Source organism: Actinomycetospora atypica, from assembly GCF_042653685.1.
Taxonomy (GTDB): domain Bacteria; phylum Actinomycetota; class Actinomycetes; order Mycobacteriales; family Pseudonocardiaceae; genus Actinomycetospora; species Actinomycetospora atypica.
In genome coordinates this window covers 1-55,167 of record NZ_JBHSIV010000023.1, presented here as the reverse complement: position 1 = coordinate 55,167, position 55,167 = coordinate 1, and the positions used below count along the sequence as shown (strand labels likewise).

Annotated in this window: 58 protein-coding genes, 1 tRNA gene and 1 pseudogene (1 of these 60 only partly in view); 23 read left to right on the top strand and 37 right to left on the bottom strand. The window is 74.2% G+C overall.

Annotation, left to right across the window (positions count from 1 at the left end):
• From ACFPBZ_RS19660 to ACFPBZ_RS19645, 4 genes and pseudogenes are all read right to left on the bottom strand, one after another.
• A pseudogene (locus ACFPBZ_RS19660) lies at positions 1-1,206 on the bottom strand (thiamine pyrophosphate-dependent enzyme) (it extends 541 nt beyond the left edge of the window).
• A gap of 76 nt (positions 1,207-1,282) precedes the next feature.
• Positions 1,283-1,996 (bottom strand): alpha/beta fold hydrolase, encoded by a 714-nt coding sequence (locus tag ACFPBZ_RS19655; RefSeq protein WP_378037793.1) that lies wholly within the window; start codon positions 1,994-1,996, stop codon positions 1,283-1,285.
• Between the two features lie 79 nt (positions 1,997-2,075).
• Positions 2,076-4,745 carry an ATP-binding protein gene (locus ACFPBZ_RS19650; protein ID WP_378037792.1) on the bottom strand — a complete coding sequence of 890 codons (2,670 nt, stop codon included), beginning with the start codon at positions 4,743-4,745 and terminating at the stop codon, positions 2,076-2,078.
• A 40-nt stretch (positions 4,746-4,785) separates the two neighbouring features.
• On the bottom strand, positions 4,786-5,133 hold the full coding sequence (locus ACFPBZ_RS19645; RefSeq protein ID WP_378037791.1) for a hypothetical protein: 348 nt from the start codon (positions 5,131-5,133) through the stop codon (positions 4,786-4,788).
• Positions 5,134-5,222: 89 nt separating this feature from the next.
• Here ACFPBZ_RS19645 and ACFPBZ_RS19640 point away from each other — a divergent pair, with 89 nt between their 5' ends.
• The 5 genes from ACFPBZ_RS19640 to ACFPBZ_RS19620 all read left to right on the top strand — a co-directional run bounded on the left by ACFPBZ_RS19640 (position 5,223) and on the right by ACFPBZ_RS19620 (position 8,909).
• Positions 5,223-5,570 carry a UBP-type zinc finger domain-containing protein gene (locus ACFPBZ_RS19640; RefSeq protein WP_378037790.1) on the top strand — a complete coding sequence of 116 codons (348 nt, stop codon included), beginning with the start codon at positions 5,223-5,225 and terminating at the stop codon, positions 5,568-5,570.
• Between the two features lie 50 nt (positions 5,571-5,620).
• Positions 5,621-6,085 (top strand): DUF5709 domain-containing protein, encoded by a 465-nt coding sequence (locus tag ACFPBZ_RS19635; protein ID WP_378037789.1) that lies wholly within the window; start codon positions 5,621-5,623, stop codon positions 6,083-6,085.
• Positions 6,082-6,804, top strand: a complete 723-nt coding sequence (locus ACFPBZ_RS19630; protein WP_378037788.1) for a YoaK family protein — start codon at positions 6,082-6,084, stop codon at positions 6,802-6,804. The genes ACFPBZ_RS19635 and ACFPBZ_RS19630 overlap by 4 nt, the downstream gene beginning before the upstream one ends.
• A gap of 63 nt (positions 6,805-6,867) precedes the next feature.
• On the top strand, positions 6,868-7,506 hold the full coding sequence (locus ACFPBZ_RS19625) for a TetR/AcrR family transcriptional regulator (protein WP_378037787.1): 639 nt from the start codon (positions 6,868-6,870) through the stop codon (positions 7,504-7,506).
• Positions 7,503-8,909, top strand: coding sequence for a cytochrome P450 (locus tag ACFPBZ_RS19620; RefSeq protein ID WP_378037786.1), 1,407 nt, complete (start codon positions 7,503-7,505; stop codon positions 8,907-8,909). The genes ACFPBZ_RS19625 and ACFPBZ_RS19620 overlap by 4 nt, the downstream gene beginning before the upstream one ends.
• A 1-nt stretch (position 8,910) precedes the next feature.
• On the opposite strand, the gene ACFPBZ_RS19615 is transcribed toward ACFPBZ_RS19620, so the two are convergent.
• Positions 8,911-9,678, bottom strand: a complete 768-nt coding sequence (locus ACFPBZ_RS19615) for an excalibur calcium-binding domain-containing protein (RefSeq protein ID WP_378037785.1) — start codon at positions 9,676-9,678, stop codon at positions 8,911-8,913.
• Between the two features lie 869 nt (positions 9,679-10,547).
• Here ACFPBZ_RS19615 and ACFPBZ_RS19610 point away from each other — a divergent pair.
• Entirely contained in the window at positions 10,548-11,027 is a 480-nt protein-coding gene (locus ACFPBZ_RS19610) for a nucleoside deaminase (protein ID WP_378037839.1), read from the top strand.
• Positions 11,028-11,191: 164 nt separating this feature from the next.
• A complete protein-coding gene (locus ACFPBZ_RS19605; protein ID WP_378037784.1) occupies positions 11,192-11,413 on the top strand; it encodes a hypothetical protein in 222 nt (73 codons plus the stop codon).
• A gap of 43 nt (positions 11,414-11,456) precedes the next feature.
• Here the strand turns inward: ACFPBZ_RS19605 and ACFPBZ_RS19600 are convergent, their stop codons facing one another.
• Positions 11,457-11,999, bottom strand: coding sequence for a YbhB/YbcL family Raf kinase inhibitor-like protein (locus tag ACFPBZ_RS19600; protein ID WP_378037783.1), 543 nt, complete (start codon positions 11,997-11,999; stop codon positions 11,457-11,459).
• A 59-nt stretch (positions 12,000-12,058) separates the two neighbouring features.
• Positions 12,059-12,676: a TetR/AcrR family transcriptional regulator gene (locus ACFPBZ_RS19595; RefSeq protein ID WP_378037782.1), complete on the bottom strand. Its 618-nt coding sequence runs from the start codon at positions 12,674-12,676 to the stop codon at positions 12,059-12,061.
• A gap of 68 nt (positions 12,677-12,744) precedes the next feature.
• Here ACFPBZ_RS19595 and ACFPBZ_RS19590 point away from each other — a divergent pair, with 68 nt between their 5' ends.
• Positions 12,745-13,152 (top strand): RidA family protein, encoded by a 408-nt coding sequence (locus tag ACFPBZ_RS19590; protein WP_378037781.1) that lies wholly within the window; start codon positions 12,745-12,747, stop codon positions 13,150-13,152.
• A gap of 5 nt (positions 13,153-13,157) precedes the next feature.
• Here ACFPBZ_RS19590 and ACFPBZ_RS19585 read toward each other — a convergent pair whose 3' ends face one another.
• Together ACFPBZ_RS19585 and ACFPBZ_RS19580 are read right to left on the bottom strand one after the other, a co-directional pair.
• Positions 13,158-13,829 (bottom strand): metal-dependent transcriptional regulator, encoded by a 672-nt coding sequence (locus ACFPBZ_RS19585; RefSeq protein WP_378037780.1) that lies wholly within the window; start codon positions 13,827-13,829, stop codon positions 13,158-13,160.
• 52 nt (positions 13,830-13,881) lie between these two features.
• Positions 13,882-14,133 (bottom strand): FmdB family zinc ribbon protein, encoded by a 252-nt coding sequence (locus tag ACFPBZ_RS19580; RefSeq protein ID WP_378037779.1) that lies wholly within the window; start codon positions 14,131-14,133, stop codon positions 13,882-13,884.
• A gap of 93 nt (positions 14,134-14,226) precedes the next feature.
• Here ACFPBZ_RS19580 and ACFPBZ_RS19575 point away from each other — a divergent pair, with 93 nt between their 5' ends.
• From ACFPBZ_RS19575 to ACFPBZ_RS19555, 5 genes are all read left to right on the top strand, one after another.
• On the top strand, positions 14,227-14,805 hold the full coding sequence (locus ACFPBZ_RS19575; protein WP_378037778.1) for a VldE C-terminal domain-containing protein: 579 nt from the start codon (positions 14,227-14,229) through the stop codon (positions 14,803-14,805).
• A gap of 202 nt (positions 14,806-15,007) precedes the next feature.
• Positions 15,008-16,498, top strand: coding sequence for a DEAD/DEAH box helicase (locus ACFPBZ_RS19570; RefSeq protein ID WP_378037777.1), 1,491 nt, complete (start codon positions 15,008-15,010; stop codon positions 16,496-16,498).
• Positions 16,499-16,522: 24 nt separating this feature from the next.
• Positions 16,523-17,176 carry a DUF2461 domain-containing protein gene (locus ACFPBZ_RS19565; RefSeq protein ID WP_378037776.1) on the top strand — a complete coding sequence of 218 codons (654 nt, stop codon included), beginning with the start codon at positions 16,523-16,525 and terminating at the stop codon, positions 17,174-17,176.
• Between the two features lie 78 nt (positions 17,177-17,254).
• A complete protein-coding gene (locus ACFPBZ_RS19560; RefSeq protein WP_378037775.1) occupies positions 17,255-18,301 on the top strand; it encodes a YihY/virulence factor BrkB family protein in 1,047 nt (348 codons plus the stop codon).
• A gap of 122 nt (positions 18,302-18,423) precedes the next feature.
• Positions 18,424-19,266 (top strand): SDR family NAD(P)-dependent oxidoreductase, encoded by an 843-nt coding sequence (locus tag ACFPBZ_RS19555; RefSeq protein WP_378037774.1) that lies wholly within the window; start codon positions 18,424-18,426, stop codon positions 19,264-19,266.
• A gap of 10 nt (positions 19,267-19,276) precedes the next feature.
• Here the strand turns inward: ACFPBZ_RS19555 and ACFPBZ_RS19550 are convergent, their stop codons facing one another.
• The 9 genes from ACFPBZ_RS19550 to ACFPBZ_RS19510 form a co-directional block, all read right to left on the bottom strand.
• Positions 19,277-20,302: an NAD-dependent epimerase/dehydratase family protein gene (locus ACFPBZ_RS19550; protein ID WP_378037773.1), complete on the bottom strand. Its 1,026-nt coding sequence runs from the start codon at positions 20,300-20,302 to the stop codon at positions 19,277-19,279.
• Positions 20,299-21,900, bottom strand: coding sequence for a fatty acid CoA ligase family protein (locus ACFPBZ_RS19545; RefSeq protein ID WP_378037772.1), 1,602 nt, complete (start codon positions 21,898-21,900; stop codon positions 20,299-20,301). Before ACFPBZ_RS19545 ends, ACFPBZ_RS19550 begins: the two co-directional genes overlap by 4 nt.
• A gap of 14 nt (positions 21,901-21,914) precedes the next feature.
• Positions 21,915-22,820, bottom strand: coding sequence for an alpha/beta fold hydrolase (locus ACFPBZ_RS19540; RefSeq protein ID WP_378037771.1), 906 nt, complete (start codon positions 22,818-22,820; stop codon positions 21,915-21,917).
• Entirely contained in the window at positions 22,817-23,845 is a 1,029-nt protein-coding gene (locus ACFPBZ_RS19535) for a 3-oxoacyl-ACP synthase III (RefSeq protein ID WP_378037770.1), read from the bottom strand. Before ACFPBZ_RS19535 ends, ACFPBZ_RS19540 begins: the two co-directional genes overlap by 4 nt.
• A gap of 248 nt (positions 23,846-24,093) precedes the next feature.
• A complete protein-coding gene (locus tag ACFPBZ_RS19530; RefSeq protein ID WP_378037769.1) occupies positions 24,094-25,026 on the bottom strand; it encodes a tetratricopeptide repeat protein in 933 nt (310 codons plus the stop codon).
• Between the two features lie 4 nt (positions 25,027-25,030).
• Positions 25,031-26,068, bottom strand: coding sequence for a glycosyltransferase family 4 protein (locus ACFPBZ_RS19525; RefSeq protein WP_378037768.1), 1,038 nt, complete (start codon positions 26,066-26,068; stop codon positions 25,031-25,033).
• Positions 26,069-26,092: 24 nt separating this feature from the next.
• The gene (locus ACFPBZ_RS19520) at positions 26,093-27,238 is read right to left on the bottom strand and encodes a fatty acid desaturase family protein (RefSeq protein ID WP_378037767.1); all 1,146 of its coding nucleotides are present in this window, start codon (positions 27,236-27,238) and stop codon (positions 26,093-26,095) included.
• Between the two features lie 200 nt (positions 27,239-27,438).
• The gene (locus ACFPBZ_RS19515; RefSeq protein WP_378037766.1) at positions 27,439-28,365 is read right to left on the bottom strand and encodes a DUF2382 domain-containing protein; all 927 of its coding nucleotides are present in this window, start codon (positions 28,363-28,365) and stop codon (positions 27,439-27,441) included.
• A gap of 474 nt (positions 28,366-28,839) precedes the next feature.
• Positions 28,840-29,724, bottom strand: a complete 885-nt coding sequence (locus ACFPBZ_RS19510) for a mechanosensitive ion channel family protein (RefSeq protein ID WP_378037765.1) — start codon at positions 29,722-29,724, stop codon at positions 28,840-28,842.
• Positions 29,725-30,307: 583 nt separating this feature from the next.
• On the opposite strand from ACFPBZ_RS19510, the gene ACFPBZ_RS19505 reads away from it, so the two are divergent.
• The 3 genes from ACFPBZ_RS19505 to ACFPBZ_RS19495 are packed head-to-tail and all read left to right on the top strand — an operon-like array spanning position 30,308 to position 31,517.
• Positions 30,308-30,841, top strand: a complete 534-nt coding sequence (locus ACFPBZ_RS19505; RefSeq protein WP_378037764.1) for a TetR/AcrR family transcriptional regulator — start codon at positions 30,308-30,310, stop codon at positions 30,839-30,841.
• The gene (locus tag ACFPBZ_RS19500) at positions 30,838-31,197 is read left to right on the top strand and encodes a DMT family transporter (RefSeq protein WP_378037763.1); all 360 of its coding nucleotides are present in this window, start codon (positions 30,838-30,840) and stop codon (positions 31,195-31,197) included. Before ACFPBZ_RS19505 ends, ACFPBZ_RS19500 begins: the two co-directional genes overlap by 4 nt.
• Positions 31,197-31,517 (top strand): DMT family transporter, encoded by a 321-nt coding sequence (locus ACFPBZ_RS19495; protein WP_378037762.1) that lies wholly within the window; start codon positions 31,197-31,199, stop codon positions 31,515-31,517. The genes ACFPBZ_RS19500 and ACFPBZ_RS19495 overlap by 1 nt, the downstream gene beginning before the upstream one ends.
• Positions 31,518-31,766: 249 nt before the next feature.
• Here the strand turns inward: ACFPBZ_RS19495 and ACFPBZ_RS19490 are convergent.
• A tRNA-Thr gene (locus ACFPBZ_RS19490) sits at positions 31,767-31,840 on the bottom strand.
• Positions 31,841-31,989: 149 nt separating this feature from the next.
• Here ACFPBZ_RS19490 and ACFPBZ_RS19485 point away from each other — a divergent pair.
• Positions 31,990-32,421, top strand: a complete 432-nt coding sequence (locus ACFPBZ_RS19485) for a thioredoxin family protein (protein ID WP_378037761.1) — start codon at positions 31,990-31,992, stop codon at positions 32,419-32,421.
• A gap of 108 nt (positions 32,422-32,529) precedes the next feature.
• Complete coding sequence (locus tag ACFPBZ_RS19480) at positions 32,530-32,952, top strand: DUF4395 domain-containing protein (RefSeq protein ID WP_378037760.1); 423 nt, start codon at positions 32,530-32,532, stop codon at positions 32,950-32,952.
• 3 nt (positions 32,953-32,955) lie between these two features.
• On the opposite strand, the gene ACFPBZ_RS19475 is transcribed toward ACFPBZ_RS19480, so the two are convergent.
• Both ACFPBZ_RS19475 and ACFPBZ_RS19470 read right to left on the bottom strand, forming a co-directional pair.
• Positions 32,956-33,801 carry a 5'/3'-nucleotidase SurE gene (locus tag ACFPBZ_RS19475; protein WP_378037759.1) on the bottom strand — a complete coding sequence of 282 codons (846 nt, stop codon included), beginning with the start codon at positions 33,799-33,801 and terminating at the stop codon, positions 32,956-32,958.
• Positions 33,798-34,541 carry an arylamine N-acetyltransferase family protein gene (locus ACFPBZ_RS19470; protein WP_378037758.1) on the bottom strand — a complete coding sequence of 248 codons (744 nt, stop codon included), beginning with the start codon at positions 34,539-34,541 and terminating at the stop codon, positions 33,798-33,800. Before ACFPBZ_RS19470 ends, ACFPBZ_RS19475 begins: the two co-directional genes overlap by 4 nt.
• Positions 34,542-34,561: 20 nt before the next feature.
• Here ACFPBZ_RS19470 and ACFPBZ_RS19465 point away from each other — a divergent pair, with 20 nt between their 5' ends.
• On the top strand, positions 34,562-35,350 hold the full coding sequence (locus ACFPBZ_RS19465; protein ID WP_378037757.1) for a carbon-nitrogen hydrolase family protein: 789 nt from the start codon (positions 34,562-34,564) through the stop codon (positions 35,348-35,350).
• 48 nt (positions 35,351-35,398) lie between these two features.
• Complete coding sequence (locus ACFPBZ_RS19460) at positions 35,399-35,860, top strand: YbaK/EbsC family protein (protein WP_378037756.1); 462 nt, start codon at positions 35,399-35,401, stop codon at positions 35,858-35,860.
• Positions 35,861-36,286: 426 nt separating this feature from the next.
• Here the strand turns inward: ACFPBZ_RS19460 and ACFPBZ_RS19455 are convergent, their stop codons facing one another.
• From ACFPBZ_RS19455 to ACFPBZ_RS19440, 4 genes are read right to left on the bottom strand one after another with little or no spacing between them, the layout of a single operon-like run.
• A complete protein-coding gene (locus ACFPBZ_RS19455) occupies positions 36,287-36,811 on the bottom strand; it encodes a DUF3558 domain-containing protein (protein WP_378037838.1) in 525 nt (174 codons plus the stop codon).
• A gap of 28 nt (positions 36,812-36,839) precedes the next feature.
• The gene (locus ACFPBZ_RS19450) at positions 36,840-37,313 is read right to left on the bottom strand and encodes a hypothetical protein (RefSeq protein WP_378037755.1); all 474 of its coding nucleotides are present in this window, start codon (positions 37,311-37,313) and stop codon (positions 36,840-36,842) included.
• 51 nt (positions 37,314-37,364) lie between these two features.
• The gene (locus ACFPBZ_RS19445) at positions 37,365-37,823 is read right to left on the bottom strand and encodes an ArsR/SmtB family transcription factor (RefSeq protein ID WP_378037754.1); all 459 of its coding nucleotides are present in this window, start codon (positions 37,821-37,823) and stop codon (positions 37,365-37,367) included.
• Positions 37,824-37,839: 16 nt separating this feature from the next.
• Entirely contained in the window at positions 37,840-38,910 is a 1,071-nt protein-coding gene (locus ACFPBZ_RS19440; RefSeq protein WP_378037753.1) for a serine hydrolase, read from the bottom strand.
• Positions 38,911-39,020: 110 nt separating this feature from the next.
• Between ACFPBZ_RS19440 and ACFPBZ_RS19435 the strand changes: the two genes are divergently transcribed.
• Positions 39,021-39,860 (top strand): hypothetical protein, encoded by an 840-nt coding sequence (locus ACFPBZ_RS19435; RefSeq protein ID WP_378037752.1) that lies wholly within the window; start codon positions 39,021-39,023, stop codon positions 39,858-39,860.
• 6 nt (positions 39,861-39,866) lie between these two features.
• Here ACFPBZ_RS19435 and ACFPBZ_RS19430 read toward each other — a convergent pair whose 3' ends face one another.
• Both ACFPBZ_RS19430 and ACFPBZ_RS19425 read right to left on the bottom strand, forming a co-directional pair.
• Positions 39,867-41,066 carry a DNA polymerase III subunit delta' gene (locus ACFPBZ_RS19430; RefSeq protein ID WP_378037751.1) on the bottom strand — a complete coding sequence of 400 codons (1,200 nt, stop codon included), beginning with the start codon at positions 41,064-41,066 and terminating at the stop codon, positions 39,867-39,869.
• A gap of 35 nt (positions 41,067-41,101) precedes the next feature.
• Complete coding sequence (locus ACFPBZ_RS19425; RefSeq protein ID WP_378037750.1) at positions 41,102-41,551, bottom strand: hypothetical protein; 450 nt, start codon at positions 41,549-41,551, stop codon at positions 41,102-41,104.
• An 83-nt stretch (positions 41,552-41,634) separates the two neighbouring features.
• Between ACFPBZ_RS19425 and ACFPBZ_RS19420 the strand changes: the two genes are divergently transcribed.
• Positions 41,635-41,817 (top strand): hypothetical protein, encoded by a 183-nt coding sequence (locus ACFPBZ_RS19420; RefSeq protein ID WP_378037749.1) that lies wholly within the window; start codon positions 41,635-41,637, stop codon positions 41,815-41,817.
• 1 nt (position 41,818) lies between these two features.
• Here the strand turns inward: ACFPBZ_RS19420 and ACFPBZ_RS19415 are convergent, their stop codons facing one another.
• The 4 genes from ACFPBZ_RS19415 to ACFPBZ_RS19400 form a co-directional block, all read right to left on the bottom strand.
• On the bottom strand, positions 41,819-42,631 hold the full coding sequence (locus ACFPBZ_RS19415; protein ID WP_378037748.1) for a thermonuclease family protein: 813 nt from the start codon (positions 42,629-42,631) through the stop codon (positions 41,819-41,821).
• A 136-nt stretch (positions 42,632-42,767) separates the two neighbouring features.
• Positions 42,768-45,569, bottom strand: coding sequence for a type I DNA topoisomerase (gene topA, locus ACFPBZ_RS19410; RefSeq protein WP_378037837.1), 2,802 nt, complete (start codon positions 45,567-45,569; stop codon positions 42,768-42,770).
• A gap of 388 nt (positions 45,570-45,957) precedes the next feature.
• Positions 45,958-46,788: a hypothetical protein gene (locus ACFPBZ_RS19405; protein ID WP_378037747.1), complete on the bottom strand. Its 831-nt coding sequence runs from the start codon at positions 46,786-46,788 to the stop codon at positions 45,958-45,960.
• A gap of 160 nt (positions 46,789-46,948) precedes the next feature.
• Positions 46,949-49,267: a sodium-translocating pyrophosphatase gene (locus ACFPBZ_RS19400; protein ID WP_378037746.1), complete on the bottom strand. Its 2,319-nt coding sequence runs from the start codon at positions 49,265-49,267 to the stop codon at positions 46,949-46,951.
• Between the two features lie 222 nt (positions 49,268-49,489).
• Between ACFPBZ_RS19400 and ACFPBZ_RS19395 the strand changes: the two genes are divergently transcribed.
• Positions 49,490-51,904, top strand: a complete 2,415-nt coding sequence (locus ACFPBZ_RS19395) for a DEAD/DEAH box helicase (RefSeq protein ID WP_378037745.1) — start codon at positions 49,490-49,492, stop codon at positions 51,902-51,904.
• 296 nt (positions 51,905-52,200) lie between these two features.
• On the opposite strand, the gene ACFPBZ_RS19390 is transcribed toward ACFPBZ_RS19395, so the two are convergent.
• From ACFPBZ_RS19390 to ACFPBZ_RS19365, 6 genes are all read right to left on the bottom strand, one after another.
• Positions 52,201-52,848, bottom strand: coding sequence for a bifunctional DNA primase/polymerase (locus ACFPBZ_RS19390; protein WP_378037744.1), 648 nt, complete (start codon positions 52,846-52,848; stop codon positions 52,201-52,203).
• A gap of 275 nt (positions 52,849-53,123) precedes the next feature.
• Positions 53,124-53,477, bottom strand: a complete 354-nt coding sequence (locus ACFPBZ_RS19385) for an Rv3654c family TadE-like protein (RefSeq protein WP_378037743.1) — start codon at positions 53,475-53,477, stop codon at positions 53,124-53,126.
• Complete coding sequence (locus ACFPBZ_RS19380; protein WP_378037742.1) at positions 53,474-53,887, bottom strand: TadE family type IV pilus minor pilin; 414 nt, start codon at positions 53,885-53,887, stop codon at positions 53,474-53,476. The genes ACFPBZ_RS19385 and ACFPBZ_RS19380 overlap by 4 nt, the downstream gene beginning before the upstream one ends.
• A gap of 14 nt (positions 53,888-53,901) precedes the next feature.
• On the bottom strand, positions 53,902-54,114 hold the full coding sequence (locus tag ACFPBZ_RS19375; RefSeq protein ID WP_378037741.1) for a DUF4244 domain-containing protein: 213 nt from the start codon (positions 54,112-54,114) through the stop codon (positions 53,902-53,904).
• A gap of 42 nt (positions 54,115-54,156) precedes the next feature.
• On the bottom strand, positions 54,157-54,741 hold the full coding sequence (locus ACFPBZ_RS19370; RefSeq protein ID WP_378037740.1) for a type II secretion system F family protein: 585 nt from the start codon (positions 54,739-54,741) through the stop codon (positions 54,157-54,159).
• The coding region (locus ACFPBZ_RS19365; protein ID WP_378037739.1) for a type II secretion system F family protein at positions 54,738-55,167 on the bottom strand (430 nt) is incomplete at its 5' end. The genes ACFPBZ_RS19370 and ACFPBZ_RS19365, both read right to left, overlap by 4 nt.

The following is a 55,167-nucleotide window of genomic DNA, read 5'->3' as shown; positions in this document are numbered from 1 at the left end:
CGGCCGTTCGGGGTGATGTAGCGGGCCGCCCAGGTGCAGCACATCCCGGTGTCGACGGTGAACACCGCGTCGTCGGCCGCGACCTCGTCGACGACGCGGGCCAGGTACTCGGGGTGGATCGGCACCCGCTGGTGGTGCTCGCCCGTGTAGGCCTCGACGGCGTGGCTGACGTGCCGCTCGGTGGCGACGAGCATCGCGTCGAGGAACGAGCGGTCGGTGCGCTGCTCCAGCAGCGGCAGCAGGCCCCGCAGCGCCGCGCCGACGTCCCCGACGAGGCCTTGCACCAGCGGGGTGCGCCGACCCAGACGCTCCGGCGCGATGTCGATCTGGACGACGTTCGCGGTCGGCAGGAAGTCGTCGTAGGGGAAGTCGGTGCCGAGCATCAGCACGAGGTCGGCCTCGTGCAGGGCCCGGTAGCAGGCGCCGTAGCCGAGCAGCCCGGTCATCCCGACGTCGTAGGGGTTGTCGTACTGCAGGACGTCCTTGCCGCGCAGCGTGTGCCCGACCGGGGCCTGCAGCCGCCCGGCCAGCTCCAGGACCTCGTCGCGGGCGTCGGCGCACCCGATGCCGGCGAAGATCGCGACGCGCCCCGGCGCCGGCGATCCGGGTCGCGAGCTCCTGCAGGGCGCCCGGGTCGGGCGTGGTCGGCGCGGGCGCGGTGACGGTGGCGCCGATGCGCTCCCCGGTGCCGTGCTCGGCGAGGACGTCGCCGGGAAGCACCAGCGTCGCCGCGCCGCGCCGGCCCACCGCGTTCTGCACCGCGAGCCGGGTCAGCCGGGCGACCTGCGACGGTTGGGAGACGGTCTCGCAGTAGTGCCCGGCCTGCGCGAACAGCGCCTCCGGGCGGGTCTCCTGGAAGAAGCCCGAGCCGATCTGGCGGGAGGTGATGTGGGAGGCGAGGGCGAGAACCGGTGCCCCCGAGCGGTGGGCGTCCATGACGCCCTGGAGCAGGTGGGTGTTGCCGGGGCCGCAGCTGCCGGCGCACACCGCGAGGCGGCCGGTCAGCTGGGCCTCGGCGGAGGCGGCGAACGCGGCCGCCTCCTCGTGGCGGACGTGGACCCAGTCGATGCCGCCGCGGTCCGCGCCGCCGCGGCGGCGGATCGACTCGGTCAGGGCGTTGAGGCTGTCCCCCGCGAGGCCGTAGATGCGGTGCACCCCGGCGTCGAGCAGGGCGTCGACGAGGTCGTCGGCTGCGGTGCGGCTCATACGAGCGACCGTGCCGGGGGCGCCGGGCGGTCCGCATCGGTCGACCGACCGGTCCGGCCGTCCCGGGACCCCGTCGTCAGCTCGCCGTGGCCCGGATCGCCTCCCGGATGACGTCGGCGGACTCCTTCGGGTGGGAGAGCATCACGAGGTGCGAGGAGTCGACCTCGGTGACCCTCGCCCCGGCGCGCTCGTAGCCGAAGCGCTCGACGTCGGGGTTGATCGTCCGGTCGGAGGTCGAGACGATCCCCCAGGACGGCTTCGCCTTCCAGGCCGCGGCGGAGGCGGGCTCGCCGAACGCCGCCGCGGCCAGGGGCCGCTGCGCCACGGCGAGCACCCGGGTGATCGCGGGGTCGACGTCGGCGGCGAACACGTCGTGGACCTTCGCCGGGTCGACCGAGACGTCCACCCCGGTCTCGCCGCCGGGCAGCGGGAACTCCGTCTGCACCAGGGCGGTGGCGAGGTCCGAGTCGGGGAATCGGCCCTGCAGCTCGCCGAGGCTCTCGCCCTCCTCCAGGGCGTAGCCGGCGAGGTAGACCAGGGCGCGGACGTTGTCCTCGATCCCGGCCACGGTGATCACGGCTCCCCCGTAGGAGTGCCCGACGAGCACCACGTCGCCCGGGATCTGCCGGACGACGGAGGCGATGTAGGCGGCGTCGCCGTTCAGCGAGCGGTTGGGCACGGCCGGGGCGACGACGGGGACGTCGGAGTCGAGCAGCTCCGGGATGAGCGCGCGGAAGCTCGAGGCGTCGGCGAAGGCGCCGTGGACGAGGACGACGGTGGGACCGGGCATCGGGGGTTCCTCCTGGGTCGGTGAGGAGTCCGATCGTGCGGGGCACCGGGCCGGTCCGGCATCGGTCGGGCGACCGCTCTCAGCCGTCCCGGCCGTCGGCGAGCAGCTCGCGGCGGTGGGTCACGCCGAGCTTGCGGAACGCGCGGTGCAGGTGGGTGCTCACCGTGCGCGGGGAGATCAGCAGGTGGTCGGCGATCCGGCGGTTCGACAGTCCCCGCCCGGCGAGGACCACCACCTGGCGCTCCTGCGCGGTCAGGGTGTCGAGCTCCCCGTCCCGCCGCCGCCCGGCCGCGTCGAGCTCCCGGTCGACCACCGCGTCCCACCGGGTGCGGCCGATACCCGCGAACAGCTCCCGCGCGTGCTCCAGCAGACGGCGTGCGTCGCGCACCCGGCGGGCGCGCCGCAGCCGGATGCCGTGGGCGAGGGCGAGCCGGGCCCGCAGGAAGGGGCTGGCCAGCGGCGCCGTGTGCAGGGCGCGCTCCACGGCCGCGTCGGCGGGGACGTCGTCGGCGAGCAGGGCGCGGGCGTAGGCGAGCTGGTCGGCGAGGAACGGGGAGGACGTGGTGGTGACGAGGCCCTCGAGGGTCGCCAGGTGCGGGGCGAGCTCGTCGAGCCGGTCGCTGCGCAGGCAGGCCTCGGCGTGGTCGGCGAAGCCCCACCAGGCGACGTGGCTGTCGACGTCGAGCAGCTCCCCCATCACGTCGGCGGCCTCGCCGACGCGGCCCGCGGCCAGGTCGGAGGCCCCCCGGGCCAGGCCGAACATCGCGCGGTGGAACGGCGTCAGGCTCCCGGCGGGCAGCTCCGCGAGGACCCGGTGCAGCCGTGGGTGCGGGTCGCCGGGATCGGGGCGCACCCCGTCGAGCCAGGCGAGGACGATCACCGGGCCGAGCGTCCAGAAGTACTGGTGGGTCTCCCGGGCGAGGGCCTCCGCCCGGTCCGCGGTGCCCTCCGCCTCTGCGAACCGGCCCAGCAGCAGGTGGCACCACGCCAGGGACACGAGGGCCTGCGCGGCGGCGGCGCGGCGGCCCTCGGCCAGCAGGGCGTCCGCGACGGCGGGCAGCTCCGCGGCGCCGAGCGCGAAGTCGAACGCGCGGGTCGCGGCGGTGACGAGCACCCGGCGGCTCTCCGGCTCGAGGTCGTCGCGCGCGAGGGCCCGGGCGACCGTCGCGACGACGACGCCGGCGAGGTCCGGGTCCTGCGCCACGGTCTGGAGACCCACCGGCTCGTCGGGATGGGCGGCGACGATGTCGCGGGCGGCCGCGAGCACCGGGTCCCGCACGTGGGGCCACGGCGAGAAGGAGAGCCGGTGCAGCACGCGCAGCGCGAACCCCGCCCGGCCGTGCTCCGCGGCCCGGCGCACGGTCGCGACGAAGTCGGCCACCCGCTGCGGCGACCACGCGTCCGGCGCCCAGTCGTCCTGGTGCAGCAGCAGGTGCAGGCTCTCGGTCCAGCCGACGACGTCGGTGGAGACCTTCGCGAGCATCCGGTCACCGGTGTCCCGGTCGCCCACCTCGATGGCGAGCTCGGTGGCCCGCGCGGCGCGCCGCGACGCGGCCTCCGGGTCCTCGCCGCGGTCGACGGCGCGCTCGAGCAGGACCAGCGCGACCTGCGGCGCGCCGCGGGCCACCGCCGCCTCGGCGACGGTCTCGAGCTCGGCCGCCACCCGCTCGTCGGCCACCACCACCTCGGAGCGGTGCCACGCCCGGCGCTCCGGGTCGTCGGCCAGCACGTGCGCGAGCGCCCCGTGGGCGGCCCGCAGGGCCGGGGCGCCCGCCTGCCGCAGGACCGCGGACCGGACCAGCGGGTGCCGGAAGCGCACGCGGTCGCCCTCGAGGTCGACGATGTCGCTCGCGACCGCCGGGTGCAGGTCGTCGAGCCCGGGCGGGCGCCCGAGCACCTCCGCGCCCGCCCGCAGCGCCTCGGTCACCGACCCGCCGGTGTTCGCGGCGATCAGCAGGACGAGCGCCGCCGGGATCGGGGGCAGCACCTCGACCTGCCGCGCGAAGGCCCGCTCGAGGCGCCGGGTGAGAGTGATCGATCCCCGGCCCGCGACCGCGGGGTCGAGGGTGTCGGGGAGCTCGACGAGCGCCAGCGGGTTCCCCTGCGCGAGGTCCAGCGCCCGCGTCCGCACCGCGGGGTCGAGCCCGGGGTGCACGCGGTCGAGCAGGGTCGCGGAGGCCGCGGACCCCAGCGCGCCCAGGACGAGCTCGTCGACGTCCTCGAAGGTGGGGCCGACCCCGGCCCGGACCGCCACCACCACGTCGAAGGCCGACGTCCCGGCCCGCCGGGCGAGGAAGCGGACCACGGCCAGCGAGTCGGGGTCGAGCCACTGCGCGTCGTCGACCACCACCACGGGACCGCCCGCGCCGGGGACGCCCAGCAGGGCGAGCGAGGCCACCGAGACGAGGAACGCGGTCCGGGCGGCGTCGCCCGCGGCGTCGGACACCAGCCCGAGGGCCGCGAGCAGGGCGGAGCGCTGCGGCGCGGGCAGGGCGTCGACGCCGTCGAGGACCGGGGAGAGCAGTTCGTGCAGCGCCGCGTAGGGCAGGGCGGTCTCCGACTCCGAGCCGGTCACCCGCAGGACCGGGCGCCCGCGGTCCCCGGCGAGGCGGACCACCCGCCCGAGGAGGCTCGTCTTGCCGATCCCGGGCTCGCCGACGAGGACCACCGCGGGGCCGTCGCCCGCCACGAGGCGCTCCAGGCGACCGAGGACGTCCGCGCGCCCGAGCAGGTCGCCCGTCGGTGCCACCGCCGCCCCACCCCTCCCTGCCCGCGGACAGGGTAGGGGGTCAGCCCGCGGCGACGGCCTCCTCGGCGGGCCGGGGGTCGGCGTGCGGGTGGTTGACGAACAGGACCGCCACGACGTTGGCCGCGAGGTCGATGACGATGCTGTCGGTCGCGAGCATGATGCCGAGGGCGACCACGCCGAGGGCCAGCTCGTGGGGCGGGCGGTCGGGCAGCCCGGCGAGGTTGCGCAGGGCCCGCACGAGCACCGGGTACTGCGCCACGTCCTCCCGCTCCGCCACCGACCCGAGCCCGCGGCCGAGCCGGCGGCCGGCCTCGCGCAGCTGCCCGGCGCCGGCGACGACGACCTGCGACACGGGTTGGATCACGGTGGAGGTCGCCAGGGGGGTCATGCCGGTCAGCCTGGGCGGCCCGGCGCCGCCCCGGCATCGGTCATCCGACCGATACCCGCGGCACCCGCCCGGAGGGCAGGATCGTCGCCGTGACCGAGACCTCCGAGATCGACCCGGCGGCGGCGCCGTCGGGACCGGGCTGCCTCGAGTGCGAGCAGACCGACGGCTGGTGGTTCCACCTGCGGCGCTGCGCCGCGTGCGGCCACGTCGGCTGCTGCGACTCGTCGCCCTCCCAGCACGCGACCGCCCACGCCCGCTCCGCGGGCCACCCGATCCTGACGAGCTACGAGCCCGGCGAGTACTGGTTCTACGACGACCGCACCGGCGACGTGGCCGAGGGACCCGACATCGCGGCGCCGCGCCACCACCCCGAGGACCAGACCACCCCGGGGCCGGAGGACCGTGTCCCCGCCGACTGGGTGAGCCGGCTGCACTGACCCCGTGTCCCGGTGGACCCCCACCGGGCCGCCCACCGATGGAGGAGACCGTGACCGGTCCCGGACTGCCCGAGAGCCCCGACGAGATGCCGGGGGACGACCGCGACTCGATCGACGACACGTCCCACGAGCAGCTCGACGAGGCGGAGGTCCTCGACGGCGACGCCCCCGAGCGCTCCCCGGAGGACCCGCTCGACGAGGGATGGTCGCCGAACGAGCGGCCCCGCGGCACCACGGCGTGGGGCACCACCCCGCTCGAGGAGGAGCGGGGCGAGCCCCTCGACGGCCGGCTGCGCCGCGAGGAGGGCCTTCCCGACGACGACGAGGGCGACGGCCTGGGCGACGAGAGCGACACCGACGGCGAGCTCTACGACGACGAGGTGGGGACGGCGCGCTCGGGTCGGCTGGTGCTGCGCGACGACGCCGACGAGGGCTTCGCCGACGACGTGGGCGTCGACGGGGCCGGCGCGAGCGCCGAGGAGGCTGCGATGCACGTCGTCGGCGACGAGCGGTGAGCGCGCCGGCGCGGTGGGACGGGGCCCTGCTGCGCGGCACGGTCCACGGACCCCTGCCGGCGCTGCTGCTGGTCATGACCACGGTGACGGGCCTCGTCGACGCCGTCAGCGTCCTCGGGCTCGGGCGCGTCTTCGTCGCCAACATGACCGGCAACGTCGTGTTCCTCGGGTTCGCCGTCGCGGGCGCGCCCGGGTTCGCCCTGGCGGCCTCGCTCGCCGCGCTGGCCGGGTTCCTCGTCGGCGCGCTCGGCGGCGGCGCCGTCGTCGCCCGGCGGGGCCACCGTCGCGGGCACCTGCTGCGCGACACGGCCGTCGTCGAGGTGGTCCTCATGCTCGCCGCGGTCGCGCTGCTCGTCGGGGTGACCGGGACGCCCGGCAGCGCCCTCGCCTCGCTGGTCGCCGGGCTCCTCGCCGTCGCGCTGGGGCTGCAGAACGCGGTGGTGCGCCGGATCGCGGTGCCCGACCTGACGACCACCGTCCTGACGATGACCCTCACCGGCATCGCCGCCGACGTCCGCGCCGCGGGCCGCCCGGTGGTCACCCGCCGGGTCCTCGCGGTGGCGACGATGTTCCTCGGCGCGTTCCTCGGCGCCCTGCTGGTCGGCCACGCGCGGCTCGCGTGGGCCCTGCTGCCGGCGCCGGTGCTGCTCGTCGTGGTCCCGGCGGTCCTGCAGCTCGCGCTGCGCCGGCCCGCCCCGTGGCAGGACACGGCGGGATGAGCCCGGCCTGAGACGGCGGTTCGGGTCTTGTTCCTGACAGGACCCCCTGTCAGGATGCGGGTCATGCCGACCCGCGCACTCCACGGCACCAGCGCCGAGGACCGCGTGGCCGACCGACGGCAGCGGCTCGTCGAGGCGGCGCTCGACGTGGTCGGCGAGCGCGGGGTCGCGGACTTCACGATGACGGCCGTGTGCCGGGCGGCCGGACTCACCGAGCGCTACTTCTACGAGAACTTCGCGCGGCGCGAGGACCTCCTCGTGGCCCTGTTCGACCGGAGCGCCGCGGCGTCGCTCGCCGATGCCGCGGCGGCCGCCGATGCCGCTCCCCACGACCTCGAGCGACGGACCCGCGCCGCGATCGCCGCCATCACCGACACGCTCGTCGCCGACCCGCGGGCGGCGCGGCTCTACCGCGAGGCGGTCGGGCACCGCGAGCTGGCGGGCCGCCGCCGGGACACGAGCGCGGCGTTCGCGGAGCTGCTGGCCCGCCTCGTCGTCGACGCGTACCCCGACCTGCCCCGCGACGACCTCCTGCTCACCACCACGGTCCTCACCGCGGGCGTCGTCGAGGCCGTCGGCTCCTGGCTCGACGGCCGGCTCGACACCGACCTGGACCGGCTCCTCACCCGCTGCGCCCGCCTCGTGGCGGCCGCGGTCGACCAGCTCCGCACCGATGCGATCCCTTCCCCGGAGGCACCATGACGGCTCCCCTGCAGCACCGCGTCCAGCAGGCGCTCGCGTCCGTCCTCGGCCGGGTGCCGTCGACGTCCGCGCCGCTCGCGCCCCCGCCGCCCGGCAGCGGCCTGCGGCCGGTGCCGGGCGACCCCGGGGTGCCGTTGGTCGGGCGGTCGCTGGAGTTCGCGGCCGACATGCTCGGCCTCGCGCGGCGGCAGTACGCGGAGTACGGCCCCGTGTCGTGGACGGGCGCCTTCGGTCGGCCCATGGTGGCCGTCCTGGGGCCCGACGCGATCGGCCAGGTGCTCGTCAACAAGGACAAGTACTTCGGCAACGCCGACGGCTGGGGCTTCTTCATCGGGCCGTTCTTCCGCCGCGGGGTGATGCTGCTCGACTTCGAGGAGCACCTCACCCACCGGCGCATCCTGCAGGAGGCCTTCACGCGGCCCCGGCTGGCCGAGTACCTCGAGGTGATGGGGCCGCGCATCGAGCGGAGCCTCGACGACTGGACCACCGGCGACGGTGTCCGCATCTACGACCGCATCAAGCAGATGACCCTCGACATCGGCACCGAGGTGTTCGTCGGGGACCAGCTCGGGCCCCGCGCCGACCGGGTCAACCGCGCCTTCGTCGACACCGTGCACGCGGGCGTCGCGGTGGTCCGCGCCCCCGTGCCCGGCGGCTCGTGGCGCCGGGGCCTCGTCGGGCGCAAGGTACTCGAGGACTACTTCGCCGCGCAGATCCCGGTCAAGCGCGCCGGCGACGGGCGCGACATGTTCAGCGTGCTGTGCCGGGCGCGCAGCGACGAGGGCGAGACGTTCTCCGACGACGACGTCGTCGCGCACATGATCTTCCTGCTGATGGCCGCGCACGACACGTCGACGATCACGCTGTCGATGATGTGCTACCTGCTCGCGAAGAACCCCGCGTGGCAGGAGAAGCTCCGGGAGGAGTCCCTCGCGCTGGGCGACGCCCCGACGATGGCGGAGCTCGACTCGCTGGTCTCGCTCGACCTCGCGATGCGCGAGACCCTGCGCATGTACGCGCCGGTCGGCCAGCTCGCCCGCATCACGGTGCGCGACGCGGAGCTGCAGGGCTTCCACGTCCCGGCCGGGACGCTGATGTCGCTCGGCGTCCACGCCTCGCAGCGCATGGAGCCGTGGTGGGACCGGCCCGACGAGTTCGACCCCGACCGGTTCGCCCCCGAGCGCGCCGAGGACAAGTCGCACCGCTTCGCGTGGATGCCGTTCGGCGGCGGGGTCCACAAGTGCATCGGCCTGCACTTCGGCGGCATGGAGGTGAAGGCGATCATGCACGCGATGCTGCGGCGCTTCCGGTGGAGCGTCCCCGAGGACTACACGATGCCGATCGGGCTCACCACCGGCCCGACGCCGGCCGACCACCTGCCGCTGCGCCTCGAGCGGCTCTGACTCAGCGCACGCAGGCGACGCCGTCGCCGTCCCGGTCCAGCTTCGAGGAGTAGCCCGGATCCCCCGTGTGCAGCGGCGCCGCTCCCGCGGCCTTCGCGGCGGCGCAGTTCTTGTAGTAGGCCGACGAGGGCGCCGGGGCGGGGTCGGGAACGGCCGGCAGTCGGGTGGCGGGGCGGTCGACGTCCGGGTCGGGGTCCGGCACGGGGACCGGTCGGCGGCTGGTGGGCAGGGCGGCGCAGGTCCGGCCGTTCGTGTCGAGCGCGCGCAGCGTCGCCTGACGGGTGGGCGACGCGTCGTTGCGGCCGTCGGTGTAGATCGCGGTGTGGTCGGCCACCACGGCGGCCTCCCCGAAGTCGCGGCCGTCGGCGGTGACGTAGCGCAGGGCGCGTCCGTACCGGTCGTCCTCCACCCCCGGCTCGCGCTCGAGGACCACCGTCGCCCCGACCAGCATCGACCGGGCCGCGTCGGTCGCGCGCCGGCCCCCGGCCGTCGCGGCCTCGCAGGCGTCGATCCCGAGCACCCGCACCTCGAGCCCGTCGGCGGTGCGGAAGGAGTCGCCGTCGATGACCTCCAGCACCGACACCTGCTGCGTCGAGGTCGTGTCCGCCCCGCCGACGCCGACGCCGGCCGCCGGCGCGTACGGCGAGGTGGAGGCGTACGACGACGCCGCGGGGGCGGTGGGCACCGTGGTGGCCGGCGTCGCGAGATCGACACCCGCCACGAGGCAGAACACGCCGGCGGCGATCCCCGACCACACCTTGTGTGCCACCCGCACCGTGCACCCCTTCCCCCGACCCGTCCGGCGGGTTCTCGCTCGCAGCCGCCGGGCCGTTACCGCGCGGACGTCCGGTTCGTAACGGTCGTCGGGCCGTCCGCGACAGGACCGACGACCGACGGGGGAGGACATTCATGACGAGGTCGCAGGCGAACGTGCTGGGCGGTCTGATCGGGCTCGCCCTGCTCGTCCTGGTGATCAAGTGGGTGCTGATCACCGCGGCGATCCTCGTGGTGCCCTACGCGCTCTGGTGGATCGTGGACCGCAACCGCTCCGCCGCGACGCTCGCGGGGGCCCCCGGCGCCCTCGTCCCGTCCGGCCCCGTCGCCGTTCCGGCGCCCGCTCGTGTGCCGATGCCGGCCCGGGCAACCACCCCGACCTGGACGCCGACCGGGACCGTCACCCCGACCCGGATGCCCGTGCCGACGCCGACCCGCGTCCAGGCGCCGTCGACCGGCCGGTACTCGCCGGCCCCGGTCGCCGCGGCCCGCCACCGCGTGAGCACCCTGCCCGCCGAGGTGACGGTGACGGTCACCCGGGAGGAGGACCACCAGGAGGCCCTGGCCACCCGGCACCTCGTGACCGCCTCGGCACCGACGCGGGTGATCGCGGAACTGGCCTCGGGCATCGTCGGGAAGGGGAAGCACCGCGGTGCCTACGCGGTGGAGGTGCGGCTGTCCGGTCTGCGGGTGGGCGAGCTGACCGCGGCCATGAGCGAGCGCTACGGCGACCTGGTCCGCGGCGCCGAGGCCGGGGGGACCTCGCCCGGGCGGAGGGCCACGTCAGCTGGGGTGAGCGCGGCTTCCAGATCGACCTGCGGCTGCCCCGCCGCTCCTGAGACGATCCCGGGCGTGCCCGAGCCCGTGACCGACGCCGACCTCGTCCACCTCCGCCGGTGCGTGGACCTCGCCCGCGAGGCCCTCGAGGCGGGCGACGAACCGTTCGGCTCGGTCCTCGTCGGGGCCGACGGCGTCGCGCTCGCCGAGGACCGCAACCGCGTCAACACCGGCGCCGACGCCACGCTGCACCCGGAGTTCGCCCTCGCCCGGTGGGCCGCGGAGACGCTGCCCGACGCCGACCGGCCGGGCGCGACGGTCTACACCTCGGGTGAGCACTGCCCGATGTGCTCGGCGGCCCACGCGTGGGTGGGCCTCGGGCGGATCGTCTACGCGAGCTCGTCGGCGCAGCTCACCGGGTGGCTGACCGAGTTCGGCGTGGGTCCGGGGCCGGTCGCGCCGCTGCCGGTCGAGCAGGTGGCGCCGGGCGTCGCGGTGGCCGGTCCGGCCCCCGGGCTCGACGACGAGGTCCGCGAGCTGCACCGTCGGCTGCACCGGGCCACGTAGGTCACGTCCGGCGCCGTGACCGAGGTCGCCGTGTAGCGGTACCGCCGAACAGGCATCCTGCGGCGGTCGCCTCAGCGCCGCGGCCTCCTGATCGTTGGACTGGCCGGACGGTGGTGATCACGATGCCGACGACTTCGGTGCCGTGGATGGGCAATCGAGTTGTCATGTGGGACGTCGAGGGGACGGAACTGACCGCCCTCGAGTGGCGTCGCCCGTACAACGGCGCGATGCGCGGATTCCGCGTCCTCGGTGAGGCCGAGTTGGCGCTGGTGTGCCAGGCCGTCGAGGAGGCCACCGCCGAGCTCCGCCCGGCGCCTCGCCTCGAGGGCCTCGCCGGCCGCCCGCTCGACCTCGAGACCTTCATGGACGACCTCCTCGGGCGCTGAGTCCCGTCCGGGCCCGGGCTCACCCCGGACCCGGACGAGCCCGTCAGCCCCCGACCTCGTAGGTCGGCGTGATCGTCGCGCGGCCGATCGAGTGGAAGAACAGGTTGAACCCGAGGAACGCGGGCGACCCGTCCTCCCCGACGCCGAGGTCCTCGACGTCGACGGCGTGCACGACGAAGAAGTAGCGGTGCGGCCCGTGCCCACCGGGGGGTGCGGCGCCGATGTAGCGCCGCGCGCCCGCGTCGTTGGCCAGGGTGACCGCGCCCGAGGGGAGCAGCCCCTTGCCGGGGTCGCCCGCGTCGGTGGGCAGCGACGTCGTCGAGACCGGGATGCCGGTGACGGCCCAGTGCCAGAACCCGCTCGCGGTGGGGGCGTCGGGGTCGTAGCAGGTGACCGCGAAGCTCTTCGTGCCCTCCGGGAAGCCCGACCACTCGAGCTGCGGCGAGACGTCCTCCCCGCCCGCGCCCATGATCCCGCTGACCTGGGCGTTCGGGAGCGGCTGGCCGTCGCTGACGTCGGTGGAGGTCACCGTGAAGGTCGGCACCTCGGGCAGGAAGCTGTACGGGTCGGGCGGCTGCGGCGCCACGGGGTCCTCCTCGGTCGGATGGATCGTGCTCGCCCAGTACTTACCCCCGGTGGTCCCCGCTATGTCCCGGCGGCCTCCCGCGCCGCCGCGACCGACGCCCGGCACCGTGCCGGGTCGTCCCCGGCGTCGGTGAGGATCGCGACGGCCAGGGCGTCGTTCTCGGTCGCCGCGGTCGCGGGATCGAGGATGCCGCCGAGCACCAGCATCGTCACGCCGTGGCCCGCGGCCCAGTAGCGCAGCGCCACCCGGGCCGGCTCGACGTCGGCGCGGAGACGACCCGCCTCGCGCGCCCGCGCCGCGGCGGCGACCAGCAGGGCGAACGAGCCGTCGGCGACGGCCTCGTCCTCCAGGTCGGCCGCGGCGTCGAACATCGCGCGGTAGAGGTCGGGCGCATCCGCGGCGTTCGCCGCGTACGCGGTACCGAGGGCGGCGAGGTCGCGCACCGGGTCGTCCGTCGTCGGCACCTCGGCGAGCCGGCCCGCGAGCCGGGCGAACCCCTCCTGGCGGACCGCCCGCCAGAGTCCCGGCATGCCGTCGAAGTGGGTGTAGACCGCCATCGTCGAGACCCCGGTGCCCGCGACGAGCGCCCGCAGGCTCACCGGCTCGCGCCGGGCCAGCATCCCGGCCGCGCGCTCGATCAGCATCGTCCGGACGGCGGGCGGAGCGGAGCGGGGCACTGGACCAGGATACATAACACTGCTATACCTACGGCAGCCATAACAGCGCTATACCTCCGGAGGTCCTCATGCCCGTCGAGCTGCTCAACCCCGCCGGCCTGCCCGCGCCCGACTTCTACCGCCAGGTCGCCGTGGCGACCGGGACGCGCACCGTCTACCTCGCCGGACAGGTCGCCCGGACCGCCGAGGGGGAACAGGTGGGCCCCGGCGACCTCGCCGCCCAGGTGGAGCAGGCCTTCCTCAACGTCGGGACCGCCCTGGCCGCGGTCGGCGCGACGTTCGACGACGTCGCGAAGCTGACGATCTACGTCGTGGACTGGCAGCCCGAGAAGCTCGCCGCGCTGGGCGAGGGGGTCGCCCGGGCCGGGGCGCGCCTGCAGGTCGACCTGGTCAAGCCCGTCACCCTGATCGGCGTCGTCATGCTCGGCGAGCCCGACCTGTTGATCGAGGTGGAGGCGGTCGCCGTCCTGCCGTGAGGGACCTACGCGCTGACGTCGAGCCACATGGCCGCGGCGAGCTCGGGACCGAGCAGGTGCTCCTCGTCGTCGGAGTCGACCGACACCACGAAGGAGCCGCCGAAGGGGTGCCGCCCCCGCATCCGGACGTCGATCCCGAGGGCGAAGCCGCGCTCCTTCAGGTGTCGCAGCAGGGCGGGGTCGTCATCGTCGACGCGGACGAGGCGACCGCGCTCGTCGGCCTCGAGCGTCGAGAGCTGCCGGGCGCGCTGCTCGACGGTGCGGCCCGACTCGTCGGGGATCGGATCGCCGTGGGGGTCGACCACCGGGTGTCCCATCCGGGCGTCGATGCGCTCGAGGAACGTGGTGGAGACGTAGTGCTCGAGCACCTCGGCCTCGTCCTGCACCTCGTCCCAGCCGTAGCCGAGCTCCTGGACGAGGAAGGTCTCGAGCAGGCGCTGCCGGCGCAGCATCGACAGCGCGTGCCGGCGGCCCTCCTCGGTGAGGGTGACCCCCGCGTAGGGGCGGTGCTCGACGAGGCCCAGGTCGCTGAGCTTGCGCACCATCCCCGACACCGACGACGCGGACACCCCGAGGCGCAGCGCCAGCCGGGACGTCGTCGCCGTCCCGTGCTGCTCGACGAGCTTGTAGACCGACTTCACGTAGTCGTCGATCGCCGTCGAGTGGGTGCCCTCCACGGGGCTCACGATATAGGCGCGGCTCGCCGGACCTCCGTGTCGGAAGTGCCGCTCAGCCGCAGCACCCGCCGCCGCAGCACCCGCCACCGCCGCCGGGGGGCGCCGCCTGGGGCCGGGGCATCGGGGCCCGGCCGGCGGCCGGCTGCGCGGTGCGCGCCTTGCCGCCGAGCCCGACGGCGGAGAGCAGCTTGACGGTGTCCGCGTGCCCGTCGGGGCAGTCGACGGGGTCGCTCGCCTGCTGCATGGGCCGGTTGACCTCGAAGGTCGACCCGCACTCGCGACACCGGAACTCGTACACCGCCATGTCGGGGAGCGTAGGCGGGCGACCCGCCCGCCGGGGACCGTTCGACGAACTCACCGGGGCGCCACCGGGGTGCTCCCTACTCTGGAAGCCATCGTGACGACCCGGTCCCGCCTCGCCCGAGGGCTCACCGTGCTGCTGGTCCTGGCCCTGCTCGCGGCCGGCGCGGTGTGGTTCGTCCAGAGCCGCGGGATCACCGCCTCCGACGTGTGGGAGGTGGTGCAGCCGCCGCCCCCGGAGCCGTGCAGCGAGCCCGACCCCACCACCGACGGCTGCCTCACCCCCACCACGCTGCGCCTGCACGACGCCGCCGTCGCCCGCTTCGGCGAGCCCGGCGGCGACGGCCCGGTCCGGTCGATGGGCTGCTGGTCCGAGCACGCGTGGAACCCGTCGAGCGACCACCCGACCGGCCGGGCGTGCGACCTGTTCCCCACCCGCTCGGGCACGTTCCCCGAGGGCGACGAGCTCGCGGCAGGTTGGGCGATGGCCGGCTGGCTGCGGGAGAACGCCACCGAGCTGCGGGTCCGCTACGTCATCTGGCAGGGCCGGATCTGGTTCCGCGGCGGCAGCGACGACGGCGGCTGGGGCCGCCCCTACACCGGCGGCGGGGTGTACGACCCGCAGGACGCGACGGGCGGGCACTACGACCACGTGCACGTCAGCGTCCGCCCCTGACCCGACGTGATGATCGTCGCCGCCCGCCGAGGTCGTCGGGCCTCCGTGCCATACTCGAGGAGACCGCGCGCCTCCCCGTGACGTCCCCATCGCGACCTTCTCGTCGCCGTCGCAGCGCGCACCCGCCTGGCCCTCGTCGCGCAGCGTGAGTCCCGCCCGGGCGGACCCCCTCGACGCTAGGTGATTCCTCATCTCTGATTCCGTGTCCACCACCTTCACCGGCCTGGGCATCTCGCCCTCGATCGCCGAGCTCCTGATCCCCCGCGGGATCACCGAGCCCACGCCGATCCAGGCCGCCGCGATCCCCGACGCGCTCGCCGGCCGCGACGTCCTCGGCCGCGGCCGCACCGGCAGCGGCAAGACCCTCGCGTTCGGTCTCCCGCTGCTCGCCCGCCTCGCGCGCTGCGAGTCCCCGACGAGGCCGAACCGCCCCCGCGCCCTGATCCTGCTGCCGACGCGCGAGCTCGCCAGCCAGGTCCGCGACGCCCTCGCGCCGCTCACCGAGGCCCTCGGCCTCGACCAGACCGTCGTCTACGGCGGCGTCGGCCAGCGCCCGCAGGAGAACGCGCTCCGGCGCGGCGTCGACCTGCTGATCGCCTGCCCCGGGCGCCTCGAGGACCTCATCGGCCAGGGCATCCTCGACCTCGACCGCGTCGAGGTCACCGTGCTCGACGAGGCCGACCACATGTCCGACCTCGGCTTCCTGCCCGCCGTGCGCCGCCTCCTGCGCCGCACGCCCACCACGTCGCAGCGGCTGCTGTTCTCCGCGACGCTCGACGGCGAGGTGGACAAGGTCGTCAAGGAGTTCCTCCGCTCCCCGGTGACCCACAGCGTCGACCGCGCCTCCGAGCCGGTGCCCGACATGACCCATCACGTGTTCACGGTGCCCGCGGGCGACCGCAACGCCGTGATCCAGGAGCTCGCCGGCGGGCTCGGCCGGGTCATGCTGTTCACCCGCACCAAGCACGCGGCGCGCAAGCTCTCGCGCAAGCTCATCGCGGCCGGCATCCCCGCCGCGGAGCTGCACGGCAACCTCGCCCAGAACGCCCGCGACCGGAACCTCGGCTGGTTCCGCGACGGCGACGTCCGGGTGCTCTGCGCCACCGACATCGCCGCGCGCGGCATCCACGTCGACGACGTCTCCCTCGTCGTGCACGTCGACCCGCCCGCCGAGCACAAGGCCTACCTGCACCGCTCGGGCCGCACGGCGCGCGCGGGCTCGGCCGGCGACGTGGTCACCCTCGTCACGCCCGACCAGCGCGGCGAGGTCGCGAAGCTGACCAAGCAGGCCGGCATCCGCCCGCGCAACGTCTCGGTCACCTCCGGGGCCCGCGAGATCACCGAGCTGGTCGGCGCGCCCGCGCCCTCCGCCTCGATGCCCGAGCCGACCACCCCGGCGCAGCCCGAGGGTTCGCCGGGGACGTCCTCGCGTTCCGGGCGACCGCGTCGTCGCGGCGGCAGCGCCGGCGGCACCGGCGGACAGCCGGCCTCGTCGGGCGGCGGTCGTCGTCGTGGCGGCGCCCAGGGCGGTCGTGGCCAGGGCGGTGGCGGCGGTCAGACCGGCGGCGGTCGCAGTGGTCAGGGCGGACGCAGCGGGGGCGGCGGCTCGACCGCGGTCCACACCACCTCGTCGTCCGGCTCGCACTCGGCGTCGACCTTCAGCGGCTCCTCGCGCGGGCGCCGCACCCGCTAGCCCGGTGGCCTAGCGTCGTCGACCGTGTTCACTGGGTTCGGCGACGCCGCGGTCGACTTCTACGAGGGGCTCGAGGCCGACAACTCGAAGGCCTACTGGAGCGACCACCGGCACCTCTACGACGAGCACGTGCGCGCTCCGATGCAGGACCTGCTGCTGGCGCTCGAGCCGGAGTTCGGCGAGGGGCGCATCTTCCGGCCGTACCGCGACGTGCGGTTCGCCAAGGACAAGAGGCCGTACAAGACGCAGTGCGGGGCCACGGCCGGCCCGCACTACGTCCAGCTCTCCGCCGACGGCGTGATGGTGGCCGTCGGCTACTACGCGATGGTGCCGGCGCAGGTCGCCCGCTACCGCGCCGCGGTCGACGACGAGCGCCACGGGCCGGAGCTCGAGGGCATCGTCGCGGGGCTGCACGACGACGGTTTCACGGTCGCCGGGGACCGGCTGAAGACCCGGCCGCGCGGGACCGACCCCGACCATCCGCGCCTCGACCTCCTGCGCCACCGGTCGCTCTACGCGTGGCAGTCGTGGGAGCCCTCCGACGAGCTGCACACCCCGGCGCTCGTCGAGCGGATCGCGACGACGTGGCGGCGGCTCGACCCGCTGGGCCGCTGGCTCGACGACCACGTCGGGGTGACCCTCGACGACGCCGCGCAGGACGTCCGCCGCCGCCGCTGAGCCCGTCGGCCCCCGCATCTGGCGGTGGAGTGGCAATCTCGACGGGTAACTGGAGACGCATCCGCGGGGAGGTGGGCCATGGGGGTCGTGGGGTCGCTCGACCGGTTCCAGCGCCGGCACCCCGCGGCCGGGTTCCCGATCGCCGTGCTGTGGAAGTTCCTCGACGACGAGGGCACCTACATGGCCGCGCTGATCACCTACTACGGCTTCCTGTCGATCTTCCCGCTGCTGCTGCTCGCGCTCACCGTGCTCGGCTTCGTCCTGCAGCACGACCCGGCGCTGCAGGACGCCCTGGTGAACTCGGCACTGCGCGGCTTCCCGGTGATCGGCGACCAGATCGGCCGCAACGTCCACTCGCTGCAGGGCAGCGTGCCGGCGCTCGTCATCGGCCTGGTGGTCGGCGTGTACGGGGCCCTCGGCGTCATGGTCGCCGTGCAGAACGCGTTCGCGCAGATGTGGGCGGTGCCGAAGGCCGAACGGCCCGCGCTGCACACCACCTACGGGCGCGGGGTGATCGCGGTCGGGCTCCTGGCCGCCGGCGTCGTCGTCGCCACCGCCCTGTCCTACCTCTCCACGTGGGTGTCGGAGCTGCCGGTCCCGTTCGACGGCCTCGCGCGCTTCGTCGTGACGGTGCTCGGGGTCGCGGCGGACGCCGCGCTGATCGTCGTCGCACTCAAGCTGCTCACGGCCCGCCCGCTCACCTACCGCCAGATCGTCCCGGGGGCCGTGGTGGCGGCGATCGCCTGGCAGCTCCTGCAGTCCGTGGGCTCCTACCTGGTGCAGTACCAGCTGCGGGGCATGAGTGCGAGCTACGGCGTCTTCGGGATCGTGCTCGGCCTGCTCGCCTGGATCTACCTCAGCGCGTTCGTCATGCTCTTCTGCGCCGAGATCAACACGGTGCGCACCCTGCACCTCTATCCCCGCAGCCTGATGTCGTCGATGCCCGACGACACGGGGATGACCGCGGCCGACGAGCGCGCCTACACCGCCTACGCCTCCGCCGAGCGCCTCAAGTCGTTCCAGAGCATCGAGGTCGACTTCGGCACGCCCGTGCCGGAGCAGCGCCCGTCGGGCACCTCCTCGCCCGACGGGTCCGAGGCGGGGACGACACCGCCGCCCCCCTGACCGGGGACCACCCTTGCCCCGTTCGGTACATCCGCGTACCGTGCGGTCGACGCGCGCCGGTACGACCACGTACCGCTCCCGCCACCCGGCGGGCGACCGGCGCCCGGTAGGAGGCAGTCGCGATGAGCAGGGTGCGGGACAAGGTCGCCGTGGTGACCGGGGCCGGGTCGGGGATCGGGCGCCAGCTCGCGCTCGAGCTCGCCCGCCGCGGGGCGCGACTCGCGATCTCCGACGTGAACGAGGACGGGCTCGCCGAGACCGCCGACCAGGCGAAGGCGCTGGGCGCCGAAGTCCACACCGCGCGGATCGACGTGGCCGACCGCGAGGCGGTGCTCGCCTACGCCGACCGGGTCGCCGAGCACTACGGCGTGGTGCACCAGATCTACAACAACGCCGGCGTGGCCTCGTCGGGGACGATCCTCGACGGCGAGTGGTCGGAGTACGACCACGTGCTCGGGATCAACCTCTTCGGCGTCATCAACGGGACCAAGGCGTTCCTGCCGCTGCTGGTCGCCTCCGGCGCCGGTCACGTGGTCAACGTGTCCTCGCTCAACGGGATCATGGCCCAGCCCGGCCTCTCCGCCTACTGCACCGCCAAGTTCGGCGTGCGCGGGTTCACCGAGACCCTCCGCGCCGAGATGCTCGCCGGCGGCCACCCCGTGCAGGTCACCGTGGTCCACCCCGGCGGCGTGAAGACGAACATCGCGACCGCCGCGTTCGAGCGCGGCGCCCAGGCCCGGGAGGTCACCGAGGCCGAGCGCCGCCGGGTGCAGACCTACAACGAGAAGCTGCTCAAGCTCCCGGCCGACCAGGCGGCGAAGATCGTCGTCGACGGCGTCGAGGCCGACCGCGCCCGCGTGCTGGTCGGCACCGACGCCAAGGCCGTCGACGCGTTCGTCCGCCTGCTGCCGCGCTTCTACCCGGCGCTGCTCGTCCGCTTCGCCGGCAAGCTCCTGGGTGCGTAGCTCGTGAGCACTAATCCGTGCCCAGGGACGGACTAGTGCTCACAGGGCGGAGCCACCTCCCGAGCCGGACGAAGCCCTCGTCGAGCGGGACCTGCGGGGAGTAGCCGAGGTCGCGGCGCGCCGCGGAGATGTCGAACCAGTGCGCGGTGGCGAGCTGGCGGGCGAGGAAGCGCGTCATGGGCGGGTCGCCGACGTCGACGACCCGTTCCAGCACCCGCCACACCGTCTCGACGACGGCCCCGGCCGCCACCGCCACGCCGAGCGGCACGGTGCCGTGCACCGGCTCCAGGCCGCCCGCGACGACGATGCCGTTGACCAGGTCCTGCACCGGGCGAGGGTCGCCCGAGGTGATGAAGTACGGGCGACCGGCGCACGCCGCGTGCGGGTGGAGCCGGTCGGCGGCGTCGAGGTGGGCCTGCGCGGCGTCGTCGACGTAGGTGGTGTCGATGACCGCCGACCCGTCCCCGACGAAGCGCAGCCGCCCCGCCCGTGCCCGGTCGAGGATCCGCGGGACGAGCTGGGTGTCGCCCGGGCCCCACACCAGGTGCGGGCGCAGCGCGACCGTCGCGAGGTCGGGCCCGTTCGCGGCGAGGACCATGCGCTCCGCCTCGGCCTTCGTCTCGGGGTAGGCCGAGTCGAACTGCGTCGCATACGGCAGCGACTCGTCGCCGCCGACGATGTCCCCGCCGGTGTGCACCACGCTCGGGGTGCTGGTGAGGACGAACCGCCGGACTCGGGCGGCGCGGCAGGCGTCGAGCAGCACCCGCGTGCCGTCGACGTTGCTGCGCCGGAAGTCCGCGTCGGCGCCCCAGATGCCGGCCTTCGCCGCGACGTGGAAGACCACGTCCACGCCCTCGACGGCCGCCTGCGCGCTCGCCGGGTCGGCCAGGTCGCCGCGCATCGTCGTCACCCCGCGCTCCCGCAGGGCCGGGTAGTCGCCACGGGCCAGGCTCGTCACGTCGTCCCCGCGGGCGAGCAGCGCGTCGACCACCGCGCCCCCGAGGAAGCCGCCGCCGCCGGTGACCAGGGCCTTCACGATGCCAGCTCCTCCGCCGCCCAGCGCCCGAGCGCCTCGCGGTCGATCTTCGAGTTGTGCCGCGGGTCGACGGGCAGGCCGGGGTGGGAGAGCACCGTCCGGATCTGCCGCGTCCGCGGGTCGGCCGCCGCGAGGTTCCGCAGCTGCCCCGCCGTCTCACCGGTGAGGTAGGTGCCGGGGACCATCTCGACGACGATCACCGGGGTCCGCTCGCGCTCCGGGCCGACCCCGACGAGCGCCGAGCGCTTGACGTCCGGGTGGCGGTTGAGCACCTCCTCGCACGGCACGCTGTAGAGCGGGCCCTCGACGGTGGGCACCACGTGCGCCACCCGGCCCGCGAACCACAGCCGGCCCTCGTCGTCGAACGACGCGAGGTCGCCCATGCGGTGCGCGAGCCGGCCGTCCCAGAGGAGTTTCGCGGCGGCCGTGGCCTCGGGCCGCTCGGCGTAGGCGGGGCTCACGACGGGGCCGCGCACGACGACCTCGCCGACCTCGCCGGGGGCGACGACGAGGTCGGGGGTCAGCTCGTCGACGGGTCCGTCGGTGACGCGCATGAGCGTGACGTCCACTCCGGGCACCGGGCGCCCGACGCAGATGCCGTCGTCGGGCAGGTCGAGCAGCTCGGCGCTGCCGATCGTCGCGACGGGCAGCGCCTCGGTGGCGCCGTAGGGGGTGTGGACCTGCGCCCCGGGCCCGAGCAGGGCGAGGACCCGCCGCTGCACGTCGCGCGGCACCGGGGCGCCGGCCGAGATCACCTGACGCAGCGTCGGCAGGAACGTGCCGGCGGGGGCGCCGCGGCCGAGCCGGTCGAGCACCGCCGGGGAGCCGAACATCGCCGTCGCGCCGGTGTCGCGCACCGCCCGGACGAGCCGGGCCGGCACCACCTTCGCGGGCTTCGTCGGGTCCATCCGCGGTACGACCGTCGTCATGCCGAGGGCCGGGCCGAACAGCGCGAACGGCGGGAAGGTGGCGACGTCGACGTCGCCGGGACCCAGGCCGTAGAGGTCGCGGACGAGCCCCGCCTGCGCGAGCAGCCCGTCCTCGTGGTGCTCGACGCCCTTGGGCGGGCCGGTGCTGCCGCTGGTGAACAGGATCGCGGCGGGCACGCCCTCCGGGCGCGGGACGGGCGGCCGCGGGCCTCGTCGGGAACCATCGCGCTCGACCCGGCGCAGCCACCGCGTGCCGGGCACCGGCACGGGACCGGCCGTGATCGCGACCCGCGCGTCGGGGCACCAGCCCAGCACCCGGCGGGCGACGTGGGCCGTGGCGATCCCGACGAAGGCCTCGGGCGCCGCCTCGTTCAGGCACGACCGGACGCGGGCGAGCCCGATGCCGGGATCGACGACGACCGGCACGGCCCGCACGCGCAGCAGGGCGTAGGCCAGGACGAAGAAGTCGGCGGTCGGCGGGACCAGCAGCGCCGTCCGCGTGCCCGGCCCGATCCCGAGGGCGAGCAGGCCCGCGGCGGCGTTCTCGACCCGGTCCTGCAGCTCGCCGAAGGTGACCGTGCGGGTGCCGGACAGCGCGGGCAGGACGAGCGCGGCGTCGCCCGGCCGCTCCGCGGCGTGCTCGGCGAGCATGCCGTCGAGCGTGGTCACGGGGGCGGCCGTGCTCATCGGCCCGCCGCCAGGAATGCGCGCACGTCGGGGACGATCCGGTCGGCCGCGTCCTCGAGGACGTAGTGGCCGGCGTCGGGGTAGCGGTGCACGTCGGCGTGCGGCAGCCGGCCCTCGAGGTGGCGCAGGATCGTGCCGTCGAACACCGGGTCCTTCATCCCCCAGTGCACCTGCACCGGGTGGGAGTCGAGCAGCGGCAGCCGCTCGGCGAGGCGGACGAGCACCGGGTGGGCGGGGTCGGCCGGGCCGGTGGGGATGTCCTGGACGAAGGCGTGCACGGCGACGCGGTGCGCCGGGCTGTCGTAGGGCGCGAGCAGCCCGCGGCGGGCCTCCGCGCCGAGCAGCCAGTTGCCGCTGCCCATCGCGAGGGCCCCGAGGGAGAACGCGTTGAACCGGCGCACGGCGACGTCACCGATGACCGGCAGGCGCGCGGCCTGCAGCGACCACGGGATGCGCTTGTCGGCGGGCAGGGGGAAGGCGCCGGTGTTGAGGATGACGACCCGGTCGACCTGGTCGAGGTGCTCGACGGCCCAGGAGAGCCCGATGGGGCCGCCCCAGTCGTGCACGACGAGCGAGAGCGGCTCGTGCAGGTCGAGGGAGTCGACGAACGCGGTGAGGTCGGCGACCCGCCGGGCCAGCGTGTGCGGGTACTCGTCGAGCGCGGGCTTGTCGGAGCGGCCCATCCCGATGTGGTCGGGCGCGATCGCGCGGAACCCGTCGCCGGGCAGCGTGGAGAGCAGCGACCGGAAGTAGAACGACCAGGTCGGGTTGCCGTGGACGTGCAGGACGGGCGGGGCTGAGAGATCCCCTCCGGGCGACTCGTCTATGTAGGCCATCGTGTGGCCGTCGATCTCGACCGACCGTGTCGGGAACCCGAAGCCGGGGAGCACTGCCGCGGTCACCAGATCACCTCGGCCGCCGCGGCGTTGATGCCGCTGCCGACGCCCATGAGCATCACGCGGGTGCCGTCGGTGACGGTCCCGTCCTCGACCGCCTTCGACAGCACCGTCGGCACCCCGGCCGGGCCGATGTTGCCGAAGTACGGGAACTGCGAGGGGAAGCGGTCGGCGTCGAGCCCGAGCTGCGCGGAGACCGCGCGGGTGTGCACCTTGCTGACCTGGTGCAGGCAGTAGACGTCGTAGCTGTCGGTGTCCCAGTCGAACGCGGAGACGGCGTCCTTCCAGGCGCGCCCGGCGAGCTCCATGCCCGCCATCAGCAGGCCCTTGGAGTCGGTGCGCATCTCGTCGGCCTGGCCCACGCAGAGCCCGGCGTTGCCCATCGTGCTCGCGCGGCCGAGACCGCCGAGGTAGCGGTGCCCGCAGGGACCGTCGGCGCGGCTCAGCACCATGGCGACGGCGCCCGACCCGACGGTGAGCGTGGCGAACTGCTCGTGGAACATCGCCCGCGTCGAATCGTCGCGCGCGAGGCGCTCGATCGTCGATTCCATCGCGAATCGACTGGTCTCGCCGGCGACGACGAGACCGTGCTCGATCTCCCCGGCCTGGATCATCGTCGAGACCACGTTCATCCCGTTGAGGAATCCGAGGCACGCATTCCCGAGGTCGAAGTTCGCGGCCTCCGGCGGCAATTCCATGAGCCCGTGCACGATGCTCGCCGTCGAGGGCTCGAGGTGGTCGCGGCTGACCGAGGTGTTGATGAGCGCGCCGATGTCGTCGCGGGACACCCCGCTGCGCGCCAGGGCCGCCTCACCGGCCTGGGCGGCGACCTCGCTGGGCATCGTGCCCTCGTCCCACACCCGCCGCTCGGCGATGCCGGAGAGCTTCTCCAGCAGGCCGGGCGTGATGCGCAGGCGCGCGAGGGTGTCGGCGAGCCGGTCCTCGAGGTGGGTGGAGGTGACCACGTGCGGCGCGTCGACGTGCGCCAGTCCCGTGATCACGACGTCGTCGTACCGCTGTGCCGCTCTCATGACCCGAGAATGCGGGTCGTCGCGTATTCACGCCATGAGCGATATTCGGTACAGCGAGTTCGGGACACGTATTGTTCGTGCTACCCGACTTCGTAGGCAACGCCCGGTAACAGGAAGATCGGGTCTCCTGCTGGGCCGAACGGGGGCGATGCGGGGATCGAAACGGACGAATACCCGTCGACCGCACCGTACGGCACTACTTCCGGGTACGACGCCGAATGCCGTGCGGCATTCCCCGCAGTATCTCCTCAATGCTCGTCGTCACCATCGCCGACGTCCGGAGCTCCGAGCTCGTCGGGCTGGTCGGGCTGCGGTGCGCCCGCGGCGACGAGGTCGGGGTGCAGCGCGACGAGGCGGCGGGCCTCCTCGCCGACCGCGTCCTCGCCGTTCAGGAGCAGGGACGTCCAGAAGTGGGCGCCGTAGGCGTCCCCCTGTGCGATCGCGATCTGCGCGAACCGGAGTTCGTAGCGACGCCCGCGGTCGCCCGGGGCGTTGCGGGCCCGGTCGAAGCACACCTCCGCCGCGTCCAGGGCGCCCCGCCGGAAGTGGATCTCGCCCCGGACGCCGTTCTCCCACGCCTGGAGGTCCGGCTCGCCCGGGCGCTGCGGTTCCGTGGCCAGCCGGGCGACCGCCCGGTCGGCGCCCTCGGCGTCGTCGGCCCGCAGGCGGATCTCGGCCAGGCGGAGGGCGCCCTCGCCCGTCCCGGAGCGCCGGAACAGCTCCGCCGCGGCCTCGTCGTCCCCGTCCGCCTCCACGAGGCGCCCGAGGCGCAGGGAGGCGTCGCCCACCCCCGCGCGGCCGGCCTGCTCCAGCAGCGGGCGGGCCTCGTCGGTGCGTCCGGCCCGCAGGTGCGCCCGCGCCACCCGCCAGGCGCCGAGGGCGGCCAGCTCCGGGTCGGGTCCGGCCACGGCGCGGGTCCACCAGTCGCGGGCGATACGGCCGTCGCTCAGCCAGACGTCGACGTCGCCGAGTGCGAGGAGAGCCCGCTGATCGGGCACGGCCGCCTCGAACAGCGGCCGCAGCGCGGCGCGCACCTCCTCGTCCTCGGCCCAGCGCTCGAGCAGGTGCGCTCCGACGAGGATCCGGACGGAGGCGGGCGAGAGGGGCTCGCGCGTCAGCTCGGATGCGAGGTGGAGCACTCCTCGCCGTGCGTGCTCCCGGACCAGGTCCCCCGTCGCCATGGACTCATCGTGGGCTCGTCGTAGCCGCCCGGCGACGAGTTTTCGTGGCGGCGAGCCACCAGTCCGTGACCTCGCGCTTCGAGAAGCCCCGCCGTTCAGGCCGGTCCGCACGACCTCGGTCCATCGCCTCGCGCAACCCGCGCGCGAGGTCGTCGGGATCGCCCGGGGTCGTGAGGTGGACGTCGGGGTGGGCGCGCAGGTCGTCGGCCAGGCCGGTCTCCGTCGTCGTCACCACCCGGCAGCCGTGCGCGAGGCCCTCCACCAGCGGCAGCCCGATCTGCTCGCGCCAGCCCGGGCGCCGAACCGACGGCATCACGACCACGGCGCTCGTCCGCAGGAGCTCGTGCACCGCCTCGCGGGCGGGCTGCCGCCGGACCTCCGCGCCCGGTGGGAGCTCGGGGGTCTCGTCGCCGGAGGGGTCGGCGACGACCAGCCGCCACCCCTCGGGGGCCGTGCGCCGCCACGCCTCGAGGAGCACGGGGAAGCCCTTGCGCTCGCTGGGCGCGCCCAGGAAGAGCACCACCGGCTCGCGCGGCGCGGCCGTGCTCGGGCCGCACACGGTGCAGGCGTCGAGGCGCGGGGGCAGGACGGCGTGCCTGGTCCGGCGCAGCGCCCACCCGAAGGCCCGCCGGTGGTTCTCGTACGCCCCCGTCGTCCCGAAGGCCACCGCATCGAGGCCGAGCATCGAGACACCCATCGCGGTGCGGCCGGCCCGGGTGGCGAGGCGCTCCCGCGCGTCGAAGTTCTCGATGGCGTAGGTGGCGACCGTGATCCGCGGCCGCACGACCTTCGCGACCGCGACGTAGCGCAGGGCCTTGCGCCACTCCCCCAGCCACAGCGGCTCGGCGACCTCCAGCAGCTCCAGGTCGGGGTCGCGCAGCGCATCGACGAAGGTCCGCCACGAGAACGGGCGCACCATGGAGTCGCCCGTCAGCGAGGCGTCGGAGTCGTCGCGCTCGGAGGTGAAGAGCAGCACCTGGCCCGGGTGCTTCTCCTCGACCACCGAGCTCCGCAGGTCCGGGAGGATTCGCAGCGACTGCACCGCGACAGGGTCCCTGCCCGACGATCAGCCGGCGCCGCCGGGCAGCGCCAGCCGCGCGATCGTCCTCAGGACCCCGGCATACTGCCGGGGCAGCGACCCGCTCGTGTACGGCAGGCCGTAGCGCTCGCACAGCTCCCGCACCTGCGGCGCCACCTGGGCGTAGCGGTTCGACGGCATGTCGGGGAACAGGTGGTGCTCGATCTGGTGCGAGAGGTTGCCGGTCATCAGGTGCATCAGCGGGGAGCCGTCGAGGTTCGCCGAGCCCAGCAGCTGGCGCAGGTACCACTGGCCGCGGGTCTCGCCCTCGAGCTGGTCCTCGGTGAAGGTCTCGGCGCCGGCCGGGAAGTGGCCGCAGAAGATCACCGCGTGCGTCCAGACGTTCCGGACGACGTTGGCGGTCAGGTTGGCGGCCAGCGTCGTCGGGGCCGAGAGCCCGGACAGCAGCGGCCAGCGCAGGTAGTCCTTGCCGATCTGCTGGCGGACCTTCCCCCACAGCCCGCCGAGCTCGGTGCGGGCCTCCGACCAGGGCTTGCGCCCGGCCGCGACCTCCTCGAGCTCGATGTCGTAGATCGCGATGCCGTACTCGAAGCCCAGCGCCAGACCGACGTTGATCAGCGGCTGCAGCAGGTGGTACGGCTTCCAGGGCTGCTCGGGGTCGACCCGCAGCGTCGAGTAGCCGATGTCCCGGTCCTTGCCGAGCACGTTCGTGTACGCGTGGTGCAGGTAGTTGTGGGAGTGCTTCCAGCCCTCGGCCGTCGACGCGGAGTCCCACTCCCAGGTCGTCGAATGGATCTCGGGGTCGTTCATCCAGTCCCACTGGCCGTGCAGGACGTTGTGGCCGATCTCCATGTTCTCGAGGATCTTCGCCACCGACAGGGCCGCCGTCCCCCCGATCCACGCCGGCGGCAGGACCGACACGAGCAGCAGGACGCGCCCACCCGTCTCCAGGCCGCGCTGCACCGCGATGACCCGGCGGATGTAGCGGGCGTCCCCCTCGCCGAGGTCGTCCATCACCCCGCGGCGGATCGCGTCGATCTCCGCGCCGAGCGACTCGACGTCGGCCGCGGAGAGGTGCGCGGTGGTGGGGGTCGACGCCGTGGTGACGCTGTGGAGCGCGACCGGCGGGGCCGGCGCCTCTGTCGGGAGTTCGCGGACGAGGGCGATGCTCATGGGGCCTCCGGGACCTCGTGGCTCGGTGCCCTCCGCGGTCGCGGGAGGGCGGGAGAGGAGCGCGGGTCCGGGGCTCGACGTCCTGGGGTTCCCGGTGCGGCGTCGGAGCCCGCCCGGGAGGCGTGGGGGACCGATCACACCGGGCGGAATGACGACGACGGCGCCCTCCCGGTGGGAGGACGCCGCCGTCGGCGTACGGATCAGCGCTGGTTGTGCGAGGTCCCGGTGCGGGAGTCGGAGGTCTCGTCGACCGTCTCGATCTCCTCCTTGCGGACCTCGTCGGAGACCTGCTCCTCGTCGCGCTGGGTCTCGGTGCTCATCTTGACCCGCTCCTTGGCGACGGTCTCCTTGCCGACCACGGGCCGCTCCTCGTGCAGCACGACCTCGTGCTCCTCCTCGGAGATCGAGGGGCCGTCGTGCGCGGCCGCGGCGTTGGCGTCGGTGATCGGCTCGCGCTCGACGCGGACCTCCTCACGCGACACCGGCACGGTCTGGGTCACGTTCTCGGTCACCACGTACTTGCGTAGCCGGGCGCGCCCACGCTCACGGGTCTCGGTGCCGACGTGCAGCTCCTCCTCGGAGCGCGTCATCGCCTCGTCGGTGTTCGGCCCGGAGGTGTCGTGGCCGACCGCACCCTCGGTGCGGCCGTGGGTCTCGGACCGGTCGTGGGTCTCGCTCCGGTCGTGGGTCTCGCTGTCCCGACGATCCCCGGCGGTGCCGGTGCTGGTGCCGGTGCTGGTGGTCTGCTCGTGGCGGCCCTGGTCGCCACCGGTGACGGTGTCGGTCGTGCGCGCGGTGGCGGTGTCGCCGCCGTACTGGACGCCGTAGTGGTCGAAGAGCTGCTTCTCGTCCTCGACCGACAGGTCCTGGTCGGCGTCGTGGTGCGGCGCGTTCTGCACGTCGGACTTGCTGTAGGGCACCCGCAGGGCGCCGTCCTGGAAGTCGGCCTTCGCCAGCGGGACCAGCGAGACGTGATTGCCGAACATGCCGGTCTTCACGGCCGCCCACTCGGGGCGCTGGGTTTCGTTGTCGAGGAAGACGGTGTCGACCTTGCCGAGCTTCTCGCCGTCGCCGCCGGTGACGGTGGCGCCGTAGAGGTCGCGCGGTTCATCGATGCTGACAGCCATGGTGGAGCAACTCCTCGGGTGAAGAACCCGAACCTCCCGGGGCGAATGCACGCTTTCTGCACACGGATGCCGCAGGGGCCGGGCGGGGTGACGGCGCGGTTCGCCCCTGGGCTGGACGACGGGCGACGGTTCGTGAACTGCCGCTGGGGCAGGAATTGCCCACCCGCGATCCCTACGGATGGTCGATGCCTCCTGTCCCCAACCTCCCGTTTCCGTCGCATTCGGAGCAATCACCGCGGGCATCCGCCCGGAACACTTTCCCTCGTCATCCCGGCGTTTCTCCCGGGCGGCGGACGGCAACCCGATGATCGGAACGAGGTGGACGCGGAGCTGGGGAGCGCCGTCGTCGCCGGGGCCCGGGTCGGACCGTTGGGGCGGTCCACCCGGGCCATTTCTGTCTCCGGGGGACCGTTCTGTCCCGGACACGACAGTGGCCCCGCCGGAGCATCCGGCGGGGCCACTGTCGTGGGTCGATCAGGAGCGGGGCAGCCCCTGGGGCGGGGTGGGCTCGGTGCTCGGGGCCGGGTTGTCGGCCGGGCTGGACCCCGCTCCCGTGGCCGCCGGCTGCAGGGTGTCGGTCCGGGTCTGGGCCGTGCCCTGCTGCTGGCGGTAGGAGTCGACGTCGGCCTCGGCGCGCTGCCGGCCGGTCTGGAGGTCGGCCCGGACCTGGTCGGACTGCTGCTGGGCCTTGCGGTAGCCCGAGTTGATCAGGTCGGCGGCGGCGTCGCGGCCACCGAGCCCGAACGCGAGGGCGGACCCGAGCGCGACGGCGCCGATCAGCGCGATGTAGGTCGCGGTCACGATCGTCTCGGCGATCCCGAGCTGGTTGAGGATCATGAACACGGCGATCGCCATGACGAGCGTCGGCGCGGCGGAGCGCACGACCCGGCCGGTGGGGGTGTCACCCATGGTGCGGTGGACCAGCCCGCCGACGGCGGCGGCCACGGCGGCGGCGACCAGGAAGATCAGCAGCGCCGCGATGACGTTGGGCAGGTAGGCCAGGATCAGGTTCATGAACCCGGTGACCGCCGGGATGTTCAGCGTGCCCACCGCGGAGACGATGACGAACACCATCAGCACGTACTGCACGACCAGCCCGACGAGCTGGGAGGGCTTGCCCTGGGGCGAGAAGCGGGCGACGTACTCCCCGCCCTGGCCGTGGGTCAGGCGCTCGTCGACCCGGGCCTTCTGGAGCAGCCGGCTGATCGCCGACCGGATCAACCGGGCGATGATGTAGCCGATGATCAGGACCAGCAGGGCCCCGATCACCTGCGGGACGTAGCTCAGGAACGTGGTGAACGCACTCTGCAGGCTCTGCAGAATGTTGAACTCGTTGCCGGAGGACTGTTGAGCGACCACGGGATGTCAGTTCCTTTTGTAGGCGACCTCGATCGCGGCTTGTTGCCCCGCTCCGTGCGGCACCGAAACCCCCCGTAGCCGAACGAGCACACATCTGCGGCAGTTCGTTGCACGAGCTTCTCGATATGTCTCACAGTGGCACGGACTGCCGACAATTCGTCCCTGTCGCCGCCGACCGCCCGAGCCGGTACGTCGACGCGGACCGGCCCCCGACGGCAAGAAGGCCGGCCCGGAGACATCCGGACCGGCCCTGACCTGCGGAGCCGCCTTCGGGATTCGAACCCGAGACCTACGCATTACGAGGACTTGCGTCTCCGTCAACGGCAGCCTCCGAGCGCTCGTCGGTGCACCTCAGTGCGCGAACCGTCGCCTCTGGTTGCCGGAGATCGACCGTGGTTCGTTCCACGACTCGTTCCACGTCGCACCGGGCTGGAGCCACCGGTGCCGGTTCGTCAGCCGCTCGGACGAAGGCTCTCCTGCACTCTGGGGAGCACGGTGAGGCGCTGGCCTGATCGGCGTCGCGCGATGTGCCGCTCCTCACCGAACGACGACTTACCATACGTATGGTCGGTAGCTTTGCGTCGTGGCCACACGAGCAGAGCTTCTCGACGGAGCGATCGAGGTATTGAGGCGCGGTGATGCCCTGACCCTCGACGCGGTCGCACGAGAGACCGGACTGACCAAGCCCGGGGTGGTGCATCACTTCAAGACCAAGGAAGGACTCAGCACCGCGGTCGTCGACCGGATAACCCAGCGCTGGGAGAACGAGCTGCACGTCCGTCTCGGGGACACGACCGGGACCGCCCGCACACGCCTGCGCGCCTACGTGGACTTCTGCCTGACCGAGGAGTTCGACGCCAGCGACCTCGCCCTTCTGGCCGATCAACGGCTGCGCGAGGACCTGTCCCGGCAGTGGGTGGACCGAATCGGGCCGTGGTTCGGGGCCGACATCGGCGGAGGTCTGGCGCAGCATCCCCGGCTGCAGGCCGCGCGACTGCTCGCCGACGGCGCCTGGTTCAACCAGGCCCTCGGCGTCGTGGACATGACCGACCACCAGAAGCGAGCCGTGCGAGAGGTCGCACTGCAGCTGATCGACGACGAAGAGGAGGAGAAGTGAGGAAGCAGGCGCTCACCGCGTGGCTGTTCCTGGTCGGGGCGATCCTGTTGGAGGTCACCGCCACCCTGTCGATGAAGGCCGCACTCGAGGTGCCGGCCCTGTACGCGCTGGTAGCCGTGGGCTACCTCGGCTCCTTTGCCTGTCTGACGATGGTGCTGCGCGCCGGGATGGCTCTGGGCGTGGCCTACGGCATCTGGGGCGCAGCGGGCGTCGCCCTCACCGCGCTGCTTTCAACGCTGCTCTTCAGCGAACCGCTGACCGCGCTGATGGGAGTGGGGATCGTGCTGGTCATCGGCGGGGTCCTCTGCGTCGAGCTCGGCACCCACGTCAAGCACGAGAACAAGGCGGTGGCGTGATGGCCTGGCCGTTCCTGATCGTCGCGATCATCTTCGAGGTCATGGGGACTCTGTCGCTGCGCATGGCCGCAACCGGGAAGAAGATCTGGTTCGCCGCGGTGGCCGTCGGCTATCTCGTCGCGTTCGCCATGCTCGTGCTCACGCTCTCCAACGGCATGGCCCTGGGCGTCGCCTACGGCATCTGGGCCGCCTCCGGCGTTGCTCTGACCGCCGTACTGAGCAAGGCGCTGTTCAAGGAACCCCTGACCTGGGTGATGGGTCTGGGCATCGTCCTCATCGTCGGCGGCGTCCTGGCCATCGAGATCGGCGCCGCCCACTGACACCGAGCGCCGGGTGGCCTCGCCATCGTCTCCGAGGTCATCCGGCGCTCGTCGTCAGGCTCCACTCCACCGCGCCTCTGCCCTCGATGTGCGTCGGGGGCGCATCCGTCCTCGCCAGGGGAAGCGGAACCAGACCTTCGAAACCACGACAAGGACGCTGGACACACCGATCATGACAGGTTCGTTCCACGCGACCAGCAAGAAGGCCGGCCCGGATACATCCGGACCGGCCCTGACCTGCAGTAACGGAGCCGCCTTCGGGATTCGAACCCGAGACCTACGCATTACGAGTGCGTTGCTCTGGCCGACTGAGCTAAGGCGGCAGCGTCGTCGAGTGTAGGGCACCCCGCCCACGGCGCGATCGAGCGGGGGCGGTGCCGCGAGCGTGTGCCGATCCTGACGTCGGGTGTCACCGACGTGCCACCGCTGACACCCGGGGAACACGACCCACGACGACGAGGTTGACCGCCACGTGTCCGTCACCGGAGCGATCGTCGTGGTCGCCGTGCTCGCCGCCGCGACCCTCGTCGGCCTCGTCCTCAAGGCCCGCGCGGGCCGGGTCCGCGCGACCACCGACGAGCGCACGGGCGGGTGGGACCTCGCGGGTGTCACCCCGCAGCCCGACGACCGCGTCCTGCTCCTCCAGCTCTCCTCCCCGATCTGCACGCCGTGCCGCCAGACCGCCGCGCAGCTCACCGGGCTCTCCGCCGAGCACCCCGGTCTCGCCCACGTCGAGGTCGACATCGCCGAGCGCCCGGACACCGCACGGGAGCTGAACGTCATGCGCACCCCGACCACGATCGCCTTCGCCCGCGACGGCCGGGAGCTGCTGCGCGTGTCCGGTGTGCCTCGTCGTCGGGACCTGCTGGCGGCGCTGGACACCGAGCTCACCGCACCCCGATGATCTCGGGCGTGCTCACCCGACGACGTGCCGTCGACCACGGCCACCTCGCCGCGAGCCTCTGTCCGGGCCCCTGACCCGCACCCGGCCCGTACCGACAGAGGAACCCCCATGCAGCTCGACCCCCGCGGCGTCCGCTTCGCCGCGTCCGTCACGACCGTCGTCCTCGCGCTCGTCCTGATCACCGGCAACGGGTGGCTCGTCCTCGCCCAGGCGGTCGTCTTCGCCCTGCCGGCGCTGTTCGGGATGCGCCTCTCGCCCTACGGCGCGCTGTTCCGGGTCGCGGTCCGTCCGCGCCTCGGCCCTCCGCGCGAGACCGAGGACGCCGCGCCGGTGCGCTTCTCCCAGACCGTCGGGCTCGTCTTCACGGCGGTCGCCGCGGCCGGCTACCTGAGCGGCGCGACCGCCCTCGGCGTCGTCGCGACCGCCTTCGCGCTCGCCGCGGCCTTCCTCAACGCCGCGTTCGGCTTCTGCCTCGGCTGCGAGATGTACGGCCTGCTCACGCGCTTCCGGACGACGAGGCGGGTCGCGTAACCGTCAGGCCGGCACGTCCCGGAGCCGCTCGACGACCGCGCCGCTCGCCCCGGCGCCACCCTCGACGTCGAGCTCGGTGAGGGTGGCGACGCCGTCGTCGAGCAGGTCCACGTCGTCGTCGGGCCCGTCGGTGGGGACGGTCATCTCCTCGCCGTCGAGCTCGACGACGAGCGGGTCGCGCACCCGCACCTCCGACGCCCGGTCGCCGGCCGGGTAGTTGACGTTCACGACGATGCCCGGCGCGAACAGCTCGGGACCGAGCGCCTGCACGAGCCGGACGACGTAGTCCGCGGTCGCCGCGCAGTCGTCCTCCGACGTGCCCTGGTGGGTCGACGACGCGATCGCCGGCACCCCGGCCAGCGCTGCCGTCGCCGCGGCGCCGACCGTGCCCGACTCGACCACCCCGGTCCCCGAGTTGTGCCCCAGGTTCGTGCCGGAGACGACGAGGTCGGGCGGGTCGGCACGCATCAGCTCCAGTCCGGCGCGCACGGCGTCGACCGGCATGCCCTCGACCGAGTAGACGCCGGGGTCCTTCTCCTCGACCTCGGTCCGTCCGTCCGACGAGGCCCCCACCCCGCTGCGGTTGCCGTCCGGCGCCACCAACGTGACGTCGTACCCGGCGTCCCGGAGTGCCCCGCGCATCGCGGTGATACCGCCCGCGTCCCAGCCGTCGTCGTCGGTCAGGAGCACCCGCAGCGGTCCGGGCGCCGCGGCCGTCGTCGGGGGAGCCGCCGGGGCGGCGGTCTGCGCCCGCGGCTGCGGAGCCGGCGCGGGTGGCGCCGCCGGGGCGGCGCTGCACGCCGCGCAGAAGACCAGGACGGCCGTCCCGACGACGAGGCGTCCGGTCACGTGGGGTCCTCCGGGTAGAGCGGGACCGGCAGCCGGTCGAGGGCGAAGCCGAACAGGTCCCGGTAGGCGGCGAGGGCCTCGCCGTCGGAGAGGTCGTCCTCGACGCGGGTGCCGTCGGGCGCGGTCCGGATCAACCGGTGGTCGGCCAGGGTGACGCGCCCGCCCTCGGGCGTGGGCAGCGTGCAGGTGGGGCCGCGGGTGAACCCGGAGCCGGGGTGCGTGGCCGTCCAGTGGCAGGTGGGCGCGAAGTCGGACCTCGACCGCACCGGCGGCTCGAGCCGGTAGCCCGGCCTGCCGTCGGGACTCCGCACCTCGACGTCGCCGTCGGACTGCGGCTCGACCTGGGTCGAGGGCTCGTCCAGGTCGGTCGGCAGGACGAGGAAGCCGCCGAAGCCGACGTCGACGAGCCGCGGACGGCCGTCGTCGTGAACCCGCAGGGCCATGTGGGCCATCGGCGCGGTGTCCCCGGCCGGGGTGTGGACGCGGCCACCGAGGAAGCCGACCTCGTAGCCGAGCTCGCCGAGCAGCCACCCGAACAGCCCGTTGAGCTCGTAGCAGAAGCCCCCGCGACGACGGCGGATGATCTTGTCGAAGAGCCGCTCCGGGGTCGGGTCGACCGGCTCGCCGAGGTGGATCGACAGGTTCTCGAACGGGACGGAGCGGTAGTGGCGCTCCGCGAGGGTGCGCAGGTCGTCGCTCGCGGTCGCCCCGATGCGGGCGAGGTACGCGGCCGGGTCCATGGGGCCGGTATACACGGGGCATGCGCGTCGCCCTCGCCCAGATCCTGGCCACCGACGACCCCGCGGCGAACCTCGAGCTGGTCCGCGACCACACGGCGCTCGCCGCGCAGCAGGGCGCGACGGTGGTCGTGTTCCCCGAGGCCACGATGTGCCGCTTCGGGGTGTCGCTCAAGCCGGTCGCCGAGCCGCTCGACGGGCCGTGGGCGGACGCCGTGCGGGAGATCGCCGCGACGAACGACGTGCTGGTGGTCGCGGGGATGTTCACCCCCACCGACGACGGCCGGGTGACGAACACGCTGCTCGCCGTCGGGCGGGGCGTCGACACCGCCTACGACAAGATCCACCTCTACGACGCGTTCGGCTTCGCCGAGTCCGACACCGTCATGCCGGGCTCGACCCCGGTGGTGGTGGACGTCGACGGGGAGAACATCGGGCTCGCGACCTGCTACGACATCCGTTTTCCCGAGCTCTTCCGCGCCCTCGCCGACCGCGGCGCCTCGACGGTCCTGCTGCCGGCGTCGTGGGGAGCGGGCGAGGGGAAGGTCGAGCAGTGGGAGCTGCTGGTGCGGGCCCGCGCACTCGACTCGACCACCTTCGTCGTCGCCTGCGACCAGGCCGACCCGCTGGCTCGGGGGATCGACCCGGGCAAGGCCCCGCGCGGGGTGGGGCACTCGCTGGTGGCGTCGCCGTTCGGGACCGTCGTGGAGTCGCTGGGCGACGACCCGGGTCTGCTCGTGGTGGACGTCGACACGGCGTCGGTGGAGAAGACCCGCCAGGTGCTGCCGGTGCTGGCGAACCGCCGGATGTAGGCCGAGGCCAGGATGTCCGGCATGGCGAAGGTGCGCAGTGTCGACCGGGTGGCTTCCGCACTGGAGTTGCTGGGGCTCGAAGGTCGGTCGCGGGAGCTGCCCGACTCGACCCGGACCGCGGCGGAGGCCGGTGCCGCGCTGGGCTGCGAGGTCGGGCAGATCGTGAAGTCGCTGGTGTTCCGGCTGCCCTCGACCGACTCCGCCGTGATGGTCCTCGCGTCGGGCTCGTCGCGGGTGGACGTCGCGAAGCTGTCGGCGCTGATCGGCGAGCCGGTGGAGCAGGCATCGGGCGCGTTCGTGCGGGAGCGGACCGGCTTCGCGATCGGGGGCGTGGCGCCGGTGGGGCTGGTGGCCCCGGTGCGGATGTACGTCGACCGCGGCGTGCTCGCCTTCGACCGGGTGTGGGCGGCCGCCGGCTCCCCACGGACGGTCTTCGACGCGACCCCCGACGAGCTGCTGTCCGCGACCGGCGCGGAGGTCGTCGACGTGGCGGAGGACCCGGCGGGCTGAACGGCACGGTCCGACCGGAATCGGGCCGCGAACGGGCCCCGGACGACCATGATCACCGGAACGAGGCCGATCCGGACGGTGGGCGTCCGGATCCGCTACATCCTGGTGATCATGGGACGTGGGCGGCCGGTCGAGCCCCGAACTCCGGCGTGCTCGTCGCGGCTCGGCCGGGCCCGGGTCGCGCGTGACCCGGCCGGCTGAGAGCTGCGCGGGAACCGTGTCCGATGGACACGGTTGCGACGGGAGTCGTGCCGCCATCGACGCCCGAACGACCATGATCACCGGGACGTGGCCGATCCGGACGGTAGGCGTCCGGATCCGCCACATCCAGGTGATCATGGAACGCGTGACCCGGGTCCGTCGTCGGCCTTTGCGTCGGGCCCGAGGACATCGAGGAAACCGAGTCGTGAGGACCCGGTTCTCCGGTCAGCGCTGCGGCGGGAGCTTCCGGATCACGAGCGCGATCGCCTCCTCGGCCCGCTCGCACGGGTCGGACGTCTGCTGGGACGCGCGCCCCGACCACTCGGTCTCCAGGGCCTGACGGGGACCGAGTCCAGTCGTGACGGTGCACCTGTTGTCATTCGTCGCCATGCGCTGTCGAACCGCCGGTAGCCCCTCCACCGTCGTCGGAACGAAGAGGCGTGCAAGCCTGGTTCGGTAGGTGTCAACGAGTAGGTCCCGGTCCGCATTGACGGCCATCGCCAGTATCTCGTCGGAGCCGTTCGTCCAGGAGCATTCCTGCACGTCGATGGAAGTCCGTTGACGTCCGGGGCGAGTGAATCCGAGTTCCTGGAGTTCGCTGGCCGAGAGCAGCGACGTACACGGCGTCCCAGCCGCGCCTCGTGCATCCCTCGGCGCCACGACTTCCGGAGCGCCGAAACGATCCTGCTCAGGAGCGGACGTCGACGGAGCGGCACCGGGCTCGTGGCCGGTCGAGCACCCGGCCACCATCACTGCCACGAGAATGGCGACGATCCACTTAGGAGAGCGCTCCGAAGGAGCGCCGCGCCTGGTCGTCCGTCGCTCGATACGAGCGGATTTCGTTCTCAATGGCCGAGACGATCCCTTCCAGACGCTCGATACCCGCTGTCACGGCGTCGACGAAGCTGCCGGCGCCGCCGACGGCGACCGCGCCGAGAACGGCTGCCGCGTCCTTACTGACCAGGTCGTTCGTCCCGGGGTCCACCTTTCCCAGCTGGAAGGCGTCGCGACGCAGATCGTTGAGCTGCGCGATGGCATCCCGGAGGTCGCGGAGGACCTGGGGAGCACGCTCGAGGTCGATCGAGAACGAGCCCCCTGCCCCCGACGGCGCCGGCACCAGGTGGCGGGGGATCACCCGGCCGTCGGCGAGCACCGTCGGGTCGGAGGCCTGGGGCGCCGGAGTCGGGAGGAACGCGGGCACGCCGCGGGAGGGCTCGCGGTAGAGCCCGGGAGGCGGGACCGGCGTGCTCACGCCCACCACGCTAGCCAGCCACCGGCATCGTCGGGACCCGTTTGCGACAACTCAGCGCAGGAGCCCCGCGACGTCCCCGGCGGCGAGCAGCATCGTCAGGACGGGGACGACGCCGGTGGCGGGGACGCGGAAGGCGCGGCCGTCCTGCTCGACGACGCGGGCGGCGGTGAGCGCCTTGAGGTGGTGGTAGACCTGCCCGGTCGAGGACAGGCCCGCCGCCTCCTGCAGCTCGGCGGCGGACCCGGGGCCGGTGAGCAGGCGGCGGACGAGCGCCAGGCGCACCGGGTGCCCCAGGGCCGCGAGGACCTCGGCGACGGCAGGCGCCGCGAGGTCGAGGGTGGCCGCCGGCGAGTACTCGATCCGCCACGACACCTCGCCGTACAACCGGACCGAGCCCTCGTAGCGCAGGCTCCCGAAACGGTCGACGGGCGAGGGCTCCGACGGCGCGACCCCGGACTCCAGGGCCGCGACGCGGGCCTCGAGCGCGGCGAGGCGGTCGTCGGAGGTCACCGTCGGATCGTCGCACTCACACGACGCAGAGCAGCCGGTCGAAGGCCCGCGTCGACGTCGCGGCCTCGATGACCATCGACTGCTGACCGGCGGTCTGCTGGGTGGTGAGCGGCAGGACCGGCAGGTCGCGCCCGAGGATGACGGCGTAGGCGGTCGTGCCGTCGGTGCGGCGCACGAACGACCCGAGGGTCAGGACGTTGACGAAGCTGCCCGACTTGAACCCGAGCTTCGGGCTCTGCCAGGTGAGCTGCCGGACCGCGACGTCGGCGCCCGGGACGGAGCCCGCGACCAGGGCGCGGTAGAGCCCGAGGAGCTGCTTGGGGGTGCCCGAGGCGGTGGTGGCGGTCCAGCGCTCCTGGTCGGTGAGGAAGCGCTGGGGGTCGGCGGTGACCTGCTGGGTGTAGCGGCGCACGACCTCGGCGCGGAAGCCGGGATCGTCCGCGAGGCGCTGACCGAGCTGCGCGTCGACCGTGGCGAGCTCGGGCCGGGCCGCGCCGACGGGAGCGAGTTCGGGCATCGCGAAGCGGGCGGTGGACCCGGTGAACGACGGCAGGTCGACGTCGGTCCACCCGCCGGAGGCGGCCGCGGCGCGGAGGGCGCCGTCGCCGAGCCGGGCGCGCACCCAGTCGGCCGCGGCGTTGTCGCTCTCCTGGATCATCGCCGTGACGATCTGGTCGACCGTGTAGTCGGGCGCCGCGCCGAGGCGCTTCAACGCCGCCGGGTGCGCCTGGTCGATGCCCGGCAGGTACCAGCGCTCCCAGTCGGCGAGGGGCACGCGGTCGTCGGGCCGGATCCGCCCCTCGGCCACCGCCGCCCCGTACGCCGTCAGGTGCACCACCTTCACCGACGAGGCCATCGGGAAGGATGTCGACGCCTCGTGGGAGACCACGCGACCACGCCCGTCGTCGACCACGAGCCCGACCGTCGTCGGCGCCGTCGCGACCCGGTTCAGCCAGCCGTCGGGCGTCGTCAGGTCGGTCGAGGTCTCCGGTGCGCAGGTGGCCGGCCGCGGCGGGTTCGCCGGGAGGGCGGCCGGGTCGGACGGCGCGGGCGCCGAGGAACAGGCGACCAGGCCGAGCGCGAGCACCGCGGTTACGGAAATCCGTAATAACGACATGCTGGACAAGCTAGCAGCGTTCGCCCGGCGTTCGCCAGACCGTCCGCGTGACCGGCCCCCGCGCGGGGCACCGACCGGACATGGCGTTCACCTGGATCCGCGGCCGGCTCGTCGTGGTCGGCTACTCCCCCGACGGCGACTCGGTGCGCTTCGTTCCCGACGATGTCGCGACCGTGCGGTCCCTGGAGAACGGCAGCCGGGTGGACCCGAGCGAGCGCGACGGCAGCGTCCAGCTCCGGCTCGACGCGATCGACTCGCCCGAGACCCACTACCAGGGCGAGGCCCAGCCCCTGGGCGACGAGGCCCGGGACACCCTCGTCGCGGCCGTGGGGTTCACCGGGGTCCGGTACGACGACGGCGGCTCGGTCACCGCCGCGTCGCCCGACTCCGTCCCGGCCGCGATCTGCGCCGCGCTCGTGGAGACCAACGGCCGCCCGGTGTCGCTGCTGTTCACCGGCGACGCGGCCGCGGCGCACGCCGACGGCGACGAGGTCGATCCGGCGACGGTGGTCGACGACTCGGTCAACGCGCTGCAGACGAGCAACGGCCGCGCCTACCTGACGCTCTACACCTCGACGCCCGAGACCGTCCGGGCCCGCTTCGTCGAGCTCGCCCGCGCCGCGACCGGACCCGGCAGCGTGTGGGACGCCGACCGCTCGGGCGGGTTCACCCTGACGAGGCAGGCCGACGTGGGGCCGGACGGGCAGCTGGTCCTGCCGAAGCTCTTCCGCCGCGCCACCGACTTCCTGCGCGCCGACACGGGCGGCACCTTCCTCGAGTGGCTCCGCGACCAGGGCGCCGACGACGACCCGGTGGAGGTCGCGGGGCGGCGCACCACCCTCTCGGCGGTGATCACCCAGGACGGCGACCGCGTGTCCCTGACCGCCGCGATCCCCGACCTGGTGTTCGTCGAGGACTGATCCCGACTAGCCCTCGCGCAGCGCCGTCACCATCGCCTCGACCGCGATCTGCGGCTTCACGTTGGTCTCGAGGGCCTCGCGGCAGCGCAGGACCGCCTCGAGGCGGCGCAGCGCCGCGACGGGCGACCCGTCGCGGGCCGCGGCCTCGACCTCGATCGCGCGGTCGGGGTGCGTGGCCGTGACCGCGGCGCCGAACCCGCGGACGAGGACGTCGCGGTAGTAGCCGGCGAGGTCGATGAGCGCGCGGTCGAGCGAGTCGCGCCGCGTGCGGGTCTGGCGCTGCTTCTGGCGGGTGATGAGGTCCTTCTCCGCGGCCTTCGCGGCGCGCTGGGCCTGCGCGACCCCCTTGCCGGTGCCGCCGCCGCCCATCGACACGGCGAGCTCCTCGCGCTCGGCCTCGTCGCGCTCGCCGGTGAGGGCGGAGACCTCGGCCTCGGCGGCGCCGACCAGCCCGTCGGCCGCGGCGAACACCTCGGCCGCGCTGCGCAGCGACCGCGGCACCGCGAGCACGGCCTCCCGGCGGTAGCGGGCGTTCTCGTCGCGGGCGAGCCGGCGCGCGCGGCCGATGTGCCCGCCGCAGACGCTGGCGGCCCAGCTCGCGGTCTGCTCGTCGACGCCGTCGCGGGCGACGAGGACCTCCGCGATGGCGTCGGTGCCGGGGGTGCGCAGCCGCAGCGGGCGACAACGCGACCGGATGGTGATGCTGACGTCGTCGGGATGCTCGCTCGGCGCGCACAGCAGGAACACGGTGCGCTCGTTGGGCTCCTCGACGGCCTTGAGGACCGCGTTCGACGCGTTCTCGGTCATGCGGTCGGCGTCCTCGATCAGGACGATCTGCCACCGCGCGGTGGTGGGCATCCGGGCGGCCCGCTCGATCAGCGCGCGCATCTCCTTGACGCCCAGCGACAGGCCCTCGGTGGCGACCTCGTGCACGTCGGCGTGCGTCCCGGCCATCACCGTGCGGCACACCTGGCAGGCGTCACAGCCGTTCCGCGGGCACTGCAGGGCGGCGGCGAACGCGCGCGCCGCCACCGACCGTCCGGAGCCGGGCGGACCGGTGAACAGCCAGGCGTGGGTCATGGAGCCGCGCCCGCTCTCGTCGGCCCCGGCGTCGGTGGAGAAGTGCACCCGCGCGGCGTGCTCGACCGCGGCCCGCAGCTCCGCGACGGCCTCGGGCTGCCCGACGACCTGGCCCCACACGCTCACCCCCCGATGATGCCCCAGGGGACCGACACCCTCGGCTAGAGGTGCATCGCGATGGCGAACACCGCGATGAGCACCGCGATCAGCACGATCAGCGGGGCCCCGAGGCGGACGCCGCCGAACGCGCCGCGGGACGCCGGGCGCGCGCTCCCGGCCCGCCACTCCCCGAACTGGGCCCGGAACTCCGCCTCCTCGCGCAGCTCCCGCTTCCACGCGGGCTCGTGGACGGGGTCGCCCTCGATTGCGGGCCGGGTCTCCGGGGTCTCGGGCGGGAGGACGCGGTGGCGGCGCTGCGGCGGGATCGGCCGGGGTGGCGGCACGTAGCGGGCCCGGGTGGCGTCCTCGTCCATCCAGCGGGCGACGGCCTCGCGGTCGCCGGGCGGGGGGAGCCGCAGGTCGGTGTCGGCCGCGGGCGCCGTCGTCGGGTCGTCGTGCCGGCGCACGGGCTGCGTGCCGTCCGGCCCGCCCAGCGAGTCGCGTCCGTCCATCCCCCGAGCGTCACACGATCGGGGCGTCCGCGGCCACCCCGGGGCCCGGCGTGGTCGCCCCGCCGAACGGGCAGAGGCACGGCATGGGACTGAACTACCGCAGGAAGCGCCGGCTCGGGCCGCTCCCAATCTGGCGCAACGTCTCCCGCTCGGACGCCGGCAAGACGGTCTCCTACAGCGTGAAGCTGGGCCCGTTCACCTGGAACAGCCGGACGAGGAAGAAGACCGTCGACCTGCCCGGCGGCTACAGCTACACCTCGGAGTAGGTCACTCGCAGGCCACGCCGTCCCCGTCGCGGTCGAGCTTGGCGCTGTAGCCGGCCTGGCCGCGGTGCAGCGGGGTGACGCCGGCCGCGCGGGCGGCGGTGCAGTTCGCGTACCCCATTCCCGACGACGAGGCGGCCGGCCTCGGCCTCGGGGCGGCGGCCACGGCGGCGGGTCGCGGGGCCGGCTTCGGCTTCGGGGTCCCGGCGGCGGCCGGCGCGGGCCTCGTCGTGCCGGGCGTGCCGGTGTTCGTCGTGCCGGTGTCGGTCGTGGTGGTGGTGGTGCCGCACGTGCGGCCGTCGGCGTCGAGGCCGCGCAGGCGGGCCTGGACGGCGGCCGAGGCGTCGTTGCGGCCGCCGGTGTAGATCGCGGTGTGGTCGGCCCGGACCATCATCTCGGCGAGGTCGCCGCCGGTGTAGGACACGTAGCGCAGCTGGCGGCCGTAGCGGTCGCGGTCGACGCCGGGCTCGGCGGTGAGGCGCACCGCCTGGCCGAGGATCGCGTCCTCCGCCGCGCGGGTCGCGCGCGTGCCGCCGGGGGTGCCGGCCTCGCAGGAGTCGATGCCGAGCACCCGGACCTTCGTCCCGCCGGTGACCACGAAGGTGTCGCCGTCGATGACACGGGTGACGGTGGTGGCCGTGCCGGCACCGGCGCTGTTGCCCGCGGCGGCCGGGGAGACCGCCGGGGCGGCGAGGGCGACCGGGCTGTCCGAGGCGGGTGCGGAGAACGACCGCGGCAGCTCCTGCGGCACGCAGCCGGTGAGGAGCAGTGCTCCGGCGACGGCCGAGACGGCCAGCAGAGCGGTACGCGCACCCATCGTGATCCCCCGAATTCGTCCGGGAGCTTCAGTGCGCCCCGGGCATCCGGGCTATCGCCGTACTCCAGTGTGGTGTTTCGTCTCGTAAGCACTTTCCGGGGCTATGACCCCGGAAAGTGCTCACGAGCGGAGCACATCAGGTGGTCGGCGACTTCCGCGTCGTCGGCTTCTTGGCCGGGGCCTTCTTGGCCGTCGACGTGGCCTTCGCCGTGGTCGCCTTCTTCGCCGTGGTCGTCTTCTTCGCGGCCGCCGACTTCGAGGCCGTGGACCGGGTGGTCGTCGCCTTCTTCGGCGCCGGTCCCTTGGCCCGCTTCTCGGCGAGGAGCTCGGAGGCCCGCTCGTCGGTCAGCGTCTCGACGTCGTCGCCCTTGCGCAGCGAGGCGTTGTAGCCGGTGCCGTCGGTGACGTACGGGCCGAAGCGGCCGTCCTTGACCACCATCGGCTCGCCCGACACCGGGTCCTTGCCCAGCTCCTTCAACGGCGGCTTCGCGGCGGCCCGCCCGCGCTGCTTCGGCTGCGCGAAGATCTTCAGGGCCTCGTCGAGGGTGACCGTGAAGAGCTTGTCCTCGCTGTCGAGCGAGCGCGAGTCCTTGTCCTTCTTGATGTAGGGCCCGTAGCGGCCGTTCTGGGCCGTGATCTCCACGCCCGACTCCGGGTCGGTGCCCACCACGCGGGGCAGCGACAGCAGCTTCATCGCGTCGTCGATGGTGATCTCGGAGAGCGTCATCGACGCGAAGAGCGAGCCGGTGCGCGGCTTCTCCTTCGCCCCCTCCGGGAGCACCTCGGTGACGTAGGGCCCGAAGCGGCCCTCCTTGGCGAGGATCTCGTGGCCCGACTCCGGGTCGGTGCCCAGCGAGCGCCCCTCCTGCGGGGTGGAGAAGAGCTCCTCGGCGAGCGCGAGGTCGAGCTCGTCGGGCGGGAGGTCGTCGGGGAGGTTCGCGCGCTGGCTCTTCTCCTCGCCGTCGTCCCCGACGATCATCCGCTCCAGGTAGGGCCCGTAGCGCCCGACCCGGACGACGACGCCGCGCCCCTCGGAGTCGTCGAACATCCGCAGCGAGTTGACCTCGCGGGCGTCGATGCCCTCCAGGTTGTCGCCGACCAGCTTCTTCAGCCCGCCGGCCTGCGTCATCGAGGCCTCGACACCCGTGGCGGCGCCGCCCGTCGCGTTGTTGTCCCCACCGAAGTAGAAGTGCGACAGCCACGTCTGGCGCCGGGCGTTGCCGGAGGCGATCGCGTCGAGCTCGTCCTCGAGCGTCGCGGTGAAGTCGTAGTCGACGAGCCGCCCGAAGTGCTTCTCCATCAGCCCGACGACCGCGAAGGCGATCCAGCTGGGAACGAGCGCGCTGCCCTTCTTCCAGACGTAGCCGCGCTCCTGGACGGTGTTGATGATCGACGCGTAGGTGGAGGGACGGCCGATGCCGCGCTCCTCCAGCGTCTTGACCAGGCTCGCCTCGGTGTAGCGGGCGGGCGGGCTGGTCGAGTGCCCGGACGGGTCGAGCTCGTCGGCCGTCAGCCTCTCGTCCTTCTCGAGGCGCGGCAGCCGGCTCTCGGCGTCGTCGGCCTCGCCGCCGGACTGGTCGTCGACCGTCTCGACGTAGGCCCGCAGGAAGCCCGGGAAGGTGATGGTGCGGCCCGAGGCGGAGAAGGTGCACTCCTCGCCGGTGGCCGCGGGCGCGGTGATGCGCACGGTCATCGTCGTGCCGCGGGCGTCACGCATCTGGCTCGCGATGGTGCGCTGCCAGACCAGCTCGTAGAGCCGGAACTCGTCGCCGGAGAGCTCGCCGGCCACCTGGCCCGGCGTGCGGAACGAGTCGCCCGCGGGGCGGATGGCCTCGTGGGCCTCCTGGGCGTTCTTCACCTTGCGGGTGTACTGCCGCGGCTGCTCGGACACGTTCTCCGCGCCGTAGAGGTCGCGGGCCTGCGTGCGCGCGGCGTTGATCGCCGTCTCCGACAGCGTCGTCGAGTCGGTGCGCATGTACGTGATGTAGCCGTTCTCGTACAGCCGCTGCGCGGTGCGCATCGTCCGCTCGGCCGAGAACCGCAGCTTGCGACCACCCTCCTGCTGGAGCGTGGAGGTCATGAACGGCGCGTAGGGCTTGCGGGTGTACGGCTTGTCCTCGACCGAGGAGACCGTGTACTCGCTGCTCGCCAGCGCCTCGACCAGGCGGCGGGCGTCGGCCTCGTCGAGCCGGCGCACGGAGTCCGAGCGGATCTGCCCGCGCGCGTCGAAGTCGCGCCCCGTCGCCACCCGGGCCCCGTCGATCTCGACGAGCCCGGCCTTGAACGTGGGCGTGTTGCCCGTGCCCGCGGCCTTGTTCGTGTTGAGGACCGCGTCGATGCCCCAGTAGGACGCCGAGATGAACGCCATCCGCTCGCGCTCGCGCTCGACGATCACGCGGGTGGCCACCGACTGCACCCGGCCCGCCGAGAGCTTCGGCATGACCTTCTTCCACAGCACGGGGCTGACCTCGTAGCCGTAGAGCCGGTCGAGGATGCGCCGGGTCTCCTGGGCGTCGACCAGGTCCTGGTCGAGCTCGCGCGGGTTCGCAGCGGCGGCCTGGATGGCCGACTCGGTGATCTCGTGGAACACCATGCGCCGGACCGGCACCTTGGGCTTCAGCGTCTCGAGGAGGTGCCAGGCGATGGCCTCGCCCTCGCGGTCGCCGTCCGTCGCGAGGTAGAGCTCGTCGACCTCCTTGAGGGCGTCCTTGAGCTCGCTGACCGTCGACTTCTTGTCGGGCGTGACGATGTAGAGGGGCTCGAACTCGTGGTCGACGTCGACCCCGAGGCGCGCCCAGCTCTCGCCCTTGTACTTGGCGGGCACGTCGGCCGCGCCGCGCGGCAGGTCGCGGATGTGACCCCGGCTCGACTCCACGATGTAGGAGGAGCCCAGGTAGTCGGCGATCTTGCGGGCCTTCGCGGGCGACTCGACGATCACGAGACGACGCGTGCCGTCACCGGCCGGGGCGGCGCCCCCGCCGGTCTTCTTGCGGCCGCCGCCGGCCGAGGTGCTCTTGCGCGTACTGGTCCTCGGCGCGGGCGCGGCGGTCTCCTCGTCGACCGTCGCGGTCGCGCTCCGTGTCGACGCCGACGTCTTCGCCGTCGCCGTCGAGCCAGCCGCTGCCTCTCGCGCTGCCACCAGTCACGCCTCGTCTCGTCGCGTCGCGGTGACCCGTCCTCGGGTGCCCCACGTGCCGCCAGTGTGCCTCACGGCGACCTCCGTCCTGGCGGGAACGTGTCACGCCCCGCTGCTCTTCCCGCCCCGGCCGTCCCGACGAGGCCCGTCGCCGCAGGTCAGGAACGTCCGTGCGGTCGTCGGGACGCCCTCATCCGGGCCACACCCCGTCGAACAGCGACCGCGGACGGCCCCCCACCAGCTCGGCCAGCCTCCGTTGCCGGCGTTGCCCGACGATCCTGATCACGGGTTCGTCCGGGTCGTCGACGAGAGTGGCCCCGAGGCCCGCCCGCTGACACGCCGTGAGCAGCGGCTCGTGGGTGCCCGGCGCCTGCGGGTCGAGGCCGAGGGTGTACGCGCGGCCGCTCTGCCGGCCCGCGGCCAGCACCCACAGTCGCAGGCGGGGCCCGTCGAGGTCGAGGGGCGCGACGAGGCGCTTCTCCCCCTCGGGGGTGTGCCAGCCCTGCGCGAGCGGCACCAGGTCGGCCCGGAAGGCGCTGCGCACCACCGGCCGCCCGTCGGGCAGCCGCTCCACGTCGGCGGGCACGCCGCGGCCCCGGAAGGCGCAGCAGAGGGCCTGCGCGCGCCACTCCAGGGCCGGGTCCACGACGACGGCCGTCGGGGCCGGGTCGGGCTCCTCGGGCGGCGGCGCGGGCTCGTCGTGCCGGGGCGCGCCCTCGTCGCGGGCCGGGAGGTCGTCGTCGGGGAGCTCGTCGATCCCGTCCTCCCAGACCCGCTGCGGGGCCGGGGGCGGCGGCTCGGGGGCCGCGGGGGGCGGCTCGTCGGGGACGACGGCGGGGGCCGGGGCGGGCTCGTCCTCCTCGTCGGGAGGCGGGGGCGGGGGCGGGCCCAGGACGAGGGTGAGCCGCGCGGCGGCACCGCGGCCGAAGAACGACATCGTCCCGCCGGCGCACAGGACGCCCTCGAGGTCGCTGATGGCGCGCGGCAGGGCGTCCGCCGAGTAGAACGACATCTGCCCCACGCGCGCGCACTCTAGAACATGCGTTCGAAGCCGTGCCGGAGCCGCGCGAGCGTGTGCCGGAACTGACGTCCGGTGTCAGCGATGTGCCACCGCTGACACCCGGACAGCACGAAGGGCACCGCCCGGGAGTCCCGGACGGTGCCCTTCGCGTGGGGTGGAGCTAGACCGACACGGAGGCCGGCGAGTCGGTGTTCGTGTCCGCGATGGACGTCGAACGCCGCTTGGAGATGAAGACCGCGATCGCGATCCCGATGACCGCCACGACGGCGATCAGGATGCGCACCGTCGGGTTGGCGCTCGGGCCGATCGACAGCGTCACCACGGCCGGGGCGATGAGCACCGCGACCAGGTTCATGACCTTGAGCAGCGGGTTGATCGACGGGCCGGCGGTGTCCTTGAACGGGTCACCGACGGTGTCACCGATGATCGTCGCCTCGTGGGCGTCGGAGCCCTTGCCGCCGTGGTTGCCGTCCTCGACCAGCTTCTTGGCGTTGTCCCACGCGCCACCGGAGTTGGCGAGGAAGACGGCCATGAGCGTGCCCGCGGCGATGGCCCCGGCGAGGTAGCCCGCGAGCGGGCCGACGCCGAGACCGAAGCCCACCGCGATCGGGGCGAGGATGGCGAGCAGGCCGGGGGTGGCCAGCTCACGCAGCGAGTCGCGGGTGCAGATGTCGACCACGCGGCCGTACTCCGGGCGCTCCGAGCCGTCCATGATGCCGGGACGGGTGGAGAACTGGCGGCGGACCTCGTAGACCACGGCGCCCGCGGCCCGGGACACCGCGTTGACCGCGAGACCCGAGAACATGAACACCACGGCCGCGCCGAGGATGACGCCGACCAGCAGGTTCGGCGCCGTCACCGCGTTGGTGAACGCCGTGCCGGCGTCCTCCGCGCGGACCCCGACCTCGGACAGCGCCGACTGGATCGCGTCGTTGTACGACCCGAACAGCGCGGTCGCCGCGAGCACGGCGGTCGCGATGGCGATGCCCTTGGTGATGGCCTTCGTCGTGTTCCCCACCGCGTCGAGCTCGGTGAGGATGTCGGCGCCGGGGCCCTCGACGTCCCCGGACATCTCGGCGATGCCCTGGGCGTTGTCGGAGACCGGGCCGAAGGTGTCCATGGCGACGATGACGCCGACCGTGGTCAGCAGGCCGGTGCCGGCCAGCGCCACCGCGAACAGGGCGACGAACACCGAGCCGGAGAGCAGGAACGCCCCGTAGACCGCGGCGCCGATGACGATCGCGGTGTAGACGGCGGACTCGAAGCCGACCGAGATGCCGGCGAGGATGACCGTCGCGGCACCGGTGAGCGAGCTCGTCCCGACGTCCTTGACCGGCTGGGTCTCGGTGCCGGTGTAGTAGCCGGTGAGCGCCAGGATGACGATCGCCAGCACGATGCCGATGATGACCGCGGCGGCCGCGATGACCGCCGGGTTGCCGGCCGCGGCGAGGTCGCCGATGCGGTCGACGTTGACGCCGGGCAGCTCGGCGAAGCTCGAGGGCAGGTAGACGAACGCCGCCACCGTGCACAGCACGATGGAGATGGCCGCCGAGATGTAGAAGCTGCGGTTGATCGCCTTGAGGGCGTTCTCGCCGTCGCGGGTCTTCGTGATGAACACGCCGACGATCGCGGTGAGGACACCGATCGCGGGGACGATCAGCGGGTAGGTCAGGCCCAGCGAGCCGAAGGCCACCGACCCGAGGATCAGCGCCGCGACCAGGGTGACCGCGTAGGACTCGAACAGGTCGGCCGCCATGCCGGCGCAGTCACCGACGTTGTCGCCCACGTTGTCGGCGATGGTGGCCGCGTTGCGCGGGTCGTCCTCGGGGATGTTCTGCTCGACCTTGCCGACGAGGTCGGCGCCGACGTCGGCGGCCTTGGTGAAGATGCCGCCGCCGACACGCATGAACATGGCGAGCAGGGCGGCGCCGAGGCCGAAGCCCTCGAGCACGCGCGGCGCCTCGGCCACGAAGATCAGGACGACGACCGACGCGCCCAGCAGGCCGAGGCCGACGGTGAACATGCCGACGAAGCCGCCGGTGCGGAACGCGATGCGCGCGCCCTTGTCGCGGCCGCCCTCGGTGGTCGAGGCCGCGGCGACGCGGATGTTGGCCTTGGTGGCCAGGTTCATGCCCAGATAGCCGATGGCCATGGAGAACAGGGCACCGAAGACGAACGCGATGGACCGGCCGATGCGCTCGCCCGTGCTGGTCGCCGGCAGGGCGAAGAGCACGAGGAACACGACGATGATGAACGGGGCCAGCGTCTTGAACTGGCGGTTGAGGAACGCCTGGGCGCCCTCCTGCACCGCCCGGCCGATGTCACGCATGTTCTGCGTGCCCTCGTCCGCGGCGAGTACCTGACTACGGAGCACGAAACCGACGACCAGCGCGATGACGGCGATGACCGCCACCCCGATGACCACCGTGTATTCGCTCGAGGAGAACTCGACTCCCTGAGCGAGGACGGACGCTTGCATCCAGCCTCCCGGTTGGAACGGAATGGATCGACGGCGACGGGAGGCCTGGCGGCGTCCTCGGCGCGCAGTGATCGCCACCACGCGTCTTACGCACGGAGCGGCAGGTGTCGGAGTGTATGGGTGCCGTCCGACACCCGCGCCGACCCGGTTCCCGATCAAGCTGTGACGTGGCTTTCTTTCCCGCGGGGAGTGGCTGTCGGGGGCGTGTGCTCCACTCGGGACGTGAGCGGTGTGGGGGCCCTGGAACGGGCGTCGGGGATCCCCGACGAGGGCGGGCGCGGCACCTCCCTGCTGCGCCGCGTGCTCGCGGGCACGCCGCAGGGCGAGGCCCCGCTGACCCACGCCGAGGTGGTCCCGGCGCGGGAGGGCCGCCGCGCGCCGTGGCCGGGATGGGTTCCCGACGATCTCCGTGCCCGGCTGGTGGCGCGCGGCATCCCCTCGCCGTGGTCGCACCAGGCCGACGCCGCGGAGCACGCGTGGGCGGGGCGCCACGTCGTGGTCTCCACCGGCACCGCGTCGGGCAAGTCGCTGGCCTACCAGCTGCCCGTCGTCGCGGCGCTGACCGCCGACGTCCGCGCCACCGCGCTCTACCTCTCCCCCACCAAGGCCCTGGGGGCCGACCAGCTGCGTGCCGCCCGGTCGCTCGACCCGGGCGGGGCCGACGGGCTGCGCGCCTCGTCCTACGACGGGGACACCCCCATCGCCGAGCGCGACGCCGTCCGCCGCTCGGGGCGGTGGGTGTTCACCAACCCCGACATGCTCCACCGCGGGATCCTGCCGCGGCACGGTCGCTGGACCGCGTTCCTGCGCCGCCTGCGCTACGTGGTGATCGACGAGGCGCACGCCTACCGCGGGGTGTTCGGCTCGCACGTCGCCCTCGTCCTGCGGCGGCTGCGGCGCATCTGCGCCCGCTACGGCGCCCACCCGGTGTTCGTCCTGGCCTCGGCCACGATGTCCGACCCGGCGGCCTCGGCGGGCGCGCTCACCGGGCTCGACGTGGTGGGGGTGACCGAGGACGGGTCGCCGCGGGGCGCGCGGGCCGTGGGGCTCTGGGAGCCGCCGCTGCTCGAGGAGATCACCGGGGAGAACGGCGCCCCCGTCCGGCGCTCCGCCGGCGCGGAGACCTCCCGGATCCTCGCCGACCTCGTCGTGGAGGGGGCCCGCTCGTTGGCCTTCGTGCGCTCCCGGCGCGGTGCCGAGCTGACCGCGCTCGGGGCGCGGCGGGTGCTGGCCGAGGTCGACCCCGACCTGGCGGGGCGCGTCGCGGCGTACCGGGCCGGGTTCCTGCCCGAGGAGCGGCGGGCCCTCGAGGAGGCGCTGCTCTCGGGCGAGCTCCGCGGGGTCGCCACCACCAACGCCCTCGAGCTCGGGATCGACATCGCGGGGCTCGACGCGGTGGTCGTCGCGGGCTTCCCCGGCACGCGGGCGTCCTTCTGGCAGCAGGCGGGCCGGGCCGGGCGCTCGGGGGACGACGCGCTGGTGCTGCTGGTGGCGCGGGACGACCCGCTCGACACCTTCCTCGTCCACCACCCCCAGGCCCTGCTCGGCGCGCCCCTCGAGCGCTGCGTGCTCGACCCGGCCAACCCCTACGTGCTGGCCCCGCACCTCGCGTGCGCCGCGGCCGAGATGCCGCTGACCACGGCCGACGTCTCCGAGGTGTTCGGCGGCGAGGCGGCCCGGGCGGTCCTGGACGACCTCGTGGCCGAGGGCCTCGTCCGGCACCGGCGCGGCGGCTGGTTCTGGGCGCTGCCCACCGAGCGGCCGCACGGCGGGGTCGACATCCGCGGCTCGGGCGGCGAGCAGGTGGTGATCGTGGAGACCGACACCGGGCGGATGCTCGGCACGGTCGACCCCGGGGCCGCGCACTCGACGGTGCACGACGGCGCGGTGCACCTGCACCAGGGCGTGAGCTACGTGGTCGACCAGCTCGACCTCGAGGAGAACATCGCGCACGTCCACGCCGAGGAGCCGGAGTGGACCACGCAGTCGCGGTCGGTCACCGACATCGAGATCGTCGAGACCGAGTACTGCTCGTCGTTCGGCGCCGCCACGCCCGACGGCCCGGAGCTGCAGGTCTGCCTCGGGACGGTGGAGGTGACCGAGCAGGTGGTCGGCTACCTGCGGCGGATGCCGTCGGGGCAGATCGTCGAGCAGGTGCCGCTCGACCTCCCCGAGCGCACCCTCGCCACCCGCGCGGTCTGGTACACGCTCACCGAGTCGCTGCTCGACGGGATCGGGGTCGACCCGTCGCGCGTCCCGGGCTCGCTGCACGCCGCCGAGCACGCGGCGATCGGGCTCATGCCGCTGGTCGCGACGTGCGACCGGTGGGACATCGGCGGCGTCTCCACCGCCCTGCACCCCGACACCGGCCGCCCGACGGTCTTCGTCCACGACGGCCACCCGGGTGGCGCGGGCTTCGCCGACCGGGGGCACGAGGCGCTGACGGTGTGGCTGGAGGCGACCCGCGACGCGATCGCGGGCTGCGAGTGCCCGGCGGGGTGCCCCTCGTGCGTGCAGTCGCCGAAATGCGGCAACGGGAACGACCCGCTCGACAAGGCCGGCGCGGTGGCGGTCCTGACGGCGGTGCTGGCCCGGCTGGGGCAGCCGTCCGGTCCGGAGATACCTGCCATGCGGTGACAGGGACTCGACGGTGGGGTCCGCCGCGGGCCGGGGGTTCGGGGCTCCCGGCCCGCGGGGAGGTCTGTCACGCCGCAGGACGGGGAGTCGTCTCCCGCCCTGCGGCGCTGCCTCGGGCGGCGGTGGCGCCGGCGCGCGCACCGGAGCATCGCTCACGGGCGCGTCGGCCGGCGTCCACCGCCGCGGGGTGGTCGGACCGCGCGTCCCTGCGGGCTGCTGCGGGGCACGAGCGCTCCGCGGGGACGTCGGCGATCCGGCCGACCCGAGTCTTCAGTTGTGGTGGTGCGAACTGCCGGTCAGGACCGGATGCCGGTCGCGACCGTGGCCATCCGGTACGTCGAGCTGCCACCGAGACCACGGTGGGGCCGCTCGCGGACGGCCTCGGCCATGGCGTCCTGGACGCTGTAGGGGTCGGGCAGGCGCCAGCCGCAGGCGGCCGGACGGACCCGCCAGTGGATGGAGCCCTGCGGGAAGGTCGAGGGCGGCGCGGCCAGGAAGCTCCCGCGACCGTGCAGGACCATCCCGGGACGACCAGCGAGGTCGGGGCGCAGCGGCTCGCCGGGCAGCACCGGGAAGAGCCACTCACCGGTCGGCGTCGCCGCGATCGGCACCGGCACGCCCACGGCGCGCAGCGCGGCGGTGGCCCGGCGACCGATGCTCGCGGGCACCTCGATCACGTCGAAGGTCATGCCGGTCGGCAGGAGGATCGAGTAGGGCAGCCCCGACCACCACTCGGTGATCTGGGCGACGTCGGTCGTCGCCTTCGCCGCCCAGTCGTCGAGCACGGGCGTCGGGCCGGCCTGCGGGGCGTCGGTGCGCCCCGTCCAGACCTCGCCCTGCGGGAAGGTCCCCGGGACCACCGCCCAGCCGTGGTCGGCGAGAACCATCGCCTCGGCACGGAGCTCGGTGCCGTAGACGGCGCGGTAGCTGTCCCACCACTGCATGCGGGTCCTCCCGGTACTGGTTCCACCACGTGCGGTGTCCCTGCACCAGTAACGGCAGGTTCCCGCGTGATTTCCACCCGTCAGCGCCCATCGGGCGGAGTGGAACGCCGAGCGCCCCTCCGGCGCCGTCGAGCGGGCGAACGCGCGTTCGGTGCGCGGTCGTCGCACCACTCGTCCCGGCTGCACCATTGGTGTCGCCGCTCGACGGGGGTGCCCGTCCGCTCGTCCGCCACGGACACGGTCCGGTGACGATCGGTGACCGGGCCTCGGGCGATTCACCTCATGATGTTCACCACAGGGCCCGCCCGAGCGCGGACGGTGGCCACGTCGGCGATGGGGAGACATCCGCAGCTCAGGGCCACGGTCACCTCCAGATCCCACCCGGACCACCGACAGCCGCGCAGCACTGCGCCGTTCTCCTCGGCGAGCTGCCGGGCCCGGGCGCACCCGGCCTCCTGGCCCCGGACCGCCTCGGCCGCCCCCGCGAGCGCCGCCAGGTCGGCGGAGGTGGCCGCCCGGTGTCGGGTGGCGACCACCGATCCCAGGGCCAGACACGCCCCGAGGAGCAGCACGACGACCCCGACCGCCCCCGCCGCGAGGACCGTCGCGAACCCCCGGTCGTCCCTCACGGCGGGAGCTCCTCGGGCGCTCCCGCGGGTCGCGGGACGGGCTCGTCGGCCTCCGGGGACGTCGGGGGGCCGTCGTCCGGCTCCCCCGTGGGCGCGGCGACGACCGGTTCCCGGGCCGCCACCGCCTCCGCCGAGACGCGGAACCCCGGGAGCGCCCCACCGAGGGGCGGGACCCGGACCAGGACGCGCACCAGGTCACCCGATGGGGTGACGACCACCTCGGCGCCCGCGGGGAGGTCGCGGGCCAGCGCCTGCGCGCCCGCCACGTCGTCCCGCGAGGCCCGACGAGCGCCCTCCCCGGCCGCGTCGACGCACCGGATCCGGGCGACGGCCGCCCCGATCCCGGCGAGGACGACGGCGAGCACCAGGACGAGGCCGCCGAGGGCGATCGCCGCCTCGACGGTGACCATCCCGCGGTCGTCGCTCAACCGCCCGCGGGCGCCAGGGACCGCTGGATCAGGCCGGTGAGCGCGTCCAGCACCGCCGGCCCGTTCACGATCACGATCAGCAGCCCGGCGAACGCCGCCGCCGCCACGAGGCCGACGGCGTACTCGACCGTCGACATCCCCTCGTCGTCCCGCGCCAGCGCCGCAAGACGGGCCATCAGCAGCGCCACCACGGCCGTCGGGTTCTCCATCGTCGTCTCCTCTCCTGCCGGGCCCGGGCTGGGCGCCGGTGGTCACGTCCGCTCCAGGAGCGGTCCCGCGAGCCCGATGACGACCGGGGCGATCCCCAGCGCCAGGAAGGCGGGCAGGAAGCAGAGCCCGAGCGGACCGGCGACCAGCACGCCGGCGCGCTCCGCCCGCGCGGCGACGGCCTCCGTGGCCTCGGCCCGGACGTCGGCCGCGACCGTGACCGCCACGTCGGCGACGGCCGCGCCGCTGCGGGCCGAGCGCCGGGCGGCGCGGGCCAGGCGGGCGGTGGCGGGTTCCTCGAGGGCGGGCACCCAGGCGTCGGCCGGGTCGGCGCCCAGGGCGACCAGGTCGGCCACCCGGGTCAGCGGACCGGCCATGGCGTCGGGCAGGGACACCGCGATCGCCCGCACGGCGTGGTCGAGCGACAGTCCGGCCCGCAGACAGGCCGCCAGCTCGTCCCAGGCGCCGGCCTCGCGCCACGGGTCGGGACGCTCCGTCCGCCGTCGCGCCGGACGTGGCGGGGTCGGCGGACGGTGCAGCGCCAGGAGCCGCCGGGCGGCGTCGACCGGGCCGGGCGCGAAGAGCACCGCCCCGGCGAGCAGCACGAGCGCGGCCGCGATGCCGGTCATCGGACGACCCGCGCCGTCAGGTGTCCGCTCCACTCGAGCCCGGCCGCGACGAACAGTGCCCCGACCACCAGGAGCACCTGGCCGAGCCCCGTCCCGGTCAGGACCGCCCACGGGTGTGCGCCCATGAGTTGCCCGAGCCCGAGCCCGATCAGGGGGAGGCCGGCGAGCACCGCCGACGTCGTGCGCGGACCGGCGAGCTGCGCGGCGAGGCGGCCGGTGAAGCGGCTGCGGGCCCGCAGGTCCTCGGCCAGCGCGGCGGCGAGGGCGGCGAGCCCGATGCCGTGCCGCTCGGCGAGCGACCAGGCGTCTGCGAGCCGGCGCACGTGCGGCCCCGCGGGGAGGTCGGCGGCGTGCTCGCGCAACGCCGCCGGGACGTCGCCCCCGAGCCGGGCCGTCGCCTCGACGAGCGCGAGCGCCCGCGCGCAG

Bases quoted from the DNA above. Each gene is read 5' to 3' on its own strand.
- ACFPBZ_RS19480 (WP_378037760.1), top strand. From the start codon at position 32,530: ATGCAGCTCGACCCCCGCGGCGTCCGCTTCGCCGCGTCCGTCACGACC.
- ACFPBZ_RS19580 (WP_378037779.1), bottom strand. From the start codon at position 14,133: ATGGCGGTGTACGAGTTCCGGTGTCGCGAGTGCGGGTCGACCTTCGAG.
- ACFPBZ_RS19415 (WP_378037748.1), bottom strand. From the start codon at position 42,631: ATGGGTGCGCGTACCGCTCTGCTGGCCGTCTCGGCCGTCGCCGGAGCA.
- ACFPBZ_RS19495 (WP_378037762.1), top strand. From the start codon at position 31,197: ATGGCCTGGCCGTTCCTGATCGTCGCGATCATCTTCGAGGTCATGGGG.
- ACFPBZ_RS19375 (WP_378037741.1), bottom strand. From the start codon at position 54,114: ATGGAGAACCCGACGGCCGTGGTGGCGCTGCTGATGGCCCGTCTTGCG.
- ACFPBZ_RS19420 (WP_378037749.1), top strand. From the start codon at position 41,635: ATGGGACTGAACTACCGCAGGAAGCGCCGGCTCGGGCCGCTCCCAATC.
- ACFPBZ_RS19625 (WP_378037787.1), top strand. From the start codon at position 6,868: ATGCCGACCCGCGCACTCCACGGCACCAGCGCCGAGGACCGCGTGGCC.
- ACFPBZ_RS19520 (WP_378037767.1), bottom strand. From the start codon at position 27,238: ATGAGCATCGCCCTCGTCCGCGAACTCCCGACAGAGGCGCCGGCCCCG.
- ACFPBZ_RS19455 (WP_378037838.1), bottom strand. From the start codon at position 36,811: ATGGTGGCCGGGTGCTCGACCGGCCACGAGCCCGGTGCCGCTCCGTCG.
- ACFPBZ_RS19425 (WP_378037750.1), bottom strand. From the start codon at position 41,551: ATGGACGGACGCGACTCGCTGGGCGGGCCGGACGGCACGCAGCCCGTG.
- ACFPBZ_RS19645 (WP_378037791.1), bottom strand. From the start codon at position 5,133: ATGACCCCCCTGGCGACCTCCACCGTGATCCAACCCGTGTCGCAGGTC.
- ACFPBZ_RS19515 (WP_378037766.1), bottom strand. From the start codon at position 28,365: ATGGCTGTCAGCATCGATGAACCGCGCGACCTCTACGGCGCCACCGTC.
- ACFPBZ_RS19470 (WP_378037758.1), bottom strand. From the start codon at position 34,541: ATGGACCCGGCCGCGTACCTCGCCCGCATCGGGGCGACCGCGAGCGAC.
- ACFPBZ_RS19605 (WP_378037784.1), top strand. From the start codon at position 11,192: ATGTGGGACGTCGAGGGGACGGAACTGACCGCCCTCGAGTGGCGTCGC.
- ACFPBZ_RS19435 (WP_378037752.1), top strand. From the start codon at position 39,021: ATGGCGTTCACCTGGATCCGCGGCCGGCTCGTCGTGGTCGGCTACTCC.
- ACFPBZ_RS19655 (WP_378037793.1), bottom strand. From the start codon at position 1,996: ATGCCCGGTCCCACCGTCGTCCTCGTCCACGGCGCCTTCGCCGACGCC.
- ACFPBZ_RS19590 (WP_378037781.1), top strand. From the start codon at position 12,745: ATGCCCGTCGAGCTGCTCAACCCCGCCGGCCTGCCCGCGCCCGACTTC.
- ACFPBZ_RS19620 (WP_378037786.1), top strand. From the start codon at position 7,503: ATGACGGCTCCCCTGCAGCACCGCGTCCAGCAGGCGCTCGCGTCCGTC.
- ACFPBZ_RS19400 (WP_378037746.1), bottom strand. From the start codon at position 49,267: ATGCAAGCGTCCGTCCTCGCTCAGGGAGTCGAGTTCTCCTCGAGCGAA.
- ACFPBZ_RS19370 (WP_378037740.1), bottom strand. From the start codon at position 54,741: ATGACCGGCATCGCGGCCGCGCTCGTGCTGCTCGCCGGGGCGGTGCTC.
- ACFPBZ_RS19555 (WP_378037774.1), top strand. From the start codon at position 18,424: ATGAGCAGGGTGCGGGACAAGGTCGCCGTGGTGACCGGGGCCGGGTCG.
- ACFPBZ_RS19380 (WP_378037742.1), bottom strand. From the start codon at position 53,887: ATGGTCACCGTCGAGGCGGCGATCGCCCTCGGCGGCCTCGTCCTGGTG.
- ACFPBZ_RS19465 (WP_378037757.1), top strand. From the start codon at position 34,562: ATGCGCGTCGCCCTCGCCCAGATCCTGGCCACCGACGACCCCGCGGCG.
- ACFPBZ_RS19560 (WP_378037775.1), top strand. From the start codon at position 17,255: ATGGGGGTCGTGGGGTCGCTCGACCGGTTCCAGCGCCGGCACCCCGCG.
- ACFPBZ_RS19530 (WP_378037769.1), bottom strand. From the start codon at position 25,026: ATGGCGACGGGGGACCTGGTCCGGGAGCACGCACGGCGAGGAGTGCTC.
- ACFPBZ_RS19390 (WP_378037744.1), bottom strand. From the start codon at position 52,848: ATGCAGTGGTGGGACAGCTACCGCGCCGTCTACGGCACCGAGCTCCGT.
- ACFPBZ_RS19535 (WP_378037770.1), bottom strand. From the start codon at position 23,845: ATGAGAGCGGCACAGCGGTACGACGACGTCGTGATCACGGGACTGGCG.